This is a genomic window from Parafilimonas sp., assembly GCF_051953455.1.
In the GTDB taxonomy this organism is placed as follows: domain Bacteria; phylum Bacteroidota; class Bacteroidia; order Chitinophagales; family Chitinophagaceae; genus Parafilimonas.
In genome coordinates, this window is sequence record NZ_JBQCIT010000035.1 from 1 (window position 1) to 52,446 (window position 52,446).

Genomic DNA, 52,446 nt, shown 5'->3' on the forward strand with positions numbered 1-52,446 from the left:
CATCACAGGAAATAAAAGAGAATGATTTTACAATTGCCGGGCCCGGCGAAAGCAGGGAGCTGGTAAGATGGATATATGAACATAAAGCAGGCGATATTTCAGACCCGGTGAATATTGGCAATAATTATATTGTTGCCATGATTACGGGCATCAGTAAGAAGGGATTGGCTTCACCGGCTGCCGTACAGCAGGTTGTTGAGCCTATTGTGCGCAATGAAAAGAAAGCGCAGCTAATTCTTGCGCAAAAAATAAAGGGTTCTACGCTGGAAGAAATTTCAAAGAGTGCGGGCCAGGAAATTAAAACAGCAGATAGCATTAATTTCTCAGCTTTTGTAATACCCTCATTGGGCGCCGAACCAAGATTTATTGGCGCGGCATTTAATAAGCAGCTATTGAATAAAGTAAGTGCTCCGATTGCAGGGCAAATGGGTGTGTTTGCAGTGAAGGGAGAGGGCGTTTCGGGTGTTTCAAACCTGGGTCAAAGTGCGGAAATGCAGAAGCAGCAAACAGAACAGATGCTCAGGCAACAGGCTTCGCAGGCTGTAGCAGCCTTGCGTAAAGCGGCAGATATAAAAGATTATCGTTCTAAATTTTATTAAAAGAATCAAAAGATTTTTGCAAAGGCTGCCCCCACCGGCAGCCTTTGTTTTTTATCGGAATGGTGTTTCGTAAATTTGCTGTAAACAAAGAATATGGAAACAGGGACGATGATTGTAAACAGGGTTGAAGCGAGCGGGCTTGTTACACTTAACCTCGAGGATTTTTATCCTAAAGAAACGATTAAAGTGTTCGATTTAAAAGATTATTTATTTCGTGGGTTAATTATACGTGAAAAGGATTTTCGTGAAGCCTTAAAAAATACAAACTGGCAGGATTTTGAAAATATGAATGTTGCTGTTCTTTGCTCAGCAGAAGCCATTATACCTGTTTGGTCTTATATGCTTGTTGCCACTTACCTGCAGCCTGTTGCAAAGAATGTCATCTTGGGAAATGAAGAGAAACTCATTGACAGCATTTTGCAGCAAAACATTAATGCAATTAATGGCGAAGAATATAGAGATAAAAGGGTTGTAGTAAAGGGCTGTGGAGAAACGCCGATACCAGACAGCGCCTATTTAAAATTAACCACCAAATTGTTGCCTTATGTAAAAAGCATTATGTATGGCGAACCTTGCAGCACCGTTCCCGTTTATAAAAAAAGATAAGCAACACTTGCAGCTATAAATAAGTTTTTGCTTAAGTTAAACCTCAATATTTTATCTTCATAATAGTAAAATCATTCTATGGCTTGTGTTTAAGTACAGCAGCACATGAAAAAATATTTAGCAGGTTTTTTTTATTCGTTACCGGTGCAACTGTTATTTCTGCATTTTAGGCGTTACCAGGTTTTACTGTTGTTTTGGGCTATTCTTTTTGCAACTATCGGCGGGCATTTTTTAAAACCATATGGAGCAGATACTTTAATGCTTGCTCCTGAATATCTGGGCAGGGTAAGTGCCCTTAGCGCCTTTTTTGTCGGCTTATCAATAGGCACTTTCATTATGAGCTGGAACATTACAACCTTTATCCTGCACAGCCGGCATATAAAATTTCTTGCTACTACATCGCAGCCTTTTTTAAAATTCTGCATAAACAATGCTGTTATCCCATTCATTTTCCTGGTGTGTTATTTGTTTTTTACAATTGATTATCAGCTAACAGAAGAATTATCATCAAAACTTGAAATCGTATCGCTTACCGGAGGTTTTTTAGGCGGATTTATTTTAGCGCTCACTATTGCTTTTGGTTATTTTTTTCGCGCCGACCGGAAGATTTACAGGAAGATGGCCACTGATTTCACATCGGCCAATGAAAAATATGAAAGAGCTTCCCGTATGATCAAAAGATCTAAAGTTGAAAAGGGAGAAATGCGTGTTGATTTTTTTCTGAGCGCTACGCTTGGTTTGCGCAAACCGAGGAACGTTAAGCATTATAGCCAGGAGTTTATTAATTCCATTTTTAAGCGTCATCATGTGGAAGCGGTGAAGGCGGTTTTCATAGCATTTATTATATTGCTTTTAATAGGGCTGTTTGCCGAAAACCGTTACCTGCAAATACCTGCTGCGGCGAGCATCACTTTATTCTTTACCATATTAATTGCTGTGGCCGGCGCCTTATCACTTTTTATGGGAAGCTGGAGCTTCCCTGTGGTAATTGTAATTTATTTGTTGGTGAACTGGATGTTTACAAACAGGTTAATTGATCCGCGTAATAAAGCGTATGGATTAAATTATAATACCAAAGAAAAGCCTGCATACAATAAAGAAGCGCTTAATGTACTAACTGCTAAAGATTCAATAGCAAAAGACAGCGCCGCCTTTGTTTCAATATTAAATAACTGGAAGGCAAAGCAAAAAGAAAGCAGGCCCGTAATGTTTATTCTTGATGTAAGCGGCGGGGGCAACCGCAGCGCAGCTTTCACCATGAACGTATTAACAAAGCTTGATACCTTAACCAATGGCAGTTTTTTTTCTCAATGTGCATTAATCACGGGTGCTTCGGGCGGCATGATTGGCGCTGCATATTTCAGGGAGCTTTACCTGCAAAAGCAGCAGGGAAAAATTTCATCTCTTCAAACAAAACAGTACATCGACAATATTTGTAAAGACCTGCTAAACCCGGTATTTACATCTTTGGTTGCACGGGATATGATTGGTCCATTTGGTAAATTTAATTTTGACGGAAATTCTTTTATACGCGATCGTGGTTATGCATTTGAACAAAAACTGAATGCTAATACAAACGGCATTTTAAATAAACGTTTAAAAGATTATCAGCAGCCGGAAAGCAGCGGCATTATTCCCGCTATGATTTTTAATACGGCCATTACGAGAGATGGACGCAAAATGGTGATTGGTACACAGCATATGAAGTTTATGATGAAGCCATCATTTCTTAAAAATAATCTTGGCGTTTATGATGTGGATGGGCTGGATTATCAATCTTTCTTTTCAAATCAAAACCCCGGTAGCATCCGCTTTCTTACAGTTTTAAGAATGAATGCAACCTTTCCTTTTGTATTACCAAACGTGGAAATGCCTGCAAAGCCTGAAATAGATGTAATGGATGGCGGGCTGCGGGATAATTTCGGGCATGAAACAAGCCTGAGGTTTATAGACTTTTTTAAAGATTGGCTTAAAGCAAACACATCAAAAGTTATTTTGGTTGAAATACGCGACAGGCCGTCGGAAGATTGGTCGCGGCCATACGAAGTGAATTCAATAATCGGGTTAATAACGAAGCCGGTTTTTGTATTGCAAAACAATTGGTTTAATGTGCAGGATTATTATGAGAAAGATCAGGTAAATTATATGCTGGATGCTTATGGACCCAATCTTTATAAAACTTCTTTTAGTTATGAGGCCCTTCCTAATACTATTTCCGCTTCGTTGAGCTTTCATCTTACGGCTGCTGAGAAAAAAGGAATTGCCAATTCGATCAATAATGAAGCGAACCAACGCACATTTTCCCTTATTGACAGCCTTAGCAAGGCTTCCACAGGAGCAGCTGAATAAGTCCATCAAGATATTTCGCCGTTCATCAAATTAGAAAGTTTTACAAAACTGGTAATGTGTTGATTATCAATATAATATGTTATAGCTGATAATTTGCTTTAAAAATTACCTTAAGAAACTTAGTATTATGTATTGCATAGTATTAAAAATATGTATAGATTTGTATCACAATTAAAAAAACTCTTGTATGGATATTCAGAATACACAAAGCCAGATGAGAAAGGGTGTACTGGAGTTTTGTATTTTATCAATTATAAAGCAGGGAGAAGTTTACCCAAGTGATATTGTTGATAAGATGAAAGGAGCAAATCTGCAGATTTTGGAAGGTACACTTTATCCTTTGCTAACCAGGCTAAAAAATGCCGGTTACTTAACTTATCGCTGGGTTGAAAGCAATTCAGGCCCGCCGCGTAAATATTTTTTAATGACTGATCAGGGGTTACAGTTTTATGCCGAACTGGAACGCACGTGGAAAGAACTTGCGGAAGCGGTGCAAACGCTAACAGTTCAAACGGATGAACTTGTTTCTCCTGAACAAACACCCAACAATAACCAATAAACTAAAGTAAAATGAAAAAGGTAATCAATATAAATTTTCAGGGCCGCGTAATTCCTATAGAGGAAACCGCCTATGAAATGCTGAAGCGGTATATCGAAAGCCTGAGGCAGTTTTTTGCAAATGAGGAAGGCCGGGATGAAATAATAAATGATATAGAAGGCCGTATTGGCGAATTATTCAGCGAGCAGCTGAAAAAAGGCCAGCCTTGTATTACAGATGCAGATGTGGATACAATAATGCACAGCATTGGCCGGCCTGAAGATTTTGAAGCCCAGGATGCAGATTTTCAGAATGGTAAAACTTCCGGCGGAGAAGAAGAGAAGACTTTTGCTTCCGAAGCAGGTTCTCAAGCTCATGGGTCCGTTCGGCCGGAAAGGTTTTACAGGGATGAAAACAATAAGCTTATTGGTGGTGTGTGCGCCGGGCTTGCCAATTACTTCGGAATAGATAAACTGGTAGTGCGTATTCTGTTTATCATTTTTACACTGGGTTTTGGCTTTGGCTTTATAGTATATTTAATATTGTGGGTAGCAATTCCAAGTTCAGCATCTGAAAAAATAGGATCATATCGTAAACGCCTTTTTCGCGACCCCGATAATAAAATAATTGGTGGAGTGTGCGGCGGGCTTGCTTCCTATTTTGGTGTAAGCGTTTGGATTCCCAGGTTATTGTTTATTGTACCTTTTTTGTCCTTTGTTACTAACTGGAATCATTGGGGCGCATTCAATTTTCCAAACTTTATTAATCTTTCATTCAGCCCGGGTGCAGTATTGGTATATATTATTCTTTGGCTGATTACACCTGAAGCTGTAACCACTTCAGATAAACTTGAAATGAAAGGTGAAAAGGTAGATTTAAACAGCATTAAGAATACTATTCAAAAAGATATGGAAGGGTTTGGCGAACGTGCCAAGGAATTTGGAAAAGAAGTAGGCGACAGGGCTGCAAAGGTTGGGAGTGAAATAGGCAAACGTGGCAAACAAATCTCTTCCGAAGCAGGTCCAACGATTCGTAAAAGCGGCAGCACGTTAGGCAATATAATCGGTATAATTATTAAGATATTTGTTTACTTCATTCTGGCCATAGTTTTAATAAGCATTGTTGGTGCTTTATTTGGAATTGGCATAGCGGTAACCGGGTTACTTCCTTTCAAACCGTATATTATCAGTGCAGGATGGCAAAGCATCCTGGTTTGGGGCACTTATATTTTCTTTATATGGGTTCCGGTAATTGGTATCATCACCTGGATTATAAGAAAGATCTCTAAAACAAAGAGCAACAGCAACGTGATGCGGTTTGGCTTTTCGGCCATGTGGATTTTAGGCTGGATTTGCTTCATAGGCCTGCTTGCTTCTTTAAGGAATGATTTTTCTTATCATAATACACCTGCAGAAAACACCGTACAAATTGCAAACCCCGCAGTGAATAAGCTGGAAGTAAAATATGCAAAAAATTACAGGTATTATTTTAACAGCAGTTTCTTTCACTTTGAACCATTTGCTTCTTTAGATGAAGACACTGCATTTGTAAGGAATATTCACCTGCGTATTTTAAAATCAGGTAATGACAGCTTCCAGGTTAAAATGCTTAAGCTGGCTTATGGTTCTACCAAACAACTGGCACAGGGCAGGGCAGATAAAATCACCTTTAATATAACCCAACAGGATTCAACTTTATTCTTTGACCGTGGTATTCCAATTACAAAGAATGAAAAATTCCGCAATCAGTCAGTATATGTAACCGTTTATGTTCCGGTTGGTAAGAAAATTATTGTAACGAATGGCGTAGGCTGGGGAAATGATGTGCATATAGAACTTGGCGGTGATGTGGATGACTGGTATTGGAGAAATGATGATGAAGGCTATAACTGGGATCATGATGTAGAATATATAATGACGGCTGATGGTTTACAGCGCACCCATCCAATAAATGATGATAATGATGGAGAGGACAATGTTGTGCCGCCTCCGCCTGTTGAAACTCCTGCTACGCCGGTAAAGCCGGATTCAACCAAATATCATTATGAACCATCAGGTGAAGCTGCAGATTCCCCGGCAAGAAAGGTGCAGGCAAGTATGCGGGAAGTAAGAACGATTAAGAAGTCAGTAAATATTAGTGATATAACATCAGCTTTTTTTGAAAGACTTTCTTTATAAACTCGGTTAAGGTTGGGACTAAACGGAACCCTTGCTGATTTCAGCGGGGTTCTTTTTTTTAAGAAAATGAGTTTTTTAATTTAGGGCATATAAAAACTTCATAAGGTTTTGTACTTTGGCACTCCATCAAACCTGCTATAATGGAAACGATTCCCGTAGTTGACCTCGCTGATTTTTTAAGCAGTGATGCTGAAAAAAGGCAAGCCTTCGTTGATGCACTTGGTGAAGCTTATGAAACGGTTGGGTTTGTGTCTGTGAAGAATCACGGTATTCCGGACGACCTTATCAAAAAGCTATATGATGAGGTGCAACGTTTTTTTTCACTTCCTCTTCAAAAGAAAAAGGAATATGAAATCGAAGGGTTGGCGGGCCAGCGCGGTTATACAAGTTTTGGAAAAGAGCATGCGAAAGGCAGTGAAGCGCCCGATTTGAAAGAATTTTTTCAATTTGGACAAACGATTGAAAACGGGCAGCCTGTTAGTGAAGAATATCCTGAAAATATTGATGTAAAAGAAATACCGGCATTTAAAACAACCTTATATACTGTTTACAGAAATTTTGAAAAATCTGGTAAGGCATTGTTAAGCGCTATAGCATTGTATTTGAATTTGCCTGAAAATTATTTTGATGAATATATTGAGAACGGTAATTCCATCCTGCGCTGCATTCATTATCCACCCATAATACAGGAGCCTGCATCTGCCATCCGCTCAGAACAACATGAAGACATTAATCTTATCACCTTGCTCGTGGGGGCATCTGCGGATGGTTTACAAATTCTTACAAAACAGGGAGAATGGGTTGGCGTAACATCGTTACCGGAACAGATAGTTGTAAATGTGGGTGATATGCTTCAGCGTTTAACCAACAATAAATTAAAAAGTACAACGCATCGCGTAGTGAATCCACCCAGGGAGCTATGGCATACGAGCAGGTTTTCTATGCCATTCTTTTTACATCCGCGCAGCGAAATGAGCCTTGCCTGTTTGGATGAATGTATTGATGTAAAGCACCCAAAAGCGTATGTTGATATAACTGCCGGTGAATATCTTAATGAACGTTTGAGAGAAATAGGGCTTAAAAAATAATATCGACATATTTAGACAGTGGTCATAATATTAATGTGTAATTAGATATAAATCAACGAATTAAACATATATTATTGAAGATTTATCGGCATATCAGGTTTCTTAAGGCCGTGCTTTTTCACAGTATCGGAGCTTTTGGCGGCCCTCAGGGCCATTTTGGAATGATGATAAAAAACTTCGTTAACCGCCGGCATGATATAACCGAGCAGGAATTGCTTGAATATAATGCGTTCTGCCAGATGTTGCCAGGCGCTTCCTCCACCCAAACGCTTACTTTAATAGGTTACAAAAGGGGCGGGATTCCCCTTGCAGCACTTACCTTATTAATATGGATAACCCCTGCTAGCATTATTATGGGTGCGCTTTCTTTTTTAGTTGAATACATGGGCAATAAGGAGGCGGTTGCGGGGACTTTTAAATTTATTCAGCCAATGTCCGTGGGCTTTATTGCCTATTCAGCCTATAAAATGGCAAAGGTGGCGGTAACAAATACCATTACCGTTGTAATTTCAATTGCTGCGGCTATCATCAGTTTCTTCCTTTTTAAAACGCCCTGGTCATTCCCGGCAATAATTATTGCTGCGGGTATAGCCACCAATTTTAGCAGTAAACGTATTCCTCAAAAAGGAACTCCGCCAAGGAAGATAAAATGGGCTAACATTCTCATTTTCCTTGCTGTTTTAGGTCTTGCGGGATACGTGAGCGAAACTGCCCGCAAAGACAACTGGCCCAATCGCGGGCCTTATAACCTTTTTGAAAACTTTTACCGTTTTGGCAGCCTTGTGTTTGGTGGGGGTGATGTATTAATACCCATGATGTATCAGCAATATGTTACCCGCCCGGCAACAGAACGCATAGAAGAAAGGAACCCGGGCGCGCTCCGGATTGATAAAGACGATTTTTTAACCGGTTCGGGAATGGTGCGGGCAATTCCCGGCCCTGTATTTTCAGTAGGAGCTTTTATGGGGGGCTCAGCTTTAAAGGAAGACGGGATAGAAATGCAATTACTTGGCTGTCTCATTGGTTCCGTTGCCCTTTTCCTTCCGAGTTTTTTATTGGTTCTATTTTTCTTTCCGGTTTGGCAAAACCTTAAAAAATATGCCGTCATTTACCGGTCGCTTGAGGGGATCAATGCCTCCGTGGTTGGGATTATGACCGGGTCAACTATTTTTTTAATGAAGGATATTTCTGTTGATATTACAGTAGGGTCGGTTGTTCCCTTTGCTAATATTATGGTTATTATCGGCACTTTTTGCTTGCTTGCTTTTACGAAGATCCGCCCGCAGTTTATCCCGCTTTTATGCCTTTTGATTGGATTGGCTGTAAGTTATTATCAATTATAAAGTTGTTCCTGCTCAATTAATTGTAAAACTTTCTCGGGAACAAGATATTTTATATTCTTACCTTCTCTTATTAGACTTCGGATCGAAGTGGCTGATATGTCTAGCAATGGCGATTTAAGCAAGGTTATATTTGCAGCAAGGGCTGTTTCAGGAACACTATAGCCGGGGCGTTGATATATAACGACGTTTTTTTCTAAAAGATCTTTGTAGCTTTTCCACTGGTGTAGTTGTAAAAAGCTGTCTGAACCCATTATCAGGTAAAATCTGTTTTCAGGATATTGTTTTTCAAAATAGCTCAGCGTATCAATTGTATAGGATGGAATGGGCAGGCTAAATTCTGCATCAGAAACCACAAACCTGGGGTCATCTTCTGTTGCCTTTTGAACAAGCATTAATCGCTTATCAGCGGCAAGCAGCCATTGGTTTTCTTTGAGCGGGTTTTGCGGCGAAACCACAAACCATATCTGGGATAATGGTAAATTATTTAAAACCGTGCTGGCAATAATTAAATGGCCGGTATGAACTGGATTGAAAGAACCGAAGAAAAGACCTACATGCATAAGCAGAAAATATCATCTTATAAAATTTCAACCGAAATGTGTTCCGCTTCATTTAAACGCAGGCTTAGGCTATAGCCTGCAACAGCAACGGAAATAGGATCACCAAAAGGTGCAAACTTCTCAATGTAAATAACTTCGCCCGGCACAAGACCCATTTCCATAAGTTTGATCGATATGTCGCTCTTCGAAAAATCAATAATACTGGCTCTTTGCCCCAGGCGCAAATCAGATAACTTCATAGTGCAAAAATATTTACAAAGCTATTAGCAATCTGCCTATTTAACTTTACGAAATCTGAAACAAATGAATAAAATATACCTGCACAGCGCCGATAAGATAGCTAACATCAAGCATAAAACCCTTGTAAAGGCCTTAATTGTTGAATTGTTTAAAGAAGAAGGAACGGCGCTTGAACAACTTAGTTATATTTTTTGTTCTGATACATATCTTTTGCAGATAAATCAGCAGTTCTTAAACCATAATACCCTGACCGATGTTATTACTTTTTCTTTTTCTGGAAAGGGCAGGCCGGTTTATGGTGAAGTGTACCTAAGCGTTGACAGAATTAAAGAGAATGCTAAAACCTTTGAAGTTGAATACCAAAACGAACTTTTACGAGTTATGATTCATGGGGCATTGCATCTTTGCGGGTATGCCGATAAAACAAAACTTCAAAAAACGCAGATGCGTGAAAAGGAAGATTATTATTTAAAACAGTTTAATGTTTCACGTGAAGCAAATTCTTAGCATTTTTCTTTTATTGATCGTTTTTTCTTGTAAAAGTCAGAAGGCATTATTATTCCAGGAGGCTCAGCTTCCCAAACCTGAAAAGAATGACCAGGAAGTATTACAATGGAATAAAAGCCAGCCGGGGTTTTATGGATTATCTGAACCAGAAAAGGATTTTTTATACTGGGTAAACTATAGCCGTAAAAAACCAGCCGATTTTTTTGAGAGCGCTGTAATACCGATAATAAAAATATATCCGCAGCTAAAAGGCGCAAATCTAAATTCTCTTGCAAAAGATTTAAAAGGAGGTGCTTCTATGGCATTGTTGCAGATATATCCGGCATTAATGAAAATGTCCGAAGCTCATGCCAGGGATATTACTTCGTCAAATGCCAACCCTTCTCATAATTCAACTAACGGGGCAACATTTATTGACCGGTTTAAAAAATTTGGCTTAAAAAATTGCGGCGGGGAGAATATAAGCTATGGAGGTGGAGACACGGATCCGCTTTTTATGCTTGTAATGTTATACTTGGACATAAATGTTTCTAATTTGGGGCATCGAAAGGCCTTGATGAATCCTTCTTTCGTAGGTACAGGCATCTCAATAGCCAAATATGCTAACGGTAATACATTCCTCGTAGAGGATTTTTCCTGCGCTCAATAAATCTCTACACTAAAGGCTTGTTTAAATGTTTCACGTGAAAAGCAGGCAGTCTATCTTTGCCGGATGTTTCCGAAATATGATGTTATCGTGGTAGGTGCGGGTCATGCAGGTTGTGAAGCCGCTGCTGCTGCTGCTAATTTGGGCAGTAAGGTATTGCTAATTACTATGAACATGCAGACAATAGCTCAAATGAGCTGCAATCCTGCCATGGGAGGCATTGCCAAAGGCCAGATTGTGCGGGAAATTGATGCTTTGGGCGGTTATAGCGGCATTGTCACAGATAAAAGCATGATCCAGTTTAGAATGCTTAATAAAAGCAAGGGGCCGGCAATGTGGAGCCCAAGGGCGCAAAACGACAGGATGCTTTTTGCCTCCACCTGGCGCACTATGCTGGAGCAAACCGGAAATGTTGATTTTTACCAGGACACAGTTAAGGGAATTCTTGTAAAAGATAATAAAGTGAATGGTGTGGTCACGGGGTTGGGTCACCAGGTACAATCTAAGACGGTTGTAATTACCAGCGGAACATTTTTAAATGGTATCATTCATATAGGGGAGAAGAATTTTGGTGGTGGGAGGATTTCAGAAAAAAATGCCACAGGTATTACAGAACAGTTAGTGGAATTAGGGTTTGAAAGCGACAGGCTTAAAACAGGTACACCGCCAAGAATAGATGGCCGGAGCTTGAATTATAATGTAATGGAAGTTCAGCACGGGGATGAGGAAATTACCGGTTTCTCTTTCTTGTCTGTAGATAAAATAAAAGCCTCTGAACAATTGCCCTGTCACATTACCTATACAAATATGGAAGTTCATGAAACGTTAAAGAAAGGATTTGACAGAAGCCCGATGTTTTGTGGCCGCATAGAAGGAACCGGGCCAAGATATTGCCCCAGCATAGAAGACAAGATAAACCGTTTCGCTGAACGTGACCGTCACCAAATATTTGTTGAACCGGAAGGCTTTAACACGGTTGAAATATATGTAAACGGCTTTTCAACTTCTTTGCCAGAAGACGTTCAATATGAAGCTATCCGTAAAATGCCTGGATTTGAAAACGCGAAAATATTCAGGCCTGGTTATGCCATAGAATATGATTATTTTCCGCCAACCCAGTTAAAACATTCTCTTGAAACAAAAATTATAGACAACCTTTTCTTTGCCGGACAAATTAATGGAACTACCGGCTATGAAGAGGCTGCCTGCCAGGGGTTGATGGCCGGAATAAACGCTCATCAAAAAGGTATTGAAAATGAACCGCTTATATTAAACCGCGATGAAGCTTATATTGGTGTTTTAATTGATGACCTTATCAGCAAGGGAACGGAAGAACCTTACCGCATGTTCACAAGCCGTGCGGAATTCAGAACACTTTTGCGCCAGGATAATGCCGATTTACGTCTTACTGAAAAAAGTTTCCGGTTAGGGCTAGCCAGCCAGGAAAGAATGGAATTGGTATTGGCCAAACAAAAGGGTGTTGAAGAAATCAAAGCCGTACTCCAAGCTTTTTCTTTGTCGCCGTCGGAGGCAAATATTTACCTTCGAAAAATTAATTCTGCTGAAATAGAGGAGAAGCAAAAAGCCTTAAGGCTGTTGCTGAGGCCTGATGTTACCCTTCCGGAAATGATAAAAGAAATTCCTGCATTACAAGAAAAGTTGCATGCTTTTTCGAGAGATATAATTGAGCAGGCCGAAATCCAGGTGAAATATGAGCGTTATATTGAAAAGGAACAGGAACTGGCGCAACGTATGTCAACAATGGAAAATGCTTTAATTCCTGAAAGCTTTAATTACGATAAAGTATCTGCGCTAAGCGCCGAGGCCTTGCAAAAATTTAAAAAAATCAGGCCCAGGACGCTTGGCCAGGCAAGCCGTATTTCAGGGGTAAATCCCAGCGATGTACAAATACTGATGGTTTATATGGGAAGGTGAAAACCTTTAACTTTTGATTGCGTGATTATTTTCATACTCATTGTAATATTACACTTCAACGTAATTAATTGAAACCAACGCTTTTTTTTTCTTGCCTTTTTTTACTGGTAACGATTACTGTCCATAGCCAGGTTGTTATCAGCGGCACCGTTTCAGATTATTACAGCAAAGCACCGCTTACAGCGGTAACAGTGCAAACAGCGCAGGGCAGGCTTACTATCAGCGATTCTCTCGGCCGTTATTCTATTTATGTGGGAAGAAATGATTCTGTTTGGTTTAGTTACCTGAATAAACAAACCCAAAAATATCCGTCAGACACCATAACACACCCGCAAAATTTCGATATTGCTTTATATGTTGATGCCAAATGGCTGCCCGAAGTAAAGGTGCAAACAAGAGATTACCGGTTTGATTCTGTTACAAACAGGGAGGCTTATGCCAAAGCATTTAATTATCGCAAACCAGGTATCCGGTTTTCACAAAATTCGCCAAGCGCTCAATCTTATGTACCCGGCAGCGTAACTGCAGCGCTGGATTTAGACGAAATTATTAACGCTTTCCGTTTCAGGCGAAATAAACAGATGCTGTCCCTCCAGCAAAGATTATTGCAGGATGAACAGGATAAATATATCGATCACCGCTACACAAAATACCTTGTAAAAAGACTAACCAAACTTGATAGCACAGAGCTGAATTCTTTTATGAATTTTTACAGACCAACTTATGAAGAGCTGCAGCTAATGAACGATCTTGAATTAGGATATTATATCGAACAGTGCTATAAAAATTACTTATTCCTGAAAAGAGGAAGGCGTACAGACTTCATAAACTAACCGTTAATTGTTGATTATCAGCGTCTTATAGCTTACGCATTATCGGAACAAAGGAATAATAATAAACCTTACCAGCATAATTATAAGGCACACTATAAATAACAGCAATGAAATGCGGTTCATGCCGTGCATCATCTTAATATAAGAATTGCTGGGCGCGTTCGGATCGCGTTTTTTTATAAAAAGATACTCCTGTATTTGCCTCCAGATACCCATGCCCGCAAAGGTAGGCCTCAATGTGATAATTCAAAAAGGCACCGGTCGTTATAACTGTAGCTGATTCAATATAAATTCAAAAATAAAATTCCAGTTGTCTATGGATTGTTTGGTGCTTTGCCCGCTGCCGTGGCCGCTGTTATAATCCATGTGTAAAATTACCGGGCTTATTTGCCCGTCGTTATTTTGAGCGGCGGCAACGAACTTCTTTGCATTCATCGGGTCAACGCGGCTGTCATTAGCGCCGGCAGTAACAAGCATCGCTGGCATGTTTACACCCTTGCGGATATTTTGATAAGGCGAATAACGCAATAACCACCTGAAATCTTTAGCGCTGTCGGCAGAGCCATATTCAGGAATCCAGTAGCGCGCAATCAAAAATTTATCATAACGCAACATATCAAGCAAAGGCACTTCGCAAACAATGGCTTTAAAAAGATCGGGCCGTTGCGTGGCTGCAGCGCCCATTAATAAACCCCCATTGCTGCCGCCGATAGCCACTATTTTATTGGTGTTTGTATAACCTTCTTTAATAAGCCATTCTGCGCAACTGTAAAAATCATCAAAGCAGGTTTGCTTTTTATCAAGCATGCCATCGCGGTGCCATTTTTCACCATATTCATCGCCGCCGCGAATGCCGGCCTGCACCACAATAACACCACGATTTATCAGGGATGCATAAAATCCAAAATAGCCCGGTTGAATGCCCGCCTGAAAACCGCCGTAAGCATTTAATAAAACCGGGTTATTGCTGTCCAGCTTTATATCTTTTCTATGCACTACAAATGCAGGCACTTTTGTACCATCTTTGGAATAGTAGAATTTAATCTCGCCAACAATATTGCTCATATCAATGGGCAATATTCTTTGATAATATAAACGCCATTTAAAATCACTGGCCGAAGCAACAAATGTTTTGGGTGTTGATGTAAACGTGTTTAAAGTGAGATAAACAGAATCTTCTTCGCGATCGTAACCAATACCTGCAACATTACCTGTTTCAGGCAGTTCGAGCTGTTTTATTTTGTTGCCATCAAAATCATATAAAGTAAGCCTGCTTTGAATATCTTTTTTATCCTGTATAATGATATTGTGTTTTGTAACAACATAACCCTGCATTACCGTTTCGCTTTCCGGAATTAATGTTCTCCAGTTTTTGTATGCGGGATTGTTTACATCGGCAACCATCAGCCGGTAATTGGGTGCATTGTCGTTGGTAAAAATGTATAATTTGTCACCAATGGCTTCGGGATAAGCATTCGATTTTTCTCCCTGGTATATCAAGGCTCCGGAATCTGTTGTCCCGGTTTTAAACATATACGCTTTGTTGCTGTAAAAATCGCCTTCGCCATAAAAACTCACATCGCTGTAACGGTTATCATAAACAAAGAAGCTATTCTTTGCATCGTTTGTTGTACCAATAAATTTTGCTTTGCTTAAAGGATCTCCCACCTTCCATAAATATGTTTTTAAAGGTGTTTGATTGTTTACATCGTCCTGTGTGCGAATAGTAAAATAAGCATGTTGCTGGTCTTTTGTCCATTGATAGCCAAACGTATTTTCCAGCGCAGGATATAATATTCTTCCGGTTCTTGTATCTATAATATAAGTTGAAGATATTTCAGCACCACTTTTCTGAACGCTTACTGCAGCGCGTTCACCATCATAACTATAAGCGATGCCCTGTGTGGATGTATTACCCGATGTATCAAGCTTAACAGGGTCCCAAATGAGAACCGGTTTATCATTTAAAATAGTATAGAGTTTATATTGCTTATCACCTTTTCTTTTTATGGTTTGAAAAACCCGCTTGCCTTCTTTATTCAAAGGGCCTTCATAATCCATATCAATATAATTGGCAATATCATTCCTTAAGCCTTCATGTATTTTTTGGGTTGAGTTTAAATACTCAATACCATAGTCATGTTGTGCCTTTGTCCATGTAATAACATTTGAATCAGCTTTGTTTTCAAGCCAGCGGTAATTATCAGTTAGCAAAACCCCATGGAGTGTATCTACTACAGGAATGGATGGTGTAGCAGGTGGATGAAATTTAGGCTGCGCATTTGCATAAAAGCCAAAGACAAGGAGTATAAAAAATATATTTTTCATAAACAGTAACTTGATTAGTGTGAAAATTAAAAATTATTCGTGAAGCTGAAAGGTTTAATTTGAATCGTTCATTCAATTTTTTATTTTCTGTGCTGGGCAAATTGAGAAATCTTTCTGTGTATAAATGGTAACAATAAAGGAAACATGGATATTTAAAACCAGCAGTATTAATCCGTATCAATTCATGGTATAGTTATGGCTTTAATATCAGTATTGTTAATCAAAAATCTCTTTTTATGGACAAACTTGAAATTAAAGGAAAGTGGAATGAATGGAAGGGAAAATTAAAACAGGCTTATGGCGACCTTAACGATGATGATTTGAAACATGAAGAGGGCAAAGATGATGAATTATGGGGCCGTATTCAGCAGAAAACAGGTAAAACCCGCGACGAGCTGGTTAAATGGCTAAAAGGTGAAGACAGTTAGGGATTAATACTCCATTAATAAAAGCGGCTTACAAATTTGCAAGCCGCTTTTTTTTAATCGTTTTTTAAAAGGTTATTTGTTTTCAAACTGTTTATAATAGTTGCTTTTAAAATTGGCAATTTCCTGGTCGCGTTCATGTTTCAGTTCACGCACTTTTTGCCTCCTCTCCTTGCCGGATAAGTCATTATCTGATCTTACAGATTCAATGCGGTCTTTATAATCATTTTCAATATCCTGTATTTGTCTTTCCATCTTTGTAAGATGGTTATTGTAAACAGGACGATTATACCAGTTGAACCCTAAGCCACCATAAAAATATGGATTCCAATAAGGGTTATAATAAGTTCTTGGATAATAAACAATCCTCGGATGAGGCGCAACCTGCACAGGCCTGGGTTTTACAACTACTTTTTGAGCAGATACAGCACCTGCTGCAAACAGGAATGACAGAATTATAATTGTTATCTTTTTCATATTAATTGTTTTTACTTTTTACATAAACTGAGATGCAGAATATTCTTAAAGGATTAAGCCGGTTAATGTTTATAACATCACGATAACAGCGGGTTAGTTCAGGAGTTTTCATCGTTTAAATGTTAAGGTGGCTAGGTTCGTTTAACTGTTAGCAATTAACTTTTTCAGCAGAAATGAAATTAGTTCTCTGTACTGGCTTTCACGGCTTACCATTTGCCTGCAATAATCGCTGTTTACCAAAAATATTCACCGGGTTTTAAATATAATTTGGTTTATATTATAAACTACTCTACGTTTGTAAAATAAATTGAAACGCGGCTTAATGAAAAACTTTCTTATTGTATGTTTCTCGTTTTTGGGAATAAGCGCAATGGCGCAAACCAAAATTTCCGGTCATTTAAAAGATAACAGGGGAAAACCGGTTATTGCTGCAAGCATTACGGTAAAAGATTCTTACGATGGCACCACATCCGATTCGTCGGGCAACTTCAGTTTTACAACAACTGAAACCGGCGCACATACTATAACCGTTACAAGCAATGATTTTGAAGATTATGAAGTACCTGTAAATCTGAACGGCCAGCCTTTAACAATGAATGTTTCATTAAAGCCAAAATTTAATGAATTAAAAGCCGTAACGGTAACCGCAGGTTCTTTTGAAGCGGGCGATAACAAGCGTGCAGCAACGGTGCTTAACTCCATTGATATTGCTACAACAGCAGGTGCTAATGCAGATATTACGGCGGCATTAAAAACATTGCCCGGCGCACAGCAGGTTGGAAACCAGCAAGGCTTGTTTGTGCGCGGCGGCACCGGTGAAGAAACACAGCAGTTTATTGATGGAACTTTAGTTAACAATCCCTACTATACAAGTGTTCCTGATATTGCAACACGCGGCCGCTTCTCTCCTTTTCTGTTTAAAGGAACTGTATTTTCAACAGGCGGCTATTCAGCTTTGTATGGCCAGGCTTTATCCTCGGCCGTTATTCTTGAATCAATTGATTTTCCTGATAGTACAGCAGGCAACGCTATCGTTTCGCCGATAGTTGTTGGCGGCGGTATCCAGAAGCTTTCAAAAAAGAAAAACTTTTCATGGGGTGTTGACTATAACTATGTTAATCCATATGTGTATTTCAAAATCGTAAAACAAACCCCTGATTATTTCAAGATGCCTGAATTTCATTCCGGCGATGCCAACTTCCGTATAAAAACAAATGGCGGTATCATTAAGTATTACACAACGTTTAATTATAATCATCTTGGTTTGCGCAGGCCCGATATTGACAGCAGTATTTATAAAGATGCCTATAATATAATTAATCATAACTGGTATAATAATCTTAGCTGGAGGCAAACACTGGGTAACGGCTGGAAAATGAACCTCGGTATGTCTTACAGCACTAACCGTGATGATATAAGCCAGCAGGTACAGGATTCTTCCAACAACGATAAAACATTTAATCACCAGCCCTGGATAAGCAAAAACTTTCATTTAAAAAGCAGGCAGGATTTATTTCAGGTAAAAGAAGTGTTTGAAAAAAGATTGAGCGGTTTAAGCGCTATACGTTTTGGTGGTGAATATTGGTATGGCTACAGTCCTAATCAATACATCAACATCGATAGCAATTACAGCAATACTTTAAAAGATAATTATGCAGCGGCTTTTGCTGAAACGGATATTTATCTTACAAATGATCTTGCTTTAAAAATAGGCGGCCGTTATGAATATTCGTCTATGATAAAACAGGCCAATATCGCGCCGCGTATTTCAATGGCCTATAAAACAGGTGAGGGCGGGCAGGTTTCAATGGCCTATGGAATCTTCTATCAAAAGCCTTTGAATAACGAAATTTTTTACAGCGCCAATCTTGGTTACACGCGAGCAACACATTATATAGTTAACTATCAAAAAACAGCCAATAACCGCATATTCCGTGTAGAAGCATTTTATAAAAAATACCATGATCTTGTAAAAAGTTTTCCCACTTATAACACCAGCGGCACTGGTTTTGCAAAAGGCGCTGAATTATTTCTCCGGGATAAAACAACATTTAAAAACGTTGATTACTGGATTAGTTATTCTTATCTTGATACAAAAAGGGATTATGCAAATTATCCTGAAATGCTTGAGCCAACATTTGCAGCGCATCACACAGCATCACTCGTGGTAAAAAGATTTGTTACAGAATGGAAAGCGGGTTTTAATGCCACTTACACATTTGCAACAGGCAGGCCTTATTATAATTTTCTGTACAATGGCGCCGAGAATAAATACATTATAAACGATCATGGGCGAACACCCAACTATAACAGCATGGGTATTAGTGCTGAATATTTGCCAACGCTTGGAAAGCAAAATGCAAAAACATTCATTGTGTTATTTGTAAGCGCAACTAACGTGCTTGGCCAGAAGCAGGTTTACGGATACAATTATTCATTTAATGGTTTAAATAAGCAGGCGGTGTTACCACCGGCAAACCGCAGTTATTTTATCGGTTGTTTTTTAAGCTGGGGCATAGATCGCAGCCAGGATGCTATTGATAATAATTTATAAGGTAAAACATTGAAACGCTCGTATAAAATGTTTCATAAAGAGAATAATTATCAGGCGTTCTATCTGATCAGGTGAAAAAAATAAACAGATGAAAGCAGCAATCCATATATACATACCGGTTTTGCGCCTTGCAGGCGTGAAGCCGGTTATTATGAAGCCATCTGCATTGCAGCTATTAGACCTGCCTGACTGCGCCACGCAGTCAGGCAGGCTTGTGTCATCCCCTTCATCTGCAGGTATGTCATTTATCAAAACTCATCCGTCAAAATGAAACCATTAATTGTGCTCATTGGTGTTTTTGTATTGTGCCTTGGCATAACCGCTTTAATCGGCAGTGCTGAAATTAATTTAAGCGGAAGAATTGCTATGTCGGCAATGCTTTCGTTTACAGCAATGGGTCATTTTAAATTTCCCGGTGGCATGGCTATGATGATTCCACCGCTATTTCCTGCAAGGAAACAAATTGTATTAATAACAGGTGTTATAGAAGTGCTTGCCGCTGTTGGTTTATTTGTTGCACCCACTATAAAAATTACAGGCATTATATTAATTATATTTTTTCTGTTGATTTTGCCTGCAAATATTTATGCCGCTGCCAAAAAAGTAAATCTTGAAAAATCAGATCACTCAGGTAATGGTATAAATTATTTATGGTTTAGAATTCCCGAACAGGTTTTCTTTATGGTATGGGTTTACTATTTCGCTATAAAATAAAAACTAAAACCATTTATATGAATAACGATGAACGCGATGAAGCGCTATGGAAAATAGCTAAAAGAAGAGCCATGTTTAAACGCAGCTTTTCTGTTTATGTTATGGTGAATGCATTTTTAATTGCCGTATGGTACTTTTCTTCCGGGCCCGGTTCTTATTTCTGGCCTATATGGCCAATGATTGGCTGGGGCTTCGGCATACTCATGCAATACCTTGCTGCTTACCAGGGCAACAATATTTTTAGTGAAGAACAGGAATATGAACGGTTGAAAAATGAACAAAAAAATAAATTATAAAAATCAATAAACATGAAACAATTATTATTAGCTGCAGCTATTATATGCACAGTTGCAGCACAGGCGCAGGGTGATAAATACAATACTGCCATGCAGCAGCAGCTTCAAAAATTTGATTCTGCAAAAACAGTTGCGGATTATGAAAATATTGCCGCGGCATTTCAACGCATTGGCGATGCAGAAAAAACACAATGGCTTCCATATTACTGGCAGGGCATTGCATTGGCGCGTATAGGCTGGATGTATTTTCCCGATGAAAAAGGAGTAACTGCTGTAAAGGTTTCTGATCTTGGCGGCACGGTTGATGCGCTTGCTGCACGTATCAATGCTGTTGCTGATAAAGCCGATGCTGTTGCAAAAGACAATGAAGCCAAATCAGAAATATTAACTGTTCGCAACATGGCGGCAACACAGCAAATGATCGTTGATCCGCAAAGCCGTTACATGTCGTATGGAGCGCAGGCTGCGGATGACCTGCAAAAAGCAATGCAGCTAAATCCTGATAATCCCCGCGCTGCTTATTTGCAGGCTATGAGTGTATATGGCACGCCGGAACAATTTGGTGGCGGCAAAGATGCTGCAAAACCATTGGTGCAAAAAGCAGTTGAATTGGCCAAAGCAGAACAGGTAAAACCTTTGTACCCGCACTGGAGCCTGGAGCAGAGTGAAAAAGTTTTAGCAACATATCAATAGTGCATAGGTTGATTGAGTTGATAGGTTAACTTGCATCAACCCGGTCAGCTTGTCAGCCTTTCAACTTCTTAACTTTCCAAAATGATTGAAAATTCTGAAAACGATTTCTCTCCACAGCAAAGCCTTCAGCTTATTGAAAGCATGATAAACCGTGCAAAAGATAAATATGCGGAAGATGGTTCTATGTATCTTGCCTGGGGCTGGCTGGTGTTTGGCTGCAGCATTTTGCAGTTTATTTTATTGCACGTATTCCGGTATGCGCAACATTATATCGTGTGGCTGGCAACCATACCGCTTTTTATTTACCAGGCATACTATGTACGTAAAAAACATCAGCAACAAAAAGTGGTAACTTATACCGATGTGGTTATTGGTTATGTATGGATAACTTTTGCAATTGTAATTTTTCTATTGTGTTTTCTTATAGGCATGCTTACAACGGGTGAATATTATACGCACATCGTTCACATACTGCTTGCTGTGTATGGAATGCCGATATTTTTAACTGGTGCCATCATTAAGTTTAAACCACTGGTATACGGCGGCATTGCCTGCTGGGTTTTATGCATCCTGTCAACCTTTATTACAAGTTACGACTATCAGTTTTTATGCATACCCGCTGCCATGTTGTTTGCCTGGATAATTCCGGGCTATACGTTAAGGGCAAAGTATAAATCACATAAAATCTTTTTATGAAAGAAAAGCAGTTAACAGGCGAAGAAAGCTTTAGGCTTATTAACAGGATGATACTTGAAGCCAAGGGGTATTTTTATGAAAGCGGCCTCGGCGGCATTATATATGGTATAAGTATTTTTATCTGTTGCGTGCTCGCCTGGCTTTTTGAAAACAAAACGATGTCATTTCCATTTCATCCTTTATTTCTTTTAACGCCTGTGTTTTTTATACAGGCCTGGGTTCAATACAAAGAAGAAAAAAAGAAAAAGGCAAAAACATTTACGGATGAAGCAATCGACTATGTATGGACGGGTTATTTTCTTTCAGTATTTGCAGCGCTTTGCGGCAATTTCGTAAATGCCGGGTACATTATAATTACCATTGTTTTATTGCTAACTGCATTTGCCTCATTAATTACAGGTATGATAACAAAATTTCGTTACCACATTATTGCCGGACTTGTTTGCATGTTAATTGCGATTGCTTCTTTCTTTGTTCAAAATGCAAATGTTTATTTGCTAATGGCAATTATGGCACTCATGGTTTGGCTGGTACCGGGTTTAATATTAAGAGCGCGTTTCAGAAAGTTATATCATAATTGAAAGAGAATTAAGAAGAATATTATTGGTTGAAGATAAAAGCAGGGCAGCATAATGTTTAAAGATTTAGACCCGATATTACATTCACAGTTAAGGCTTGCAGTAATGAGTTTGTTGATAAGTGTAAAACAGGCTGAGTTTACTTTTTTAAAAGAAAAAACAAATTCTACTGCAGGTAATTTAAGTGTGCAGATCCAAAAATTAAAAGAGGCCGGCTATATTGAAGTAGTAAAAGAGTTTAAAGATAATTATCCAAATACAACCTGTAAAGTAACTTCAAAAGGCATCAGAGCTTTTGAGGAATATGTAAAATCGCTGCAACAATACCTGCAGATAAAAAAATAAATTTTATGAAAAAAGGCACGTAAATTGAACCGGTATAATAAAATTTAAATGACACAGCCAAAAGAAAAGATCAGCAATAATGTTCAGACTAATTTTAATCATTCCAAGGAAGTTGCATACTGGTCGAAAAAGTTTAATATAAGCCCTGCAGCCTTTCAAAAAGCATTTGAACAATCAGGATTCTCTATTTCAAAGACATTGCAGTTATTACAGGAGCAGGCCAATTAATCTTATTGTTAAGAATTATAAATAAACGCTTTTATTAGAAAATACTTCGCTTTTTAAACGTATCTTTGCGCCGATTTTTGAGTTTATAGTTTTAGTAATTGAACACGATTTTCTGCTACAGAATTTTCTGCTAATAGTTATCCCGATTCTTTACGATATTATTTTCTCAGTCTTTAGTTAATTTAAATTTATAACACAAGCATGAACATTTATGTTTCAAACTTAAGTTTCAACGTACAGGATGAAGACTTAAGAGAGTATTTTGAAGAATACGGTGAAGTTTCTTCAGCAAAAATTATTACTGACAAATTCACAAACCGCAGCCGTGGTTTTGGTTTTGTTGAAATGCCGGATGATGCTGCAGCAGAAAAAGCAATTGCAGAATTACATGGCGCATCTGTTGATGGCAGGACCATCAGCGTAACTGTTGCAAAGCCCCGTGAAGAAAGGCCAAGAAGCAATAACAACAATAACAGAAGGTCCTTCAGTAATAGCAACAGCAGGTGGTAAGCTTTATAACCGCATTAGAAAAAGAGTTCACAAACAGTGAGCTCTTTTTTGTTTTATAAGGCCGCTGTAAATTATTATGAAAAAAACAGAATGCGTACTTTAGTAAAAACGTACGATATATGAAATATATAGCTGTGTTGCTTTCTGCCTGCATCTCTGTCGCATTTATATCTTTTAAAAATAACCGTAGTGTGAGTATGAATATTGAAAATGATCTCCCGGCATCCAACCCATTCAGCAGGGCCAGCACTTTGCCTTTCCAGGCGCCGCCGTTTGATAAAATAAAAAATGAAGATTATGAACCGGCTCTGCGGGAAGGTATTAAGCAACAATTAAATGAAATCAAAACAATAGCTGATAATGCGGCAGCGCTCACATTTGAAAACACACTTGTTGCGCTTGAAAAGAGCGGCGCTTTATTAAGGCGTGTAAACAATGCATTTAATGCCGTTACAGGCGCCAACACAAACGATACTTTACAGCAACTGCAGGAAACCATTGCCCCGGAACTCTCAGCCGTGCATGATGAAATATATTTGAATGATCAATTGTTTAAGCGCGTTGAAACAATTTATAACAACCGCACTAATCTTAAGCTTGATAAAGAATCTAACCGGCTTGTTGAATATTATTACCAGCAGTTTGTATTAGCCGGGGCTAAACTTTCTGCGGCAGATAAAGAACAGATGAAAAAATTGAATGCAGAGGAAGCAACGCTTACAGCAAAGTTTATTAACCAGTTGGTTAACGCTGCCAAAGCAGGCGCTTTGCATGTGGAAGATGCTGCCGCATTAACAGGCTTATCGCAACCAGATAAAGAGGCTTTTGCGCAGGATGCCGCTGCAAAGAATAGAAATGGCTGGCTTATTCCTTTGCAAAATACAACACAGCAACCGGTGCTGCAATCTTTAAGTAACCGCAATACACGGGAACAGTTATTCAACGCTTCCTGGATACGGGCAGAACGCAGTGATTCTAATGATACACGGGCAGGCATTATACGCATTGCTGCCATTCGTGCACAAAAAGCAAAGCTGATGGGTTTTGAAAATTATGCTGCCTGGAAATTGCAGGATCAAATGGCGCAAACACCACAGGCTGTAAATAAATTTTTGAATGCATTGGTGCCTGCTGTTACCGGCAAGGCAAAACAGGAAGCGGCCGATATACAGGCATTGATTGATGCACAGAATGGCGGTATCCAGTTGCAGCCTTACGATTGGGAGTTTTATGCGGAACAGGTGCGCAAGGCGAAATACGATCTGGATGAAAGTGAAATAAAACCCTATTTTGAATTAAACACCGTGTTGGAAAAAGGTGTTTTTTATGCGGCTAATCAATTATACGGGTTAACGTTTAAAGAGCGCCACGATATTCCCATTTACCAGCCTGATGTACGCGTGTTTGAAGTGTTTGATAAAGATGGCACATCGCTGGCGCTGTTTTATTGCGATTATTTTAAACGTGATAATAAATCAGGCGGCGCCTGGATGAGCAACCTTGTTGATCAGTCTTTCTTATTAAAAACAAAACCGGTTATTTATAATGTTTGCAATTTCACAAAGCCAGCACCGGGTCAGCCGGCACTCATAAGTTTTGACGACGTTACAACCATGTTTCATGAGTTTGGCCATGCATTGCATGGCATGTTTGCGCATCAAAATTACCCATCGCTTTCCGGCACTAACGTTGCCCGTGATTATGTTGAATTTCCTTCACAGTTTAATGAGCACTGGGCATTGGACGCGAAAGTGCTGAATAATTATGCACTGCATTATAAAACCGGCCAGCCAATTCCGCCGCAACTGGTTGATAAAATAAAAAGAGCTTCATCCTTTAACCAGGGTTATGCTTTAACAGAAGCCATAGCAGCCGCGGCATTGGATATGCAATGGCATACTTTACCTGCAGGCACAGCCATAACTAATGCCGATGCTTTTGAAAAAAATGCCCTGCATGTTACAGGCCTTGATTTGCCGCAGGTGCCACCGCGTTATCGTTCCAGTTATTTCCTGCATATATGGGGCAACGGTTATGCTGCAGGTTATTATGCCTATCAATGGACGAAGATGCTGGAAGAAGATGCCTATTCATGGTTTACAGAAAATGGCGGTTTAACAAGGGCTAACGGCCAGCGTTTCCGCGACATGATTTTATCCCGCGGCAATACAGAAGATTATAATAAAATGTTTAAAGATTTTCGCGGCCATGAACCCGATATAAAAGCTATGGAAAAAGCGTTAGGCCTGCCGGTTAATTAATTTTGCCGGCTTTTAAATAGCTTTCAAATACTTATTATACCTTAGTTATATTGAAAAATTAAATTGAATTATTATGGAAACAACAATTGGAATAGCATCAGATAATCTTGCATCAGTATCACATGCTTTAAACTCCATTCTGGCTGATGAATTTATTTTATATACAAAAACACGGGGCGCTCACTGGAATGTTGAAGGCATCAATTTTCACAGTATGCACCTGTACTTCGAAAGCCAGTATCAGGCTTTACAGGATATGATTGATGAAATTGCAGAACGTATTCGTGTGCTTGGCCATTATGCAGTAGCAACTTTGCGGGAATATATTGAGCTCACGCATTTAACAGAAGAAACCGTTCAGCCCAACAGCTCTGAAGGATTTATAAAATCGCTGTTGAATGATCATGATACAATCATTATTCATTTGCGTGAAAACATCAATCATTTCAATGATAAATTACACGATGCCGGCACGGCAGATTTTATTACCGGGCTAATGGAAAAGCATGAGAAAATGGCCTGGATGCTGCGCGCCCATTTAAAATAATCTCTTTTCGTACGCTGTAAAAATAATGAAACCTTAAATATTCTAACGATGGCATCAGTTATGCGCCTGCATTTAAAGTACCGGCTTTGGATTGCTGAAATGAATTCAGACATTAATGTACTGAGGATATTTAATGATTATGTGCTTTGGCTTAAAACACATAATAACAGTAAAGATGTTGAAGAACGCATAAAGCTTCATGAAAAAAACTTTTCAGAACTGCGAAAAGAATTAGATGAACTGAGACATGAAATGCATATAACAAAAATGAAGCTGGCGGCCTTGTCAAAAGATGAAAGTTTAGATATGGAAGCCGTCAGGCAGGATATAAATCACGTGGCAAACAGAGAGCGTTACGAGGCATTCAGGGAAAAATTTACAGCTATGAAAAAAGAGTTCAAAAAATTAGAACCTGCTGTATAAATTAAGCGTCAGGTTTTAAAAAGTAAAGGAGCTATGATTACTGTCATGGCTCCTTTTATATATCCCCGAAAATATTTAAAATGAAAAGCCTTCAATTATTGAAGGCTTGTGCCCGGGACTGGATTCGAACCAGCACACCTCGCGGCGCCGCCACCTGAAGACGGTGCGTCTACCAATTTCGCCACCCGGGCAATAAAAAAGAACGGAGCGCAAATATAGCAGCATTTATATAACCATCAAACTGCAACCGCGAATATCGCTGCCGTCCAGCCGGCCGGCCACAGAAAAACTGCCATCTTCAAACACCTCTCCCACATCATCGGTAGCAATAAAAGCACAACTGTTTACATTGGCAAGGTCAATAATATTTAAAGCGCCTTTGCCTTTTGTTTTTACCAGCAGCGGGTCATCTTCATCCCTAACCAGTACTTTCATCCACGGCGGGCAATTAAAAATACCATCGGCTTTGGCATAAGCCTGCGAAAGCAGTTCGCTCATACCATATTCTGAATGTATTTGCGGCACATCGAATTGTTGTTTTAAAATATTATGTACCTCATTGCGTGTAATTTCTTTCCGCCTGCCTTTCATGCCGCCCGTTTCCATAATGATGGTGGATGAAAGTTGGGTTGGATATTGCTCCGCAAAATCTAGCAAAGCATAAGTAACACCTATTAATAATGTTTTTTGCTGATGCTGCTCGAGCCGCAATAAAACCTGGTATAGTTTTTCAACTTCATCTAAATAAAAGCCACTTTCAGCATTGCCGCTTCGCTTTATTAATTCATTCACCATATTTATAAGTGATGAATGCTGCTGCTGAAGATAAGATGGCAGCAAACCTATAATGCACCAATCTTTAATATCGCTGTAAAACAATTCAAAAGCCCTGGTAAAACTTTCCGTATAAATAGCTGCATCTTTTATATAATGCCGGCTTTTATTGGTTTGCGTGGTGCCGCTGCTTTCAAAAAAAAGCTCATATTCATTATTACCACTTAATATTTGATGGGTTTTAAAAAAAGATATGGGTAAAAAAGGAATATCCTGAATTGATAGAATGCCGTTTTTATCGAGGCCCAAACAATCGCACCAGCTTTTATAAACAGGATTTTGTTCATACTGGTAATGAAATACTTCAACCGCCAATCCGGTGAAGTTTTTTTTAACCTGAAAAATTTTGTTAACAAATGAAGCGCTCACAATGAAGTCTTAATTGCTGATGTTTAAATGTTGTTTCCTTTTGTATAAATTTGATATTAATTGCAAAGAAATGAAGAAATTATCAGCCGCTGTTTTATTGGTGCTCGCATTTGTAACTTGCTCTAAGGACACGTACAATACAAAACCCACATTAAAATTTGAAGGCGTAAATGCAACCGTATTTCCGCAGCCATCGGTGGTTGAGTTTAGATTAACGTGCACCGATAAAGAAGGTGATGTTGTGGATACAATTTGGGTGCAGCGCATTTCAAAAGTGGCTAATTGTGCTTCCCTTTCGCGTGTTGACAGCTTTTTAATCCCCAATTTCGATCCGCCGAAAAATGTAAAAGCTGATTTTGTTTTCACTTATAATTATGGAAACGTTAACCCGCCTAACCTTGCCGCCTGTTCACTCGCAGATGATACAAGCTATTTCCGTTTCTGGATGAGTGATAAAGCCAATCATACCAGCGATACGGTGCAATCGCCCGACCTGGTTTTCTTAAAACAATAATCATCTTATTTTCCTGTAAGCAATGGCCTGTATAAAACGTTTGTAATAGAACTGCTGGGTTATCATTACATATTTTTCTTCGAAATAGCGTTTTAGGTCAACGAGGTTTTTGGTTTCAATATTGGTGGTAAGTTTAAAGAAAGTGTACATAGTTTTTAAAAGCAGTTGCTGCCAGGCTTTTTTGTTTTGTTTATCATTTACAAAATCGGCATACAGCCAAAACCCTCTTTTTTTAAGGTAATTATCAAGCTTTAAAAAAATGTATTTTATTTTTTTTTCGATGAAATTATCAAAAACAAATGGTGTTAATATAATATCAAACTGCTGTTGCGTGGTATAAGTTTCTATAGGGCTGTTTATAAATTCAACGGTTATATTTTCATACTTTCTTTTTTTGGAAAGTTCAATCATTTTAGCAGATTTCTCCACGTATACAACCGATACATTTTGTTTGTTGAGTTTTGAAATTTCTTCCAAAATCCAGCCTGTGCCGCCGCCCACCAGTAATATGCGGTTGTTATCCTGCACAAATTCAAGCAGGTAAGCCTGCGCTTTTATTATGGAACGCTGAAACACAATGCGGCTAAGCCTGTCGTAATAATTTGCAATGCCGTTGTAATCGTTTCGCATAATTAAAAATCAATAAAATTCATTCCAATAATTCCACATACAGCCTTAAAAAAAATAATACCGTCAATTATTACAAGATAGTATAAAATTTTATGCGGCCACTGCATGCTCCAGGCAATCATAAATAATAAAATAAATGGAAACAGGTTAATTAAGATGGCCGGAAAACCAAAATGATGGCTTATGAAAAAAGCAACGAGGGAAAGCAGCCCGATTACAATTAAAGGCAATAGAATATAAAATATGGTATTCCTTAATCCAAAGCGCACTACAAATGTTTTTAATTGGTGGTTTGAATCATCTGCATAATCTTTTATATCGAATATGATGGCATTTACAGTGCAAAACATAAAGTTTTTTACAAACAGCCATACTAAAAACAGCGATTCTACTTTATGTGGGCCACTTTCAACCTGCACTGCAATGAACGATAAAATATTGGCAACACATGCCCAAACAAATCCAATTACAAAAGCCTTAAGCCAGCCTGTATTGCGCAGGTTGATTTTAAAAGCTGAACCTGGCAATAATTCATAATATAAAATGCCGGCAACCGCCACAATACCGGCTAATAACCAATATATAGACGGCAATGATTTAATGGCTGTAAAATTTTTATATAAAAAATAAATGCTTAAAGCCACAGCCATAACGAATAAGAAAAACTGGCTGCACACAACAAATGTGTGGTTATGGTTGTACCAGGCTTTACGCGGGTTCATTATTTTGCCTGTATTCAAAGGCCCCAGATAAGCATACGTATAATAAAAAACGGTTGTGCAAAAAAGAATGGCATAATATGTTATGGAGTTTAAAGGCAGCCGCAATTGTACGCAGGATTCAATGGAGAGCGCAATTGCAATGATCCCTATAAAATAGTTACCAAAGAAAACCGAGCGTATAATTTTGAGCATTGGCCTGCAAGTTAAGGCCATCAGGATTTTGCAGGTTTAAAAAAAGGGGGTAAATCCGGCTTTTGCGTTCACCCTTTTTCGCAGTTCTGTAGGAATAATAATCGTGGCTAATAAATATCTTCGTTAAATATTTATTCAATATGAAAAATAAGATTGCAGCAGCTTTTGTATTCTGTGCTGCCCTGTTTGTTTTTAATAGCTGCAAACAGGCGGCATCATCGCTGGCATCATATGTTCCAAAAGATGCATCAGCTGTATTTGTGGTAGATTCAAAATCTGTTATGGATAAGATTGCTTCGTCGGGCATAACAATTGACTCGCTTGCAGATATGATGAGTGAGCGAAACGGCGATGGATTGAAATGGCAGGATATAGAAAACTCAGGTGTGGATGTAAGCAAGCCTTTTTATGTTTTTACAAAAGAAACCAATTCGATACAACAGGGCCATATAAAAAGCGGCGCATTAATAGCCGAAGTGAATGATGAAGGCAAACTGGAAGCATTTTTTAAAGCAAGAAAACCGGGCAGCACAATTACAGCGGTGTCAGGCTATAAATATCTTGCGCTGCATAATAATATTATTGCAGGATGGACGGGCAAAGTTTTAATTGTTGCAGGTATAAGCGGCAGTGATAGCCCCGATTCTCTTTTGCAATCACAATTAACAGCTTTATTTACCCAGAAAGCATCTGAATCCATCGCATCAACTGATGCATTTAAAAAACCCTTTTCAAAACCTGGCGATATACATTTTTATACAAATACGGCAGGCAGGTTGAATGAAGTGGGTGTTCCGGGTATGTCAAAAGTATCCGAACTCGCGGAAGGCAGTTACACGGCCGGGATTATCAATTTTGAAAAAGGAGTAATTAACGCCTCTGCAGAAACGCACTATAATAAAACATTATCAGGCATTATTAATAAATATCCGGCGCAGGAAATAAAAAAGGAAATGATTGAAAGTTATCCGGATACCTTAACCGCCTTTGGTATCGTATCCTTCAATCCTAAACTGCTGGTTGATATTTTAAAGTACCTCGGTTTTGATGCCATGGCCGATGGATTTACTTCTGATATAGGCTTTACTACTGCCGATATTGTAAATGCTTTTAGCGGCGATATAGCGATTATGTTTTCTTCCCATTCTCAAAGTTCCATGGAGAACAGTATAAAAAATGGCGGCTTTTTACTTGCTGCGGCTATTGGCGATAAAGCCGCTTTTGATAAAGTAATGACAGGCTTGCTTGATAAAAAGATATTAACGAAAAATGGTGATGAATACCAGCTGGGTTTGTCCGGCGGCCATGGCTTTGTAATAGAAACAGGTAATAATAATCTTTTTATCGCTTCATCTGATGAAGTGATAAAAACTTACCAGGGCCGGAGTAAAAAACAGCCTTTACCTGCTGGTGTTGAAAAAGATTTAAACAATAAATCGATGATGGTTTATTTTGACATTAACCGGTTCTTAGGCAATAAACCCGTGAAAGATTCTGCTTCAGCAGATATACATGCACATAATAATTACGACAGCTATAAGATTGCAGGTAATGCAAAGGAAACCTTTAAAAACTTCGTTGCTTTTGCAGATAAAGGCGATGGTAAAACAATCGCATCAACCTACCGGCTGAATTTTGTAAATGAAAACGAAAACAGTTTGGCAAGCCTTGTTAAATTTATTGTTGCTGCCCACGCGGAAGCGATGGAGCGCAAAGGAATGATGTCTTCACATCTAAAAAGTGCCGACAGTTTGCATATAACGGAAGATTCACTTAACGGGCAATAATTAATTACCCAAGCCTGGTATATATAAAATGCTGCCAAACTTAGTTTGCAGAATTGTTCACTAACTTTGATATTTATATTGATGCCTGCCGGTTTGTGCAGTATATTTATAAATTGCCAATAAGTAAGATTGTGGTTCAGCAATTTTTTGCAATACCGATTATGCCGGAAAAATTCAAAATTTATACATGAGAAGAGTTGTTATAACAGGGATAGGGGCCATAACACCGCTTGGTAATTCGGTAAAGGAATTCTGGGATAATATTGTTGCCGGCACAAGCAGTGCAGCACCTATTACAAAATTTGATGCTTCAAAATATAAGACGCGTTTTGCCTGTGAGGTTAAAAATTTTGACGGCGAAAAATATTTTGAAAGAAAAGACCTCCGCAAATACGACCTTTTTTCACAATATGCCATAGCTGCTACAGAAGAAGCCGTACAAAGTGCACAAATAGATTTTTCCACTTATTCGGAAGAAGAGCGGGCAGATATTGGGGTTATCTGGGGCTCAGGTAATGGAGGCATCAGCACTTTTGAAGAGCAGGTTAGCCTGTTGTACCAGGGTGATGGCACTAAATTCTCGCCTTTTTTTGTGCCCAAAAAAATAGAAGATATTGCAGCGGGTATAATTTCCATCCGCTACCAATTGTACGGCCCTAATTATTGCCCGGTATCAGCCTGCGCATCTTCCAACACAGCTATTATAAATGCTTTTGACACGATACGTGCCGGCAAAGCTTTTATGATGATTGCCGGCGGATCGGAAGCGCCGATTACAGCTTCTTCTATTGGTGGGTTTAATGCAGCGCAGGCTTTATCAAAAAGAAATGATGACCCTGCTTCAGCCTCACGTCCGTTTGATAAAGAGCGTGATGGTTTTGTATTGGGAGAAGGCGCCGGCGCTTTAATACTGGAAGATTATGAGCACGCTGTTAGAAGAAACGCCCCCATTTATGGAGAGCTTGTTGGCACGGGCCAGGCAGCTGATGCATTTCATTTAACCGGCACACCACCCGATGGCCGTGGTGCTAAACTCAGCATGCGCAAAGCGCTTAAAGAAGCTGGTATTAACACCGGAGATGTGGATTATATAAATGCACACGCTACATCAACGCAGCTGGGCGATTTAAGTGAAGCTGTAGCTATTGAAGCCATGTTTGGCGACAGCAGTAAAAAGCCTTATATAAGCGCTACCAAATCAATGACAGGCCATTTGCTTGGAGGCGCCGGAGCTGCGGAAGCCATTATTTGTGTATTGGCCCTGAAGCATGGCATTATTCCGCCAACTATTAATACGAAGGAATTGGATGAAGCTATTTCAAAAAACCTGAATATTGTTTTAGGCAAATCTGCTTCGGCAGATATTAAATATGCCCTGAACAATACATTTGGTTTTGGCGGACATACAGCAACCACATTGTTCAAAAAATTTGAGGAATAACTAAATACAATTTTGACTGCATTTGATCGACCATTATTTTTGCGCTCCTGATTAATGCGGCAAGGATCGCCGGCGAAAACAGATCATTCATATAAAGGGGAATTAGCTCAGTTGGCTAGAGCGCTTGCATGGCATGCAAGAGGTCACCGGTTCGAATCCGGTATTCTCCACATTGATTATCAATAGATTAAGTACATACTGCTGTTACTAAAATGGACGAGGTAAAACTTAGGTAAAACCAATCCCCTATAACTTTGCTTATCAACAAAAAATCTTTCAAAATAAATTTTGCCAATTCAATCTAACATTTCAATTTTACATCAGACTATTTGCGAAAAAGCGATTGAGAGAAGCCTAAACAGAACCCTTATACTGCTTAAGCCAGCGAGACGAAAATAGCCTAAACCAATTTCAAAATAATTATCGAAACCATCCGGAAATATGCGAATACCCTCGTTTGCAATGATGTGTGTATGCCTGTTTCTTTGTTTTACCAAAGTTCAAGGGCAGGGGCTTGACAGTACAACTGCCAGGGTATCTATAAATAATATGGATACAAGAATGTTATCTGGATTGCAGAGACAATATAGCAGGATACAGTCTAAAGTGAATAAACAAACGACGAGGCTTCTATCAAAAATGCATCGGCAGGAAGAAGCGCTGCAAAAACAATTAAGTGCAACAGATAGTATTAAAGCAAAAGAACTTTTTAATGAAGATATAGAACAGCGCTACAAAGATTTGCAGGCTAACCTTAAAAGCAAGACTGATGAACTTAAACAATTTCCATTAACGGAATACCTTCCCGGTGTTGATAGTATACAAACCAGTTTGAATTTTCTTGCAAAAAGTGTAAACCTTCCTGATGATAAAATTCAACAGGTACAAGCTGTCAGCGAAAAACTTAAAAGTTTACAGACAGAATTGCAAAAAGCTAACGATATAAAATCATTTATAAAAGAAAGGGAATCACAACTGAAAGAACAACTCTTAAACAGTGGCCTTGCCAAACAACTAAAAGGGATCAACAAGAATGTCTATTACTACCAGCAGCAACTATCAGAATACAAAGAGTTATTAAACGATAAACAAAAACTCAAACAGAAGCTGCTTGAAACCGTGAGGACTCTGCCTGCTTTTCAAAAGTTCTGGGAGCGGAATAGTTACTTTACCGCCTTATTTCCCACACCTTCCAATGCCGGCACACCGGAAGCACTCACCGGCTTACAAACAAGGGCAAGTGTGCAGTCTGCCGTTGCACAAAGAATCGGCTCTGGCACAAACGTAAACCCTCAACAATATATCCAGGGGCAGGTAGATGCAACCCAGGCACAAATTAGCCAGTTAAAAGATAAACTGAATAAATTCTCAAATGGAGGTAGTAGCGATATGGCTATGCCCGATTTTTCGCCAAACTCAGAAAAATCAAAGTCCTTTTTAAAGCGATTGGAATATGGGATGAATATCCAGAGTGAAAAGGGCCGGTACTCCTTACCTGCGATGAGTGATATTGCCTTAACGCTGGGCTACAAATTGAGCGATAACAAAAGAATGGGCATTGGTGCCAGTTATAAAGTTGGCTGGGGTGATATCAAACATATTCATGTTACCAGTGAAGGTGTGGGGCTGAGAAGTTATGTGGATATCAAAATGCCAACGGTAGCCAAAGGAAAGATATTAGGTGGAATATGGTTTAGCGGAGGATTTGAATACAACTATTTAAGCAGTTTTAAAACGATACAGGAGCTGCACCGCAATGTTGATGTATGGCAGCGAAGTGCCTTACTGGGATTAAGCAAGAAGTATAGAATCGGAAAGAAAGAAGGTAATATGCAACTGCTGTATGATTTTTTACATAACCGGCAGACCCCGCCGGGAACAGCCTTAAAGTTTAGAATTGGATACTGTTTTTAAAAGCGAGACAATATTTAGTAAAGTATAATTCTTAGAAAAGTTAATGATATCAACAGAAATTTAGAATAAAGCAAAATGAAAATAACAACATTGACTCTAATTGGACTTTTTATTGGAACACTTTCATTGGCTCAAAATAACTATCAATTGCCCAATATTGTACCTGCATCACCAATCGCTCAAACTTTTATGCGTTATGGTGAAATACCAGTTGATTATAGCACAGGGGTTCCTAATATTGAAATTCCTATTTATATATTAGAGGGGAGTCAATTAAAAGTTCCGATTTCAATCTCATATCACGCTTCTGGAATTAAGGTCAATGACATTGCTTCAGAAGTCGGGTTAGGCTGGGCATTGAATTGTGGTGCGTTAATTTCCCGCTCAGTTAATGGCTTACCTGATGAGAGAATGCTAACGCATACTTATAATAGTGCTGCTGAACTGCTTGCTGCGATGAATGCTGCAGCTGATCAGGGTTATAATCAGTCTTCGCATTGCATGGATGGTATAAAAAATTTTGAATATTTTTTAACGCAAAGGTTTTTATACGAAGAAGATTGCATGAGTGACCGATATTTTTACAGGCTTCCGGATGGCACATCCGGCATATTCATATATGACTATACTGATGAAAATAATTTGATTACGTTACCTTACAAACCATTTAAAATAGAGAAACATATAGTTAGCAGCTCTGGAAATCCTAATAAAATAGATTGGATTAAATTGACGGATGCGGATGGTACTATTTATACTTTTAAATCTATCCTGCAAAATGCAGTCAATGATTATTCCGAATGGTACCTAACAGAGATGCGCGCCGCAAATGGCGCTGATATAATAACCTTTAATTATGTTTTGCAGCCTGCTCGCTCAATGTCTCTCACTTCTCAGACATATTTGGGTAACGCCGAAAATGTTGGTATCAATTGCAGCCCTGCAAATATATCCTCCTCTCTGCAGACTTCTTTTTCGCCATCCACCCAATTCGGAACAGCGGTATTGGCATCCATTACCAGTTCCACAGCTATCATACAATTTTACTATGAAACCAGAGAAGATTTTAGCGATTTAAAACGACTGCGGGAGATAACAATCGCGCCAGTTAATGCACCAGCAAATATTATCAAGAAAATACAGTTTAATGAAAGCTATTTTGGTACTTCTAATGAGGATAAACGGCTCAAGCTTGACAATATTATTATAAGCGGCGGCCAAGATGCTTACCCTCAAACATATTTATTTACTTATGAAAGCCAGATTCTGCCGCCATACTCATTTAAAATGACTTATCCCAGTTATCAGGAAGATTACTGGGGTTATTATAACGGCAATAACAGCAGTTATAATAAAAGCCTCGTTCCTCGTGACTTCATTGGAAATGCAAATGACAAGCAATACTATGGAGGAAACCGTGAAGCTGATCTTTCCAGTAATCAATCTTATGCCAGGGCTTGTATGTTGAAGGAAATAAAATATCCAACGGGCGGAAGGACGGTGTTTGATTTTGGGCGGTATTATAATGCTAATGTATATTCCTATAAAACCGATCCGAATGACAGGGGTGGCTATATTGGTGGGTTTAGGGTGAACAGCATTACAAACTATATTAACAACAACACAATAGCAAATGTAAAAGTTTATGATTATGAATTGCCAGTAACCAAATATTTTGACATTACTCTTTTTAGTTTTGATCAATGGTTTATTGAGTCAAGTAGCAATAGTTCCGGAATCGAGTGCTGGGCAAAATATTCTAGAAAGCTTGTGCCTTCGACCCCTTGGCTTCCTCTCGAGGTCGCGCCAGGCATGCCCATAATGTATCAAAAGGTTACCGAATACAATGGAACGGCAGCCAGCCATGCAGGTAAAACAGTTTTTACTTATGAACGTCCATATTCGCCTTCAGATTATTCGAGCCATCCTGAACATCCATCTGAATTTGAGCACCCAAAATTCTATTTCACTTATCATTACGACAAGGGAAATTATATACCTAAAATGCTTTCTAAAACGGTTTATTCTTTTGACGGAACAAACTATCATACTGTATCAAAGGATGAATATAAATATTCTAAATTATTTACCACAGCATACAATACTGGAATAAAACTTACCAGACCGAAACAGTTTCCAAATATAGATTATTGGTGTTACGCCTGTCCAATTGATGCAATAAACTGTGCTCAAATTGCAAATGATTTGGTCATTGAATATAAAGCATCCGTTGTAGCTATAGATACTAAGGCTTATCAGGAAGCATCACTACTTACTAATAGTAAGAGTTATTTATATGATGCCGCTAGTGAAGCTAAATATGTGCTAACATCCACCGATTATACTTACGATGAAAAAAATATTGCCATTAAAGAAAAAACAACTACTTCCAGTAATGGTGATTTGCTGAAATTTATCTATAAATATCCCTTAGATTATGTAATAACCGGCACTCCAAATAATGATTTAGCTAGAAGTATAAAAAATCTACAAAACTTACACATAATTAGTCCTATCATAGAGCAATATATCCAACGTTCAGTCGCAGATGGCATAACAAACCTGAGAACGGCTGGTGGAACTTTTACATTTTACAATCCAAATCTTCCTTATCCCGATAAGATTTATCAATTTCAGGCGAGTCAGCCATTAACCAATTTTCAACCGGCTAATATTACTTCAAATGCTGCCACTTTTGACAATCATTACCAACCCCGCATTTATTTTGATCAATACAATGCTTACGGTAATATTTTGCAGCGGCATAAATCAGATGATGTAAATGAGGTTTATCTGTGGGGGTATAATGCTCAGTATCCAGTTGCTAAAATCGTAGGCAGTGATTATGCCACAGTAAACAGTGTAGTAACGCAAATGCAGATTGATAATGCAGTTAATTCAGGCAATGACCAAACGCTCCGTAATCTTTTAAACACCCTGAGGACAAATTCAAGTACAAAGGATGCTTTAATTACCACCTATACCTATAAGCCTTTGATTGGTATTACGTCAATGACAGACCCCAAAGGATACACGAGCTATTATGAGTATGATGATTTTGGCCGGTTACAGGATATTAAGGATGCAAATGGTAATATAATCAAGACGTTTGAGTATAACTATAAGCAATAAAAAAATTAAGGATAAAAGAATAATGCTGCTGTTATGAAATCAACAATAAAACCCAGACTAATTGCATGTTTTATATTTTGTATTTTATTTTCCTGTTTATATAAGACAACCTATAGCCAATCTGTAATTCATGCGTACGGAACATTTTGTGTAGGTGAAATGAACGTGTTTTCTTTTACTGGCCCAGGAACAGTTAGCCACTGGGCGATATATCCAGCTGATGCATATACGATCATTGATCAGAGTGGGAACAGCATCCAAGTAAAATGGAATTCGGCTGTAAGTAATGGGGGGGTTGATGCTTACTACAACGGAGGTCAGGTAGCTTATTACTCACCCGTTATAATTTCTAATGCAGTAACTCCTTCTGTTACTATCAGCGCCAACAAAAATAATATCTGTGCCGGCACTTCAGTAACCTTTACCGCAACGCCTACCAATGGAGGCGGCACACCCGGTTATTACTGGTATGTTAATGGGAATGCTATTTCCGGAGCTAACGGCAGTACTTATAGCAGCAGCACATTATCAAACGGAGACGTGGTGACGTGCTCCATGAACACCAGCGCTCCTTGCTACACCTCTTACTCTGCTACATCCAATGCCATTACTATGGTTGTCAACCAGCCACAAGCTTTAAGTATAAGCATCAGCGGTTCAACGTCAGTATGTGCAGGCAGCTCTGCAAGCTTTAATGCAGTGGTGAGTAACCCGCCTTCAACAGGAACATTAACTTACCAGTGGAAGAAAAACGGGGCAAATGTAGGTTCAGATTATGGTACGCCACCGCCTTATGTTTTAGCGCTAAGTTCTGTGAACAATAATGACGTGATCAGTTGTGTGGTCTCCACTACGGCAGGCTGTTATACATCAGGCACCTCAAATTCACTTACCATAACGGTGAACCCCAAGCAGACATTTACAGCCAGTGTAGGCCCAAATAAGATCGGGATGTGCCAGAATGAAAGTATTACGTTTACGGCCGGGTCCAGCCATCCGGCAAGCAGCTACCAGTGGGTCATGAATGGCGTTAATGTAGGCAGCAACATAAATACTTTTACTACTACGGCATCTTCAGTAGCGCAGTTGCAATCTGTAAAGGTGACAGTAACCACAAATGCAGGCTGCCTGAACAATAACTCAGCAATAGGCAGTGCGTCGGCTATTCCTTTCACCATTACGCCAACGGTGGGCACGCCTTCAACACCTTCCGGGCCGCTTACCCGTAATATCGGCAGCGGGACAGGCGCTTATACAACCTCGGCCACTAATGCCACAAGTTATGCCTGGAGCATTTCACCAGCTGGTGCAGGCACGATAAGTGGTACAGGCACGACGGGTACAGTTACCTGGAATGCAGCGTTCAGCGGCACCGCAACGATAGGCGTAAAGGCCAATGGCTGCAACGGCCCCTCTGCGCAGACAACAAGGACTGTAACTGTGTACCCGCCGGTGACAATGACAGTAAGCCCTTCAAGTAAAACCATCAATTACAATACAAGCCCGGGGCTTTTAAACAATACACCGGGCGGTGGCAATGGCAGTTATACTTATGTGTGGGAAAAAGGAAGCAGTTCAAACGGGCCCTGGAGCCAGGTAGCCACTACGCAGGACTATACGCCACCTGCATTAACGACAACGACTTATTACAAGGTAACGACTGCCAGCAATGGCGCACCACCAGTAACCACTATAGTAACCATAACTGTTTATCCGCAAGTAACAACGAGTGTAAGCCCTTCGGGTAAAACCATCAATTACAATACAAGTCCCGGTATTTTGAACAACACGCCTGGAGGTGGTAACGGCAGTTATACTTATGTGTGGGAAAAAGGAAGCAGTTCAAACGGGCCCTGGAGCCAGGTAGCCACTACGCAGGACTATACGCCACCTGCATTAACTGCAACAACTTATTACCGCGTAACGACTACCAGCAATGGAGTACCGGCTACCACTATAGTAACCATTACGGTCTATCCGCAGGTAACAACGAGTGTAAGCCCAACTAGTAAAACGATCAATTACAATGAAAGCCCTGGCCTTTTAAATAATACACCGGGCGGTGGTAATGGCAATTATACTTATGTCTGGGAAAAAGCATCCAGTTCGGGTGGTCCTTGGACACAGGTCGCTACTACACAAGATTATACACCTCCGTCTTTAACAACAACAACTTTTTATAAGGTAACTACCACAAGCAATGGGGTACCGGCTTCGACTATTGTAACCATCACCGTATATCCTCAGCTGGTTGTAGGAGCTATAACACCCTCGGCCGACCAGGTTTTAAATTATAATGCAGCAGCTACCCCGTTAACCATTGGCGGCGTGTCAGGAGGAAGTGGTACATATACTTATCAATGGCAACGCTCGGCAATGACTTCATTTGATGATCCGGTTAATGTGGGCAGCAATACGACAAGTTTTACACCGCCAACGAATAGTTCATCAATTGTAGGAACCTATTATTACCGCGTGGTGGTGAAGAGCAATGGTGTACCTTTAAACAGCAGCAATTATGTGAGCGTAAAAGTTTATCCGCTGCTTGTTGCCGGCACGCTCAGCCCCTCATCTATTACGGTTAATTATAACGAGGATATGGGCCAGATAACCGGCACGGCGGCTACAGGTGGCACCGGCAGTTATTCTTACCGCTGGCAAGGGTCAATGGATGGCAGTACATGGACAGCCATAGCAGGTACAGCCGCGGATGATCTAAATTATTCTCCCGGCATTGCCATGCCAGGTGGGTACTTGTATTACCGCAGGCGGGTACTCAGTAATGGTGTATATAAATATACCACAGCGGTACAGATAATTGTACCGTTCAACGGTGGTACCGTTAGTTCGAGTGCAGCAACTGTAAACAGTGGTGGCAGCGCTACGCTGACAAGTGTGAGCGAGGCATCCGGCGGCAGTTGCACCGGCAGCCCAACCTATCAATGGCAAAGTTCAACAGATGAGCAAAACTGGGTGGATATACCCGGTACTAGCCTTACCAATATCACCCAATCCACTTATTACAGGCGACTGGCTACCTGCGGGGATGATCAGGCGGCTTCCAATACCATACTTATCAAAGTAACGGCAGCGATCGCTGTTATCAAGCCTATTTCGGCTACAGCACCAGTTGCAGGTACACAAACCCTGATACCAATGCCGGATTACGATGCATCTCTTGATCCTGAAAACATGAACTATATCAAGACAAGGGTGTTCATGCAGCCGGGTATTACTACTGTAACCGCGGCCAATGCGATAACCGACAAAAAAAGCGTTCAGCAGTCGACTACTTATTACGACGGACTGGGCAGGGACATGCAAACGGTAACCAGGCAATCCACACCGGCAGGACATGATATGGTCAGCACAACATTTTATGATGAGTTCGGCAGGGTGGCACAGCAATGGCTGCCTTATGCCGACAATGCCGGAACAGGCAAGTTCAGGACAGATGCTGTAACGAAGCAAACCGATTTTTATAACAGCTATTTAACCAATACGGAAGGTTATTATTATGGCAACACAGTCTATGAGGCCTCACCCCTGAACCGTGTGTTGAAAACAACAGCGCCTGGCAAAAGCTGGACAGGCCATGATGTGGGGGTAAGCCAATTGCAGCGTGCCAACGATACATATGATGAAGTGGTGATATGGAATATCGGTTTTGCCTGGGGCAACCTGCCGGCAAAAGCTGGTTTTTATTCACCGGGAGCTTTATATGTAATGGAGACATCTGATGAACAGTTGAATAAGACGATTGAATATAAAGATAAAGAAGGCCATATAGTGCTTAAAAAAGTACAGATAGCGAATGCACAGCAAACAGGGCATACAGGCTGGCTCTGTACTTATTACGTATATGATGACCTGGGCAACCTGCGCTGTGTGATGCAGCCGAAAGCAGTGGAATACCTGGAAGCACACGGCTGGGCTTTTGAAACCACCGCTATGTCCACTTCTCCAACCGCCAAAGAGTTTTGCTTTTTGTATTTCTATGATGAACGCAACCGGATGGTGGTTAAGCGGGTGCCGGGTGCAGAGGAAGTACAGATGGTATATGACAAAAGAGACAGGCTGGTAATGACCCAGGACGGAAACCTGCGTGCGCTCTCTACCAAAAAATGGCAATACACTATCTATGATGATCTTAACAGGCCAACCGGGACAGGACTATTGAACAGCAATGCAACGAGAGCAACCCTTCAGTCCAATGCCGACGCCAGGCCTGAGGGCGATATAGATTATCCTGTTCTTTCAAACTTTACACATGAAGACCTTACCCAAACCTTTTATGATGATTACACCTGGAACGGAAAGAAAGCTTATAACGGCAGTTATACAGCCAACCTGGATGCGGGCACCAACCCTTATGCAGAAGCTGTTACCCAAAGCAATCAAACGAAGGGCTTGGTAACCGGTACCAAAACAAAGGTGTTAGGTACATCCACCTGGCTTATATCCACCATTTATTATGATGAAAAAGGCAGGGTAATTCAAACCCTTGCCGACAATGTTGCGGGTGGCGTGGATATAACCACCAGCCAATATGACTTTAGCGGAAAGGTGTTGAGTAGCTTTACCGACCACAAAAACCCGCTGGCAACAGCCACACCGGAAACGAAGGTGCTTACCCGTATGGAATACGATCACGCCGGAAGGGTCAGGTTTGTTTATAAGAAAGTGAACACTGATGCAGAAAAAAAGATTGTTGATGACAACTATGATGAACTGGGACGGTTAAAGAGCAAGAAACTTGCCCCTGGTTATGATGGCGGCACCAGCCTTGAAACGCTGGCATACCTCTATAATATACGGGGCTGGTTAAGCGCTATTAATAAAGGCTATGCAAGGGCCAATAATGATAACAATTATTTTGGGGAGTTATTAAATTATGATTATGGCTTTAATAAAAGTGCCTATAACGGTAATATTGCCGGCGTTTGGTGGCGCAGTAAAGGGGATGGGGAACGCCGGGCCTACGGGTTTGATTATGATAATGCCAACCGTTTGCTGAAAGCGGATTTTACACAAAATAATGGTGGCTGGAACACCAGTAAAGGCATTGACTTCAGTGTGGGTGGTGACCCGCAAACAGGCGGTGTAATGCAATATGATGCCAATGGTAACATAATGATGATGTGGCAAAAAGGCGTAAAACTTGGCAACAGCACCGGCACTGCCAGTGATTATATCGACCAGTTGACCTATCACTATGAACACAGTGAAGGCAGCAACCAGTTGCAGAATGTGATAGATGCCAAGACTGACAAGAATACGCCATTAGGTGACTTCAGGTATTCTGCATTGTATGAACAAACGGTTACAACGAATAAGCCTGTTACTGCTGTTGACTACGACTACGATGCGAACGGTAACCTTATAATGGATAAAAATAAAGACATTAAAAACACCGGCGACATAACCTATAATTATTTAAACCTGCCGCAGGTAATTACGGTTGCCGGCAAAGGCAGTATTGAATACGTATATGATGCTGCAGGCAATAAGCTCAAAAAGATCGTTCATGAAACAAATAAGCCGGATAAAACAACGCTTTACCTGATGGGCGTATACCAGGATAATGTACTTCAGTACCTTCCCCAGGAAGAAGGCAGGGTCAGATACAAGCCTGCAGTGGGGACAGATCCTGCGAGTTTCCAGTATGATTATTTTATAAAAGACCACCTGGGCAATGTAAGAATGGTGCTGACGGAAGAAGAGAAAACGGATACCTATCCTGTACTGAGCTTCGAAGGCGCATCAGGATCAGCAACCGTTACCAACCAGGATGCTGTATGGAGCAATGCGGCAGGGGATGCTGTGGATGTTGTGGGTACACGCACCGGGCGGCCTGCCAATATGGGTAACCCCTCAGATAATGGAAATAATGTTAAGCTGGTGAAGAAATCATCATCAGGTGGCGCTATAGGCGCGGCTATGCTGCTGAAGGTGATGAGCGGTGACCAGATCAATACCTCCGTTGAGTATTACTGGCCTTCTGCTACAGTGAAAAACGAGAGTGCCGATGGCATTGGAACTTTATTATCCAGCCTTGCCCTGGCGCTCGTGAACAGTCCTGATGTATCGGCTTCTATAAAAGGTGCAGTGCCTTCTGTGAACAGTGCCATCAATGCAGACCCAAATGTGTTATCGCAAATTACCAATCCTGAAAATAATACTACAACTTCTGGTAATCCCAAAGCTTATTTACATGTTTTATTATTCGATGAACAGTTTACCTTTGATAATATAAACAGCCAGATATTGCAAATAGAAGGAGCCAATCAAACATCGCCGTTATCAAAAGTGGTGCCTGTAAAAAAGAACGGCTACGCTTATATCTATTTTAGCAATGAAAGTAACAATGATGTGTTCTTTGATAACTTTAGGGTGACATACAAGAGGGGGAGAATACTTGAAGAAAATCATTACTATCCGTTCGGCTTGACTATGGCAGGAATAAGTAGCAAAGCTTTATCGTTCGGAGACCCCGGTAACAAATACAAATACAATGGCATAGAAAATAATACCGATTTTGATTTAAATACTTATGAAGCATATTACCGTACGAATGACCCCCAAATAGGAAGATGGTGGGGAATTGATACCAAACCAGATTTTATTATAAGTCCTTACTCAAGCATGGCTAATAATCCTGTACTTCTTACAGATTTTTTAGGAGATACTACTCAATATTATAACATTAAAACAGGAGCACTTTTAGGAACTATAAATAATGCTGGTGCTGTAAGCAGAGTTAAGGTAAATGCTTTAGCATACAATGTAGCAATAGGAACTGCTGGGGCTTTGGGTTATGATCTTACTAATCAGGATAATGCAAACACTTTTGTTTCGACGTTTAACAATACTCTTTCTGCGATAGATAATACAACTGGTTTAAATACAATTGCATTGGAAACAACTGAAAGAAGCTTAAATTTTGATGGAAGCAATTTGAATGTTCAAAGTCACTTTGATGATAATTCTACTTTAACAATAAATAGTATACCAGCAAGTTCAGGCATCCGTAATGCTGATGGAACATATAATTATGATCCTCTGCCAAACGGTGAATATACCGTTAACAATGGAAGGAGAAGAGGTAGAAACGAAGCTCATGGAGGTTTTTATAGAGATGGAGTAGCTTTTACATTTGATGTAAATCCAAATTTTACCCAAGTAAATGGCCAGCCAATGAGTAGGACAGAGTTAAGGATACATCCTGATGGGAACAGGCCGGGTAGTGCGGGTTGCGTAGCCTTGGCTACTGACCAGAGAAATTTACAAGCATTTTATACTCAAACCGGAGCTTATGTACGCCAAAATGGAAATATCCAGTTGACCGTAACAGATCCCAACAATCCCAATGTTCCAAATAATAGACACGCGGCGGATCGTAGAAGGCCAGGAGAATAAAATTTTAAGTATGAAAGCGATACAATCAATAGTTTATTTTTTTTTCAGTTTAGCTTTGTTTGCACAACAAAAACAAACCTCAAATACTTTTCCAATAGAAAAAAGTATTTGCCAAATTTACCTAGAAGATGAAACAACTACGACAAAAGCTTTAGGAGCTAATATTTGGAGCAAGCATTTTGAAGCCGATAGTATGTTTCCTCGTATTGAATGTATAAATAAAAGCGGTACTGAAGGTTTAAGACTTTTCTTTCATTATGGAGGTACACAAAATGCTGTAGCTGAGTTTGAACTTTTTTATATACCTATAGGTTATAAGCGACCAACAAAAGCTGTTGTACTTAGCACATGTCAATTTAAAAGTGGTCACAATATAATGCTTGGTTTAAGTAAAGAACAAGTAGTGACCATTTTGGGAAAAAGTTTTGAGGTTGTTGCTAAAGAGGATAATAGGGAGGAAATTAAATATTATACGGATAATCCGAATGCCGAAGTTTTAAAAAAATATGGCGGGGTTGCTTATTTTATAAAATGCATTTTTGAAAAAAATAAATTAGTTCAATATAATTTTGGATTTGAATATCCTTAGCTATACCCCGATAATCCAAGTTTATCAATAACAAACGGTAAACTGGCGCAAGATTGAGGTGCGGCAATGTACGCAGTCATCTTGTGCCATTGTCATAAAATGGATAAAAATTAAAATAAGGCGCAGGTTCTGCAGCTTTATATTCAAAAGCGGTTTATCTTTTTTATTCGTCAGCTCCATACTGGAAGGAGCATAAAAGGAAGTAATAACAATCCAAAAAAAATTATAAGCCCCAAATATTCATTATGTAATTCTTTGCGATATTTTAGTCTTGTGAAAAAGTTGACCCTGCCAGCCTTAATTATGCTGCCCCTTATATTTTTTTGTTTCAACGCTTATTCAAACCCTGATAGCGCCGGGAATCGAAATTTACCTAACATACCCAATCAATTTACAACAGCCGACGATCTGACACTTTCCCTTACGGCGATTGATCCCACCTGCGAATATGAAGACGGCAGGATAACCGCTACCCCAAGCAATGGCACGCCGCCTTACCTGTATTCATTAAACGGCGATACTTATAGCAGTCAAAATGTTTGGCGGTTGCTGCCGCCCGGCACTTATACCGTTACCGTAAAAGACGCTGATGGCAATACCGCTACGTCAACGGCAACATTAACCAATCAGTTTGAAAGACCGGTGGCGCTAAATTCTTCGTACACTAATCCATCCGGCTGTACGGCCACAGATGGTTATTACACCGTAAATGTTACAGGAGGCATGCCCCCTTATTTATATAGCATGGATGCGGAGAATTACCAGCCAAACAATGTTTTTCCTAACTTGGGCTTTATGCCATTCCCTATCGCTTATGCTAAAGATGCCCATGGTTGTGTAACGAAAGTGGAATCATACGGTGTTCAACGCTGCTTTGATTTTAGCTTTGGCTATACAGTAGCTCCGGCAAATTGCGGGGAAGGTGGGTACGTAGAGATGGACGAGGAAGAATACCTTACTTTTTCTTCAGATGGAATAAATTATCATGAAAGCGGAGAATTCCGTAATCTCGTGCCAGGCCTGTTTAACATTTATATTAAGGCTGAGGACGGCACCGTAATCATATTAACAACCCAGGTTTATAACCATTGTCCAATAGACCTGGAAGTTGCGTTCATCAATGCCAGTTGCGGTTTGAACAACGGATCTATCCAGGCCACAGGCTCTAAAGGAGAAGCGCCCTATCATTATTCCATAGACGGCACAAATTTTCAAACAAGCGGCTTATTTACAAACCTTGCCCCCGGTGATTATACGGTTACCATTACCGATGAAACCGGAATCACCGCAACAAAAACAGTAACCATTGGTTCCGGTTGCATGAAGGCTGCTGCAACAGTTAAAAATGCAACCTGTGGAAACGCGAATGGTGCTGTTACAATTACTGCAACCAATGGTACAGCGCCCTATCAGTATTCTATCGATAATTTTAATTTCCAGAAAACTGGCGTCTTCGTCAATCTTAAAGTCGGTGAATATACCATAACTGTAAAAGATGCAACAGGAGTAACCGACAATACCCCGGTAGTTGTTGATAATATAGCCGGGCCCCAGGTAAAAGCCGTTGCCACTAATGCAGGCTGTAATAGCAACGATGGCAAAATTAGCATAACAGCTTCCGGTGGAACCTCGCCCTACACCTATAGCCTGGATAATTTAAATTTTCAACAGAATAATGTTTTTACTAACCTGCCGCCAGGTGTTTATACATCTTCTGTTACAGATGGCAACAACTGCAGTGCACAATCTGACCCTTTAACAGTTTATAACCTTTGCCTTAAATTTACACTAACTATAACCAACGCAACCTGTAACGCTTTGCCAGGTGCGATAGCAGTGAATGTAACAAGCGGCAATAGTCCCTATCTATATTCACTCGATGGTGTAAATTTTCAGCCCGATAATATTTTCAAAAATGTAAAAACGGGTGCTTATACCATTACTGTAAAAGACAATACAGGTACGGTAAAGACGCAGAATGCTGAGGTAAAAGAAAGTTGCATAACCCTGCAAACAACGGTAAAGAATGCTACCTGCAAAAAAGATAATGGTGAAATTTCAGTAAACGCGTCAAATGGTGCATCACCGTTTAGTTACTCTCTGGATGGCCTTATTTTTCAAACCGACAGCCTTTTTACAGAATTGGCTGCCGGAAGCTATTCTGTGACAGTGAGGGATGCGGCTAATGCATCCGCTATTATAAAAGTGAATGTTACAGCTATTGCGCCTGTAGAAGCATCGGCTGCTGCAACACCTGCCGGTTGTACCAACGATGACGGCAGTGTTACACTTGCTGCAACAGGTGGCAGCATGCCCTACCTGTATAGTTTTAATAACAGTAATTATACAGATGAAGTAACTTACGGCAAACTCGCTGTAAACACTTATATGGCAGCCGTAAAAGATGCAGATGGCTGTATAGCATCTTTAAATGTGCAGGTGCCTTTAAATGATAACCTTTTTGCTGAAGCAGGTGGTGATAAACTGGTATGTGAAGGAGATAATGTTCAACTGTCTGTTTCTTCCAATGGAGCCATGTTTTCCTGGTCGCCTTCAACAGGCCTTGATAACAGCCACACAGCTTCACCCAAAGCATCGCCACTATTCACAACAAAATACGTTGTCACGGCTTCAACAGCAGTTTGCACGATAAAGGATTCAGTGGTTGTAATGGTCAATCCTGCACCTGTTGCTGATGCGGGAAGAGATACGGCAATCTGTTATGGCAACAGCGTTACATTAAATGCCAGCGGCGGAGTTAAATATAACTGGATGCCTGCACAATATCTTTCTGATGCGCACAGTAATACTCCGAAAGTTACCAAGCCCGCTCAAACTATTACTTACCATTTAACGGTTACAGATGATAAAGGATGCTCTTCGCGTAACAATGAAACGGTAACAGTGATGGTTGCCCCCGTGGCAAAAGTTTTTGCAGGCAATGATACCAGCGCTGTTATTAACCAGCCTATTCAATTGGCAGCACAAGATGTTAATCACGCCGGGTTTACCAGTTATATCTGGATGCCTGTTACCGGCCTTAGTAATGCCTTTATTGCAAACCCCTCCGCCACACTAAACACAAATATTACTTATACCGTTACTGCATCTACGCCTGCCGGTTGTGAGGCTACTGATATAGTTACAGTGAAGGTATATGCCGGCCCTGATATTTATGTACCTTCTGCATTCACGCCGGATAAAAATGGATTGAACGATATGTTGCGACCGATACCTGTTGGCATAAAAGATTTTCTTTTTTTCAAAGTCTTTGACCGCTGGGGCAAAATGATCTTTTATACAACCGATTATCATAAGGGCTGGGATGGAAGTGTAAAGGGTGTTGTTCAATCTTTAAACACGTATGTTTGGATGGCTGGTGGCAAAGATGGCGATGGAAAAACGATTTTGCGAAAAGGTACTGTTACGTTGATCAGGTAATCGCTTTTATTATTAATAAATTTTACGATTTCGAATTCCAGTTTTAACTTATTGTCTCTCTTCCCAGCTTTTCCTCATCACATCATCCATTTTCTTTTTACCCTGTTTATCTTCCTTCTTAAAAATATACTCCCAGGCATTTTTAAACTGATCATGTTCCAGTTGCATCAGCTTTACTTCTTTCGCATTTTCGAGGGCCTGTTTTCCCAAAGAAAAAAGAACCACTACCATACAAGCTAATGTCATCCACATAATCAATCTGAATATAACAGTATAATATTCTCTTGCATTATGTTCAGGAAACAATAAAAAACGCCACTGCCTGATAACCGGCCGGGATTGCTGCTGTATCAATTGCTTTATTTCATTTGAAGCAGTAGTTATAGCAACTTCTACAGGCTTGATATTTACTGTTGGTGTCTCTGCTTTATTCGCCTGGTTTGCTTTTTCTTCAAAAGCAGAAACCTTTTGATACAGTTGAGTAATTTGCTGTTTCTGTTCCTGTACACTATTGTTAATCATTTTTAATTCATCCAACATATCTTCCAGCACAAATTCAATTTTTTCTTTTTCCATACATAACTATTTAATGGAGTCTCAATACTTTTTTTGCTTTCTTCTTTTCGGCAATAACTCTTCATCAGGCAACCTCATATTATCTCGTTCAGGCTTTATCAGTTCATGCATAACTTTCGATAATTCATTTGTTCTATAATGAATATTTTCAGCATTGCTCTTGCTGGTCGAAGATGGAACGCTTAATGATTTATTTCCTGATATTGGCCGGTGATAAAGCATTGCCTTTTGATTAGGCTTCAGTTTATTTTGTTCGAGGATGCGTTCTATAACGCGAAGCGAATAACCGAGATCACTGCCCTTCACATACACTTTCTTTTCATCAATAAATGCGATGCCTCTTCCTTTAACCACCTGGTATTTTTTCTCTTTCATCAGCCGTTCAAAATCATGATAAGACCGGGAGGCTTTCAGGCTCTTCTGAACGTGTTGCCTTATTTGTTGTTTGCGCTCGTCATGCCTTGGTCTCAGCCTTTGTTCTTTTGATAAAAAAAGACGCGGGCTCAGCACTTGCTTGAGGTCATACTTCAGTTCCATTTTACGGCAATAAGCAGCCATCTTTTTGTAGTTATTACTGTCATTTACTGTTCGCTTATCAAAGCCTACGCGGTTGGCGACAATATGCAGGTGCGGGTGCTTTGTATCCAGGTGCTGAACGGCTATATATTGATTTTTTTCAAAGCCCATTTCCTTCGCACACTGCTCACATATTTCCATGAGTTTATCTTTGGATAACTGATCACTGATTGCCAGGCTTAATGTAATATGCAAAACAGGCTTTGCAAGTTTTGGATTGAGTTGTCTTACAGCATTGAATTGTTCTATTAATTCTTTCTGGTTTCCGAAGCATTGATTAAACAAAATAATCTCAGCACGATTTTTCATTACCTGTTCTTCTTCCGACTCCTGTTTTTTGTCGTTTAAACAGTAAAGAAGACATCCACGAAACGATTTCCCTGTTGTTATTTTTCCAATCATTTTATACCAGTTTTAATGACTTCTACCACTTCTTTTATTTTTAACTGAAGCAAGGCTAAATCAGCTCTTTCCAAAGCATTTAGTTCATCATTGCTGTTGCGCCTTTTAGCTATTTGGTTAAGCAGTGCACCTACATGGTTTAAAGCCCCGCAAAGCGCCAAAATCTCTTTTGGAATAGTCTTTATGGCCATGACAGATTTTCCGTTTAATCCAAGTGTTCTTAAGTATTCAGAAACAGACTGGTTCATTTTTTTTGCTTTGCCGGATATGATAGCTTTTTCTATAGTGGTACATTTCACGGTCAGTGGTTTATTGCGTTTTATAGCTTTTGAAGGCCTTCCACCCAGCATTCTTTTATGTGCCTTCCCTTCCATTTCTCCCTTCTCTTTTATAATGAGCGAATGCGCCAGCATGAGTTTCTTTCTGAATCCGATGGACATCGGAATGAAGAAAGCCAGCGTTTCGGGATGCCCGAAACATAGCTGGCTCCTGAAAACTTACCCCAAACCCAGCCCTTTAGACCGTTTTACTATTTGCTTCTTTTCCAGCTTTCCAAAATGCCTTAACCAATCATTTAAGTCTTTATAATCTTTATACAACCTGCTTTTATCTTCATACTTAACTGATCTTTTCAAAGCCTGTTCAACACATTTTCTTCCTGCTGCATCGTGATCTAAATACAGATTGATATGTTCATGTTTTTCCATGAGCAAAAGGCTTCTTTCAAAAAATGAAAGCGAGTTGAGGATAAGAAAATTTGTCAGTTTGTGATCCTGATTTTGATGAACCATTTGCCAGCTTAAGAAGTCAAAAAAGCCTTCAAATACAGCGATAGATTTTGCCTGTTTTACAGTTTGATTTTGTTCAGAAATTTCTCCCGGATTTTTTGCATCTGAAACAAGATTTTGGTCATTAAATTTTAATGGAATAATTCCTGAATCTATCGGCAAAATTTCTGTCCTTTGTTTTTTTGAGACAGGCTCATTTTTCGCATCACTGTTGCTGATATAAGTAACATATTTTGGAGCGCTGCTGAGTTTGAAAAATCCATTTCTTAATTCATATCCATCTGCATTGTTTTTAAAGCCGATGGCCACATGTTCTCTGTCTTTGTTATTCAATTTAAAACTTACTTCATGGCAGTACCTGTCAGCAATATTTTTATGGATGCACCTTTCCTTTAAATAGCGGCAAAGGGAAGGGTGTGTGATGGGCTGCTTTGCGGCTATTATTTTAATAGCTGTTTCTGCTGCATGCCGTTCATTTATCAAACTGTTTTCATGCAGGTGAAACAGCGTATCTGTTTTTCTTTTTACAACCTCTGTAGGATGCTTTTTTTGCTGTTGAAAAGAAAGTGGTTTTTCGCTTTCTTTGACATTATTCGTCAACAGTCGGAGTTTATTATCTGCAAC

The 52,446-nt window shown here is 39.8% G+C and carries 44 protein-coding genes, 2 tRNA genes and 1 pseudogene; 34 read left to right on the plus strand and 13 right to left on the minus strand.

Translation table 11 applies throughout. The annotated features are described in order from the left end of the window. From ACTHN6_RS13895 to ACTHN6_RS13925, 7 genes and pseudogenes are all read left to right on the plus strand, one after another. Positions 1-599, plus strand: a pseudogene (locus ACTHN6_RS13895) (peptidylprolyl isomerase); the annotation flags it as partial. A 93-nt stretch (positions 600-692) separates the two neighbouring features. After that, a complete protein-coding gene (locus tag ACTHN6_RS13900; RefSeq protein ID WP_440436374.1) occupies positions 693-1,205 on the plus strand; it encodes a DUF2480 family protein in 513 nt (170 codons plus the stop codon). Positions 1,206-1,310: 105 nt separating this feature from the next. After that, positions 1,311-3,554, plus strand: a complete 2,244-nt coding sequence (locus ACTHN6_RS13905; protein ID WP_440436375.1) for a hypothetical protein — start codon at positions 1,311-1,313, stop codon at positions 3,552-3,554. Positions 3,555-3,741: 187 nt separating this feature from the next. Further along, positions 3,742-4,113: a PadR family transcriptional regulator gene (locus ACTHN6_RS13910; protein ID WP_440436376.1), complete on the plus strand. Its 372-nt coding sequence runs from the start codon at positions 3,742-3,744 to the stop codon at positions 4,111-4,113. 11 nt (positions 4,114-4,124) lie between these two features. Next, complete coding sequence (locus ACTHN6_RS13915; RefSeq protein WP_440436377.1) at positions 4,125-6,269, plus strand: PspC domain-containing protein; 2,145 nt, start codon at positions 4,125-4,127, stop codon at positions 6,267-6,269. Between the two features lie 140 nt (positions 6,270-6,409). Then, complete coding sequence (locus ACTHN6_RS13920) at positions 6,410-7,357, plus strand: isopenicillin N synthase family dioxygenase (protein ID WP_440436378.1); 948 nt, start codon at positions 6,410-6,412, stop codon at positions 7,355-7,357. Between the two features lie 74 nt (positions 7,358-7,431). Beyond that, entirely contained in the window at positions 7,432-8,700 is a 1,269-nt protein-coding gene (locus ACTHN6_RS13925) for a chromate transporter (RefSeq protein ID WP_440436379.1), read from the plus strand. Here ACTHN6_RS13925 and nadD read toward each other — a convergent pair. Then, the gene (gene nadD / locus ACTHN6_RS13930; protein WP_440436380.1) at positions 8,691-9,260 is read right to left on the minus strand and encodes a nicotinate (nicotinamide) nucleotide adenylyltransferase; all 570 of its coding nucleotides are present in this window, start codon (positions 9,258-9,260) and stop codon (positions 8,691-8,693) included. The two genes, ACTHN6_RS13925 and nadD, sit on opposite strands and share 10 nt — an antisense overlap. Before the next feature lie 17 nt (positions 9,261-9,277). Next, positions 9,278-9,499: a FeoA family protein gene (locus tag ACTHN6_RS13935; RefSeq protein ID WP_440436381.1), complete on the minus strand. Its 222-nt coding sequence runs from the start codon at positions 9,497-9,499 to the stop codon at positions 9,278-9,280. Positions 9,500-9,563: 64 nt separating this feature from the next. Between ACTHN6_RS13935 and ybeY the strand changes: the two genes are divergently transcribed. The 4 genes from ybeY (at position 9,564) to ACTHN6_RS13955 (ending at position 13,421) form a co-directional block, all read left to right on the plus strand. Further along, positions 9,564-10,007 (plus strand): rRNA maturation RNase YbeY, encoded by a 444-nt coding sequence (gene ybeY, locus ACTHN6_RS13940; protein ID WP_440436382.1) that lies wholly within the window; start codon positions 9,564-9,566, stop codon positions 10,005-10,007. Beyond that, positions 9,991-10,656, plus strand: coding sequence for a CAP domain-containing protein (locus ACTHN6_RS13945; protein ID WP_440436383.1), 666 nt, complete (start codon positions 9,991-9,993; stop codon positions 10,654-10,656). The genes ybeY and ACTHN6_RS13945 overlap by 17 nt, the downstream gene beginning before the upstream one ends. Before the next feature lie 63 nt (positions 10,657-10,719). Beyond that, positions 10,720-12,588 (plus strand): tRNA uridine-5-carboxymethylaminomethyl(34) synthesis enzyme MnmG, encoded by a 1,869-nt coding sequence (gene mnmG / locus ACTHN6_RS13950; RefSeq protein WP_440436384.1) that lies wholly within the window; start codon positions 10,720-10,722, stop codon positions 12,586-12,588. A 68-nt stretch (positions 12,589-12,656) separates the two neighbouring features. After that, complete coding sequence (locus ACTHN6_RS13955) at positions 12,657-13,421, plus strand: hypothetical protein (RefSeq protein WP_440436385.1); 765 nt, start codon at positions 12,657-12,659, stop codon at positions 13,419-13,421. A 39-nt stretch (positions 13,422-13,460) separates the two neighbouring features. Here the strand turns inward: ACTHN6_RS13955 and ACTHN6_RS13960 are convergent, their stop codons facing one another. Together ACTHN6_RS13960 and ACTHN6_RS13965 are read right to left on the minus strand one after the other, a co-directional pair. Next, positions 13,461-13,637, minus strand: a complete 177-nt coding sequence (locus ACTHN6_RS13960; RefSeq protein ID WP_317040534.1) for a DUF6728 family protein — start codon at positions 13,635-13,637, stop codon at positions 13,461-13,463. A gap of 48 nt (positions 13,638-13,685) precedes the next feature. After that, entirely contained in the window at positions 13,686-15,749 is a 2,064-nt protein-coding gene (locus ACTHN6_RS13965) for a prolyl oligopeptidase family serine peptidase (protein WP_440436386.1), read from the minus strand. Positions 15,750-15,985: 236 nt separating this feature from the next. On the opposite strand from ACTHN6_RS13965, the gene ACTHN6_RS13970 reads away from it, so the two are divergent. Further along, entirely contained in the window at positions 15,986-16,177 is a 192-nt protein-coding gene (locus ACTHN6_RS13970) for a CsbD family protein (RefSeq protein WP_440436387.1), read from the plus strand. 72 nt (positions 16,178-16,249) lie between these two features. On the opposite strand, the gene ACTHN6_RS13975 is transcribed toward ACTHN6_RS13970, so the two are convergent. After that, on the minus strand, positions 16,250-16,651 hold the full coding sequence (locus ACTHN6_RS13975) for a hypothetical protein (RefSeq protein WP_440436388.1): 402 nt from the start codon (positions 16,649-16,651) through the stop codon (positions 16,250-16,252). Between the two features lie 322 nt (positions 16,652-16,973). Here ACTHN6_RS13975 and ACTHN6_RS13980 point away from each other — a divergent pair, with 322 nt between their 5' ends. The 13 genes from ACTHN6_RS13980 (at position 16,974) to ACTHN6_RS14040 (ending at position 26,496) form a co-directional block, all read left to right on the plus strand. Beyond that, positions 16,974-19,205: a TonB-dependent receptor gene (locus tag ACTHN6_RS13980; RefSeq protein ID WP_440436389.1), complete on the plus strand. Its 2,232-nt coding sequence runs from the start codon at positions 16,974-16,976 to the stop codon at positions 19,203-19,205. An 88-nt stretch (positions 19,206-19,293) separates the two neighbouring features. After that, on the plus strand, positions 19,294-19,476 hold the full coding sequence (locus ACTHN6_RS13985) for a hypothetical protein (RefSeq protein ID WP_440436390.1): 183 nt from the start codon (positions 19,294-19,296) through the stop codon (positions 19,474-19,476). After that, on the plus strand, positions 19,473-19,919 hold the full coding sequence (locus ACTHN6_RS13990; protein WP_440436391.1) for a DoxX family protein: 447 nt from the start codon (positions 19,473-19,475) through the stop codon (positions 19,917-19,919). The genes ACTHN6_RS13985 and ACTHN6_RS13990 overlap by 4 nt, the downstream gene beginning before the upstream one ends. A 17-nt stretch (positions 19,920-19,936) precedes the next feature. After that, positions 19,937-20,215, plus strand: a complete 279-nt coding sequence (locus ACTHN6_RS13995) for a 2TM domain-containing protein (protein ID WP_440436392.1) — start codon at positions 19,937-19,939, stop codon at positions 20,213-20,215. Positions 20,216-20,227: 12 nt separating this feature from the next. Beyond that, positions 20,228-20,908 (plus strand): hypothetical protein, encoded by a 681-nt coding sequence (locus ACTHN6_RS14000; RefSeq protein WP_440436393.1) that lies wholly within the window; start codon positions 20,228-20,230, stop codon positions 20,906-20,908. 81 nt (positions 20,909-20,989) lie between these two features. Beyond that, positions 20,990-21,604, plus strand: a complete 615-nt coding sequence (locus tag ACTHN6_RS14005) for a hypothetical protein (protein ID WP_440436394.1) — start codon at positions 20,990-20,992, stop codon at positions 21,602-21,604. Beyond that, positions 21,601-22,185, plus strand: a complete 585-nt coding sequence (locus ACTHN6_RS14010; RefSeq protein ID WP_440436395.1) for a hypothetical protein — start codon at positions 21,601-21,603, stop codon at positions 22,183-22,185. The genes ACTHN6_RS14005 and ACTHN6_RS14010 overlap by 4 nt, the downstream gene beginning before the upstream one ends. 51 nt (positions 22,186-22,236) lie before the next feature. Next, positions 22,237-22,527 (plus strand): winged helix-turn-helix domain-containing protein, encoded by a 291-nt coding sequence (locus ACTHN6_RS14015; RefSeq protein WP_440436396.1) that lies wholly within the window; start codon positions 22,237-22,239, stop codon positions 22,525-22,527. A gap of 48 nt (positions 22,528-22,575) precedes the next feature. Next, positions 22,576-22,755, plus strand: a complete 180-nt coding sequence (locus tag ACTHN6_RS14020) for a DUF3606 domain-containing protein (RefSeq protein WP_440436397.1) — start codon at positions 22,576-22,578, stop codon at positions 22,753-22,755. Positions 22,756-22,956: 201 nt separating this feature from the next. Continuing rightward, positions 22,957-23,265, plus strand: coding sequence for an RNA recognition motif domain-containing protein (locus tag ACTHN6_RS14025; protein WP_440436398.1), 309 nt, complete (start codon positions 22,957-22,959; stop codon positions 23,263-23,265). Positions 23,266-23,384: 119 nt separating this feature from the next. After that, on the plus strand, positions 23,385-25,526 hold the full coding sequence (gene dcp / locus ACTHN6_RS14030; protein ID WP_440436399.1) for a peptidyl-dipeptidase Dcp: 2,142 nt from the start codon (positions 23,385-23,387) through the stop codon (positions 25,524-25,526). A gap of 73 nt (positions 25,527-25,599) precedes the next feature. Further along, positions 25,600-26,073 (plus strand): Dps family protein, encoded by a 474-nt coding sequence (locus ACTHN6_RS14035; protein WP_440436400.1) that lies wholly within the window; start codon positions 25,600-25,602, stop codon positions 26,071-26,073. A 48-nt stretch (positions 26,074-26,121) separates the two neighbouring features. Next, positions 26,122-26,496: a hypothetical protein gene (locus ACTHN6_RS14040; protein ID WP_440436401.1), complete on the plus strand. Its 375-nt coding sequence runs from the start codon at positions 26,122-26,124 to the stop codon at positions 26,494-26,496. Between the two features lie 109 nt (positions 26,497-26,605). Here ACTHN6_RS14040 and ACTHN6_RS14045 read toward each other — a convergent pair. Together ACTHN6_RS14045 and ACTHN6_RS14050 are read right to left on the minus strand one after the other, a co-directional pair. Beyond that, positions 26,606-26,687 (minus strand) — tRNA-Leu (locus tag ACTHN6_RS14045). 34 nt (positions 26,688-26,721) lie between these two features. Then, entirely contained in the window at positions 26,722-27,645 is a 924-nt protein-coding gene (locus ACTHN6_RS14050) for a LuxE/PaaK family acyltransferase (RefSeq protein WP_440436402.1), read from the minus strand. Positions 27,646-27,769: 124 nt separating this feature from the next. Here ACTHN6_RS14050 and ACTHN6_RS14055 point away from each other — a divergent pair, with 124 nt between their 5' ends. Further along, the gene (locus tag ACTHN6_RS14055) at positions 27,770-28,213 is read left to right on the plus strand and encodes a hypothetical protein (RefSeq protein WP_440436403.1); all 444 of its coding nucleotides are present in this window, start codon (positions 27,770-27,772) and stop codon (positions 28,211-28,213) included. Here ACTHN6_RS14055 and ACTHN6_RS14060 read toward each other — a convergent pair whose 3' ends face one another. Continuing rightward, positions 28,214-28,843, minus strand: a complete 630-nt coding sequence (locus ACTHN6_RS14060; RefSeq protein ID WP_440436404.1) for a class I SAM-dependent methyltransferase — start codon at positions 28,841-28,843, stop codon at positions 28,214-28,216. A 2-nt stretch (positions 28,844-28,845) separates the two neighbouring features. After that, positions 28,846-29,757 (minus strand): hypothetical protein, encoded by a 912-nt coding sequence (locus ACTHN6_RS14065; protein ID WP_440436405.1) that lies wholly within the window; start codon positions 29,755-29,757, stop codon positions 28,846-28,848. 140 nt (positions 29,758-29,897) lie between these two features. Between ACTHN6_RS14065 and ACTHN6_RS14070 the strand changes: the two genes are divergently transcribed. The 8 genes from ACTHN6_RS14070 to ACTHN6_RS14105 all read left to right on the plus strand — a co-directional run bounded on the left by ACTHN6_RS14070 (position 29,898) and on the right by ACTHN6_RS14105 (position 49,480). Further along, complete coding sequence (locus ACTHN6_RS14070; RefSeq protein WP_440436406.1) at positions 29,898-31,544, plus strand: DUF4836 family protein; 1,647 nt, start codon at positions 29,898-29,900, stop codon at positions 31,542-31,544. Between the two features lie 187 nt (positions 31,545-31,731). Next, positions 31,732-32,985, plus strand: coding sequence for a beta-ketoacyl-ACP synthase II (gene fabF / locus ACTHN6_RS14075; RefSeq protein WP_440436407.1), 1,254 nt, complete (start codon positions 31,732-31,734; stop codon positions 32,983-32,985). Between the two features lie 96 nt (positions 32,986-33,081). Then, positions 33,082-33,155: transfer RNA gene (locus ACTHN6_RS14080), tRNA-Ala, on the plus strand. Positions 33,156-33,534: 379 nt separating this feature from the next. After that, on the plus strand, positions 33,535-34,899 hold the full coding sequence (locus ACTHN6_RS14085; protein WP_440436408.1) for a hypothetical protein: 1,365 nt from the start codon (positions 33,535-33,537) through the stop codon (positions 34,897-34,899). A 75-nt stretch (positions 34,900-34,974) separates the two neighbouring features. After that, complete coding sequence (locus ACTHN6_RS14090; protein ID WP_440436409.1) at positions 34,975-38,031, plus strand: RHS repeat domain-containing protein; 3,057 nt, start codon at positions 34,975-34,977, stop codon at positions 38,029-38,031. 159 nt (positions 38,032-38,190) lie between these two features. Continuing rightward, complete coding sequence (locus ACTHN6_RS14095) at positions 38,191-45,450, plus strand: DUF6443 domain-containing protein (protein WP_440436410.1); 7,260 nt, start codon at positions 38,191-38,193, stop codon at positions 45,448-45,450. Between the two features lie 10 nt (positions 45,451-45,460). Next, positions 45,461-46,039 carry a hypothetical protein gene (locus ACTHN6_RS14100; protein WP_440436411.1) on the plus strand — a complete coding sequence of 193 codons (579 nt, stop codon included), beginning with the start codon at positions 45,461-45,463 and terminating at the stop codon, positions 46,037-46,039. A 303-nt stretch (positions 46,040-46,342) separates the two neighbouring features. Next, positions 46,343-49,480 (plus strand): gliding motility-associated C-terminal domain-containing protein, encoded by a 3,138-nt coding sequence (locus ACTHN6_RS14105; RefSeq protein WP_440436412.1) that lies wholly within the window; start codon positions 46,343-46,345, stop codon positions 49,478-49,480. A gap of 48 nt (positions 49,481-49,528) precedes the next feature. On the opposite strand, the gene ACTHN6_RS14110 is transcribed toward ACTHN6_RS14105, so the two are convergent. From ACTHN6_RS14110 to ACTHN6_RS14125, 4 genes are all read right to left on the minus strand, one after another. Beyond that, entirely contained in the window at positions 49,529-50,056 is a 528-nt protein-coding gene (locus ACTHN6_RS14110) for a hypothetical protein (RefSeq protein WP_440436413.1), read from the minus strand. A gap of 21 nt (positions 50,057-50,077) precedes the next feature. Beyond that, positions 50,078-51,034 carry a relaxase/mobilization nuclease domain-containing protein gene (locus ACTHN6_RS14115; RefSeq protein WP_440436414.1) on the minus strand — a complete coding sequence of 319 codons (957 nt, stop codon included), beginning with the start codon at positions 51,032-51,034 and terminating at the stop codon, positions 50,078-50,080. Further along, entirely contained in the window at positions 51,031-51,474 is a 444-nt protein-coding gene (locus ACTHN6_RS14120; protein ID WP_440436415.1) for a plasmid mobilization protein, read from the minus strand. The genes ACTHN6_RS14115 and ACTHN6_RS14120 overlap by 4 nt, the downstream gene beginning before the upstream one ends. Positions 51,475-51,531: 57 nt before the next feature. Further along, positions 51,532-52,446, minus strand: a 915-nt coding sequence (locus ACTHN6_RS14125) for a toprim domain-containing protein (protein ID WP_440436416.1), incomplete at its 5' end; no start/stop codon positions are given.

Excerpts from the sequence above, each read along its gene's own strand:
- ACTHN6_RS13900 (WP_440436374.1), top strand. The coding sequence starts at position 693 with ATGGAAACAGGGACGATGATTGTAAACAGGGTTGAAGCGAGCGGGCTT.
- ACTHN6_RS13905 (WP_440436375.1), top strand. The coding sequence starts at position 1,311 with ATGAAAAAATATTTAGCAGGTTTTTTTTATTCGTTACCGGTGCAACTG.
- ACTHN6_RS13910 (WP_440436376.1), top strand. The coding sequence starts at position 3,742 with ATGGATATTCAGAATACACAAAGCCAGATGAGAAAGGGTGTACTGGAG.
- ACTHN6_RS13915 (WP_440436377.1), top strand. The coding sequence starts at position 4,125 with ATGAAAAAGGTAATCAATATAAATTTTCAGGGCCGCGTAATTCCTATA.
- ACTHN6_RS13920 (WP_440436378.1), top strand. The coding sequence starts at position 6,410 with ATGGAAACGATTCCCGTAGTTGACCTCGCTGATTTTTTAAGCAGTGAT.
- nadD (WP_440436380.1), bottom strand. The coding sequence starts at position 9,260 with ATGCATGTAGGTCTTTTCTTCGGTTCTTTCAATCCAGTTCATACCGGC.
- ACTHN6_RS13935 (WP_440436381.1), bottom strand. The coding sequence starts at position 9,499 with ATGAAGTTATCTGATTTGCGCCTGGGGCAAAGAGCCAGTATTATTGAT.
- ybeY (WP_440436382.1), top strand. The coding sequence starts at position 9,564 with ATGAATAAAATATACCTGCACAGCGCCGATAAGATAGCTAACATCAAG.
- mnmG (WP_440436384.1), top strand. The coding sequence starts at position 10,720 with ATGTTTCCGAAATATGATGTTATCGTGGTAGGTGCGGGTCATGCAGGT.
- ACTHN6_RS13960 (WP_317040534.1), bottom strand. The coding sequence starts at position 13,637 with ATGGGTATCTGGAGGCAAATACAGGAGTATCTTTTTATAAAAAAACGC.
- ACTHN6_RS13965 (WP_440436386.1), bottom strand. The coding sequence starts at position 15,749 with ATGAAAAATATATTTTTTATACTCCTTGTCTTTGGCTTTTATGCAAAT.
- ACTHN6_RS13970 (WP_440436387.1), top strand. The coding sequence starts at position 15,986 with ATGGACAAACTTGAAATTAAAGGAAAGTGGAATGAATGGAAGGGAAAA.
- ACTHN6_RS13975 (WP_440436388.1), bottom strand. The coding sequence starts at position 16,651 with ATGAAAAAGATAACAATTATAATTCTGTCATTCCTGTTTGCAGCAGGT.
- ACTHN6_RS13980 (WP_440436389.1), top strand. The coding sequence starts at position 16,974 with ATGAAAAACTTTCTTATTGTATGTTTCTCGTTTTTGGGAATAAGCGCA.
- ACTHN6_RS13985 (WP_440436390.1), top strand. The coding sequence starts at position 19,294 with ATGAAAGCAGCAATCCATATATACATACCGGTTTTGCGCCTTGCAGGC.
- ACTHN6_RS13990 (WP_440436391.1), top strand. The coding sequence starts at position 19,473 with ATGAAACCATTAATTGTGCTCATTGGTGTTTTTGTATTGTGCCTTGGC.
- ACTHN6_RS13995 (WP_440436392.1), top strand. The coding sequence starts at position 19,937 with ATGAATAACGATGAACGCGATGAAGCGCTATGGAAAATAGCTAAAAGA.
- ACTHN6_RS14000 (WP_440436393.1), top strand. The coding sequence starts at position 20,228 with ATGAAACAATTATTATTAGCTGCAGCTATTATATGCACAGTTGCAGCA.
- ACTHN6_RS14005 (WP_440436394.1), top strand. The coding sequence starts at position 20,990 with ATGATTGAAAATTCTGAAAACGATTTCTCTCCACAGCAAAGCCTTCAG.
- ACTHN6_RS14010 (WP_440436395.1), top strand. The coding sequence starts at position 21,601 with ATGAAAGAAAAGCAGTTAACAGGCGAAGAAAGCTTTAGGCTTATTAAC.
- ACTHN6_RS14015 (WP_440436396.1), top strand. The coding sequence starts at position 22,237 with ATGTTTAAAGATTTAGACCCGATATTACATTCACAGTTAAGGCTTGCA.
- ACTHN6_RS14020 (WP_440436397.1), top strand. The coding sequence starts at position 22,576 with ATGACACAGCCAAAAGAAAAGATCAGCAATAATGTTCAGACTAATTTT.
- ACTHN6_RS14025 (WP_440436398.1), top strand. The coding sequence starts at position 22,957 with ATGAACATTTATGTTTCAAACTTAAGTTTCAACGTACAGGATGAAGAC.
- dcp (WP_440436399.1), top strand. The coding sequence starts at position 23,385 with ATGAAATATATAGCTGTGTTGCTTTCTGCCTGCATCTCTGTCGCATTT.
- ACTHN6_RS14035 (WP_440436400.1), top strand. The coding sequence starts at position 25,600 with ATGGAAACAACAATTGGAATAGCATCAGATAATCTTGCATCAGTATCA.
- ACTHN6_RS14040 (WP_440436401.1), top strand. The coding sequence starts at position 26,122 with ATGGCATCAGTTATGCGCCTGCATTTAAAGTACCGGCTTTGGATTGCT.
- ACTHN6_RS14055 (WP_440436403.1), top strand. The coding sequence starts at position 27,770 with ATGAAGAAATTATCAGCCGCTGTTTTATTGGTGCTCGCATTTGTAACT.
- ACTHN6_RS14060 (WP_440436404.1), bottom strand. The coding sequence starts at position 28,843 with ATGCGAAACGATTACAACGGCATTGCAAATTATTACGACAGGCTTAGC.
- ACTHN6_RS14065 (WP_440436405.1), bottom strand. The coding sequence starts at position 29,757 with ATGCTCAAAATTATACGCTCGGTTTTCTTTGGTAACTATTTTATAGGG.
- ACTHN6_RS14070 (WP_440436406.1), top strand. The coding sequence starts at position 29,898 with ATGAAAAATAAGATTGCAGCAGCTTTTGTATTCTGTGCTGCCCTGTTT.
- fabF (WP_440436407.1), top strand. The coding sequence starts at position 31,732 with ATGAGAAGAGTTGTTATAACAGGGATAGGGGCCATAACACCGCTTGGT.
- ACTHN6_RS14085 (WP_440436408.1), top strand. The coding sequence starts at position 33,535 with ATGGATACAAGAATGTTATCTGGATTGCAGAGACAATATAGCAGGATA.
- ACTHN6_RS14090 (WP_440436409.1), top strand. The coding sequence starts at position 34,975 with ATGAAAATAACAACATTGACTCTAATTGGACTTTTTATTGGAACACTT.
- ACTHN6_RS14095 (WP_440436410.1), top strand. The coding sequence starts at position 38,191 with ATGAACGTGTTTTCTTTTACTGGCCCAGGAACAGTTAGCCACTGGGCG.
- ACTHN6_RS14100 (WP_440436411.1), top strand. The coding sequence starts at position 45,461 with ATGAAAGCGATACAATCAATAGTTTATTTTTTTTTCAGTTTAGCTTTG.
- ACTHN6_RS14105 (WP_440436412.1), top strand. The coding sequence starts at position 46,343 with ATGCTGCCCCTTATATTTTTTTGTTTCAACGCTTATTCAAACCCTGAT.
- ACTHN6_RS14110 (WP_440436413.1), bottom strand. The coding sequence starts at position 50,056 with ATGGAAAAAGAAAAAATTGAATTTGTGCTGGAAGATATGTTGGATGAA.
- ACTHN6_RS14115 (WP_440436414.1), bottom strand. The coding sequence starts at position 51,034 with ATGATTGGAAAAATAACAACAGGGAAATCGTTTCGTGGATGTCTTCTT.
- ACTHN6_RS14120 (WP_440436415.1), bottom strand. The coding sequence starts at position 51,474 with ATGTCCATCGGATTCAGAAAGAAACTCATGCTGGCGCATTCGCTCATT.